Annotated in this window: 44 protein-coding genes (2 of these 44 cut by a window edge); 18 read left to right on the top strand and 26 right to left on the bottom strand. The window is 71.1% G+C overall.

Translation table 11 applies throughout. From position 1 onward, the window contains the following. The 10 genes in view from ACFWV3_RS03845 to ACFWV3_RS03890 are tightly spaced (at most 28 nt apart) and all read right to left on the bottom strand, a layout consistent with a single transcriptional unit that may run on beyond the window. Positions 1-415 carry the beginning of a beta-ketoacyl synthase N-terminal-like domain-containing protein gene (locus tag ACFWV3_RS03845; protein ID WP_382407898.1) on the bottom strand. 1622 nt of this gene lie to the left of the window's left edge, so the window shows 415 of its 2037 coding nt (coding positions 1-415); it begins with the start codon at positions 413-415; the stop codon falls past the left edge of the window. Beyond that, positions 415-1881, bottom strand: coding sequence for a condensation domain-containing protein (locus ACFWV3_RS03850; RefSeq protein WP_382407900.1), 1467 nt, complete (start codon positions 1879-1881; stop codon positions 415-417). Before ACFWV3_RS03850 ends, ACFWV3_RS03845 begins: the two co-directional genes overlap by 1 nt. Next, positions 1868-5077 (bottom strand): amino acid adenylation domain-containing protein, encoded by a 3210-nt coding sequence (locus ACFWV3_RS03855; RefSeq protein ID WP_382407902.1) that lies wholly within the window; start codon positions 5075-5077, stop codon positions 1868-1870. Before ACFWV3_RS03855 ends, ACFWV3_RS03850 begins: the two co-directional genes overlap by 14 nt. 11 nt (positions 5078-5088) lie before the next feature. Beyond that, positions 5089-10842 (bottom strand): amino acid adenylation domain-containing protein, encoded by a 5754-nt coding sequence (locus ACFWV3_RS03860; RefSeq protein ID WP_382407905.1) that lies wholly within the window; start codon positions 10840-10842, stop codon positions 5089-5091. Next, positions 10839-13388 (bottom strand): D-ornithine 4,5-aminomutase subunit OraE, encoded by a 2550-nt coding sequence (gene oraE / locus ACFWV3_RS03865; protein ID WP_382407907.1) that lies wholly within the window; start codon positions 13386-13388, stop codon positions 10839-10841. Before oraE ends, ACFWV3_RS03860 begins: the two co-directional genes overlap by 4 nt. Next, complete coding sequence (gene dapF, locus ACFWV3_RS03870; RefSeq protein WP_382407909.1) at positions 13385-14278, bottom strand: diaminopimelate epimerase; 894 nt, start codon at positions 14276-14278, stop codon at positions 13385-13387. Before dapF ends, oraE begins: the two co-directional genes overlap by 4 nt. Continuing rightward, positions 14272-15579 (bottom strand): glutamate mutase L, encoded by a 1308-nt coding sequence (locus ACFWV3_RS03875; protein WP_382407911.1) that lies wholly within the window; start codon positions 15577-15579, stop codon positions 14272-14274. The genes dapF and ACFWV3_RS03875 overlap by 7 nt, the downstream gene beginning before the upstream one ends. Further along, positions 15576-16349 carry a hypothetical protein gene (locus ACFWV3_RS03880; RefSeq protein ID WP_382407913.1) on the bottom strand — a complete coding sequence of 258 codons (774 nt, stop codon included), beginning with the start codon at positions 16347-16349 and terminating at the stop codon, positions 15576-15578. Before ACFWV3_RS03880 ends, ACFWV3_RS03875 begins: the two co-directional genes overlap by 4 nt. A gap of 16 nt (positions 16350-16365) precedes the next feature. Next, on the bottom strand, positions 16366-18156 hold the full coding sequence (locus ACFWV3_RS03885) for a condensation domain-containing protein (RefSeq protein WP_382407915.1): 1791 nt from the start codon (positions 18154-18156) through the stop codon (positions 16366-16368). Positions 18157-18184: 28 nt separating this feature from the next. After that, positions 18185-20089, bottom strand: coding sequence for a condensation domain-containing protein (locus ACFWV3_RS03890; RefSeq protein WP_382407917.1), 1905 nt, complete (start codon positions 20087-20089; stop codon positions 18185-18187). A gap of 318 nt (positions 20090-20407) precedes the next feature. Between ACFWV3_RS03890 and ACFWV3_RS03895 the strand changes: the two genes are divergently transcribed. Both ACFWV3_RS03895 and ACFWV3_RS03900 read left to right on the top strand, forming a co-directional pair. Beyond that, positions 20408-21586: an NAD(P)/FAD-dependent oxidoreductase gene (locus tag ACFWV3_RS03895; RefSeq protein WP_382407919.1), complete on the top strand. Its 1179-nt coding sequence runs from the start codon at positions 20408-20410 to the stop codon at positions 21584-21586. Between the two features lie 40 nt (positions 21587-21626). Beyond that, positions 21627-22832, top strand: coding sequence for a cytochrome P450 (locus tag ACFWV3_RS03900; protein ID WP_382407922.1), 1206 nt, complete (start codon positions 21627-21629; stop codon positions 22830-22832). A 4-nt stretch (positions 22833-22836) separates the two neighbouring features. Here the strand turns inward: ACFWV3_RS03900 and ACFWV3_RS03905 are convergent, their stop codons facing one another. Continuing rightward, positions 22837-24072, bottom strand: a complete 1236-nt coding sequence (locus ACFWV3_RS03905; protein ID WP_382407924.1) for an MFS transporter — start codon at positions 24070-24072, stop codon at positions 22837-22839. A gap of 73 nt (positions 24073-24145) precedes the next feature. Here ACFWV3_RS03905 and ACFWV3_RS03910 point away from each other — a divergent pair, with 73 nt between their 5' ends. The 4 genes from ACFWV3_RS03910 to ACFWV3_RS03925 all read left to right on the top strand — a co-directional run bounded on the left by ACFWV3_RS03910 (position 24146) and on the right by ACFWV3_RS03925 (position 27276). Further along, positions 24146-24595 carry a helix-turn-helix domain-containing protein gene (locus tag ACFWV3_RS03910; RefSeq protein WP_382407926.1) on the top strand — a complete coding sequence of 150 codons (450 nt, stop codon included), beginning with the start codon at positions 24146-24148 and terminating at the stop codon, positions 24593-24595. 136 nt (positions 24596-24731) lie between these two features. After that, positions 24732-26036 (top strand): lysine N(6)-hydroxylase/L-ornithine N(5)-oxygenase family protein, encoded by a 1305-nt coding sequence (locus tag ACFWV3_RS03915; RefSeq protein WP_382408152.1) that lies wholly within the window; start codon positions 24732-24734, stop codon positions 26034-26036. A 21-nt stretch (positions 26037-26057) separates the two neighbouring features. Beyond that, positions 26058-26708 (top strand): FMN-binding negative transcriptional regulator, encoded by a 651-nt coding sequence (locus ACFWV3_RS03920; protein ID WP_382407928.1) that lies wholly within the window; start codon positions 26058-26060, stop codon positions 26706-26708. Between the two features lie 61 nt (positions 26709-26769). After that, on the top strand, positions 26770-27276 hold the full coding sequence (locus ACFWV3_RS03925) for a GNAT family N-acetyltransferase (protein ID WP_382407930.1): 507 nt from the start codon (positions 26770-26772) through the stop codon (positions 27274-27276). A 72-nt stretch (positions 27277-27348) separates the two neighbouring features. Here ACFWV3_RS03925 and ACFWV3_RS03930 read toward each other — a convergent pair whose 3' ends face one another. Next, the gene (locus ACFWV3_RS03930; RefSeq protein WP_382407932.1) at positions 27349-27972 is read right to left on the bottom strand and encodes an LmbU family transcriptional regulator; all 624 of its coding nucleotides are present in this window, start codon (positions 27970-27972) and stop codon (positions 27349-27351) included. A gap of 281 nt (positions 27973-28253) precedes the next feature. Between ACFWV3_RS03930 and ACFWV3_RS03935 the strand changes: the two genes are divergently transcribed. From ACFWV3_RS03935 to ACFWV3_RS03945, 3 genes are all read left to right on the top strand, one after another. After that, a complete protein-coding gene (locus ACFWV3_RS03935; protein ID WP_382407935.1) occupies positions 28254-29300 on the top strand; it encodes an amidohydrolase family protein in 1047 nt (348 codons plus the stop codon). A 112-nt stretch (positions 29301-29412) separates the two neighbouring features. After that, the gene (locus ACFWV3_RS03940; RefSeq protein ID WP_382407937.1) at positions 29413-32667 is read left to right on the top strand and encodes a BTAD domain-containing putative transcriptional regulator; all 3255 of its coding nucleotides are present in this window, start codon (positions 29413-29415) and stop codon (positions 32665-32667) included. Beyond that, a complete protein-coding gene (locus tag ACFWV3_RS03945; protein ID WP_382407939.1) occupies positions 32651-33574 on the top strand; it encodes an FAD-dependent oxidoreductase in 924 nt (307 codons plus the stop codon). Before ACFWV3_RS03940 ends, ACFWV3_RS03945 begins: the two co-directional genes overlap by 17 nt. A gap of 3 nt (positions 33575-33577) precedes the next feature. Here the strand turns inward: ACFWV3_RS03945 and ACFWV3_RS03950 are convergent, their stop codons facing one another. Continuing rightward, positions 33578-34726: a YcaO-like family protein gene (locus ACFWV3_RS03950; protein WP_382407941.1), complete on the bottom strand. Its 1149-nt coding sequence runs from the start codon at positions 34724-34726 to the stop codon at positions 33578-33580. Further along, a complete protein-coding gene (locus ACFWV3_RS03955) occupies positions 34723-36111 on the bottom strand; it encodes a TfuA-like protein (protein WP_382407944.1) in 1389 nt (462 codons plus the stop codon). Before ACFWV3_RS03955 ends, ACFWV3_RS03950 begins: the two co-directional genes overlap by 4 nt. Positions 36112-36544: 433 nt before the next feature. Here ACFWV3_RS03955 and ACFWV3_RS03960 point away from each other — a divergent pair, with 433 nt between their 5' ends. Continuing rightward, positions 36545-37822, top strand: coding sequence for an MFS transporter (locus ACFWV3_RS03960; RefSeq protein ID WP_382407946.1), 1278 nt, complete (start codon positions 36545-36547; stop codon positions 37820-37822). Between the two features lie 534 nt (positions 37823-38356). On the opposite strand, the gene ACFWV3_RS03965 is transcribed toward ACFWV3_RS03960, so the two are convergent. Beyond that, positions 38357-38560: a hypothetical protein gene (locus ACFWV3_RS03965; RefSeq protein ID WP_382407948.1), complete on the bottom strand. Its 204-nt coding sequence runs from the start codon at positions 38558-38560 to the stop codon at positions 38357-38359. A gap of 421 nt (positions 38561-38981) precedes the next feature. Between ACFWV3_RS03965 and ACFWV3_RS03970 the strand changes: the two genes are divergently transcribed. Both ACFWV3_RS03970 and ACFWV3_RS03975 read left to right on the top strand, forming a co-directional pair. After that, positions 38982-39353 (top strand): hypothetical protein, encoded by a 372-nt coding sequence (locus tag ACFWV3_RS03970; RefSeq protein ID WP_382407951.1) that lies wholly within the window; start codon positions 38982-38984, stop codon positions 39351-39353. Positions 39354-39520: 167 nt separating this feature from the next. Then, on the top strand, positions 39521-39880 hold the full coding sequence (locus ACFWV3_RS03975) for a roadblock/LC7 domain-containing protein (RefSeq protein WP_382407953.1): 360 nt from the start codon (positions 39521-39523) through the stop codon (positions 39878-39880). A 186-nt stretch (positions 39881-40066) separates the two neighbouring features. On the opposite strand, the gene ACFWV3_RS03980 is transcribed toward ACFWV3_RS03975, so the two are convergent. Further along, positions 40067-40351 (bottom strand): TetR family transcriptional regulator, encoded by a 285-nt coding sequence (locus ACFWV3_RS03980; protein ID WP_382407955.1) that lies wholly within the window; start codon positions 40349-40351, stop codon positions 40067-40069. 124 nt (positions 40352-40475) lie between these two features. Between ACFWV3_RS03980 and ACFWV3_RS03985 the strand changes: the two genes are divergently transcribed. After that, positions 40476-41024: a hypothetical protein gene (locus ACFWV3_RS03985; protein ID WP_382407957.1), complete on the top strand. Its 549-nt coding sequence runs from the start codon at positions 40476-40478 to the stop codon at positions 41022-41024. Here ACFWV3_RS03985 and ACFWV3_RS03990 read toward each other — a convergent pair. From ACFWV3_RS03990 to ACFWV3_RS04000, 3 genes are all read right to left on the bottom strand, one after another. Next, on the bottom strand, positions 41021-43270 hold the full coding sequence (locus tag ACFWV3_RS03990; protein WP_382407959.1) for an RNA polymerase sigma factor: 2250 nt from the start codon (positions 43268-43270) through the stop codon (positions 41021-41023). The two genes, ACFWV3_RS03985 and ACFWV3_RS03990, sit on opposite strands and share 4 nt — an antisense overlap. Beyond that, positions 43267-43518, bottom strand: a complete 252-nt coding sequence (locus ACFWV3_RS03995) for a hypothetical protein (protein WP_382407961.1) — start codon at positions 43516-43518, stop codon at positions 43267-43269. The genes ACFWV3_RS03990 and ACFWV3_RS03995 overlap by 4 nt, the downstream gene beginning before the upstream one ends. A gap of 311 nt (positions 43519-43829) precedes the next feature. Next, a complete protein-coding gene (locus ACFWV3_RS04000) occupies positions 43830-44528 on the bottom strand; it encodes an SDR family NAD(P)-dependent oxidoreductase (RefSeq protein WP_382407963.1) in 699 nt (232 codons plus the stop codon). A 105-nt stretch (positions 44529-44633) separates the two neighbouring features. Between ACFWV3_RS04000 and ACFWV3_RS04005 the strand changes: the two genes are divergently transcribed. Beyond that, complete coding sequence (locus ACFWV3_RS04005; protein ID WP_382407965.1) at positions 44634-45506, top strand: helix-turn-helix transcriptional regulator; 873 nt, start codon at positions 44634-44636, stop codon at positions 45504-45506. Between the two features lie 190 nt (positions 45507-45696). On the opposite strand, the gene ACFWV3_RS04010 is transcribed toward ACFWV3_RS04005, so the two are convergent. Continuing rightward, positions 45697-47277: an amidohydrolase family protein gene (locus tag ACFWV3_RS04010; protein WP_382407968.1), complete on the bottom strand. Its 1581-nt coding sequence runs from the start codon at positions 47275-47277 to the stop codon at positions 45697-45699. Positions 47278-47315: 38 nt separating this feature from the next. Continuing rightward, complete coding sequence (locus ACFWV3_RS04015) at positions 47316-48287, bottom strand: amidohydrolase family protein (protein WP_382407970.1); 972 nt, start codon at positions 48285-48287, stop codon at positions 47316-47318. Positions 48288-48487: 200 nt separating this feature from the next. Here ACFWV3_RS04015 and ACFWV3_RS04020 point away from each other — a divergent pair, with 200 nt between their 5' ends. Then, a complete protein-coding gene (locus ACFWV3_RS04020) occupies positions 48488-49129 on the top strand; it encodes a TetR/AcrR family transcriptional regulator (RefSeq protein ID WP_382407972.1) in 642 nt (213 codons plus the stop codon). 334 nt (positions 49130-49463) lie between these two features. Here the strand turns inward: ACFWV3_RS04020 and ACFWV3_RS04025 are convergent, their stop codons facing one another. Both ACFWV3_RS04025 and ACFWV3_RS04030 read right to left on the bottom strand, forming a co-directional pair. Next, complete coding sequence (locus ACFWV3_RS04025) at positions 49464-50165, bottom strand: hypothetical protein (protein WP_382407974.1); 702 nt, start codon at positions 50163-50165, stop codon at positions 49464-49466. Between the two features lie 29 nt (positions 50166-50194). Next, complete coding sequence (locus ACFWV3_RS04030) at positions 50195-50788, bottom strand: hypothetical protein (RefSeq protein WP_382407976.1); 594 nt, start codon at positions 50786-50788, stop codon at positions 50195-50197. Positions 50789-50928: 140 nt separating this feature from the next. Here ACFWV3_RS04030 and ACFWV3_RS04035 point away from each other — a divergent pair, with 140 nt between their 5' ends. Next, entirely contained in the window at positions 50929-53952 is a 3024-nt protein-coding gene (locus ACFWV3_RS04035) for a BTAD domain-containing putative transcriptional regulator (protein ID WP_382407978.1), read from the top strand. A gap of 366 nt (positions 53953-54318) precedes the next feature. Continuing rightward, the gene (locus tag ACFWV3_RS04040; protein WP_382407980.1) at positions 54319-54771 is read left to right on the top strand and encodes a hypothetical protein; all 453 of its coding nucleotides are present in this window, start codon (positions 54319-54321) and stop codon (positions 54769-54771) included. Here the strand turns inward: ACFWV3_RS04040 and ACFWV3_RS04045 are convergent. Then, positions 54752-54967, bottom strand: coding sequence for a hypothetical protein (locus ACFWV3_RS04045; protein ID WP_382408164.1), 216 nt, complete (start codon positions 54965-54967; stop codon positions 54752-54754). The two genes, ACFWV3_RS04040 and ACFWV3_RS04045, sit on opposite strands and share 20 nt — an antisense overlap. On the opposite strand from ACFWV3_RS04045, the gene ACFWV3_RS04050 reads away from it, so the two are divergent. Then, complete coding sequence (locus ACFWV3_RS04050; RefSeq protein WP_382408154.1) at positions 54939-56330, top strand: esterase/lipase family protein; 1392 nt, start codon at positions 54939-54941, stop codon at positions 56328-56330. The genes ACFWV3_RS04045 and ACFWV3_RS04050 overlap by 29 nt on opposite strands. A gap of 534 nt (positions 56331-56864) precedes the next feature. On the opposite strand, the gene ACFWV3_RS04055 is transcribed toward ACFWV3_RS04050, so the two are convergent. Together ACFWV3_RS04055 and ACFWV3_RS04060 are read right to left on the bottom strand one after the other, a co-directional pair. Next, positions 56865-57269 (bottom strand): hypothetical protein, encoded by a 405-nt coding sequence (locus ACFWV3_RS04055; protein ID WP_382407982.1) that lies wholly within the window; start codon positions 57267-57269, stop codon positions 56865-56867. A 389-nt stretch (positions 57270-57658) separates the two neighbouring features. After that, positions 57659-57671: the 3' end of a hypothetical protein gene (locus tag ACFWV3_RS04060; protein WP_382407984.1), read on the bottom strand. The gene runs 374 nt beyond the window's last position; only the last 13 of its 387 coding nucleotides appear in the window; its start codon lies off the right edge, out of view — the gene reads right to left on this strand; the stop codon is at positions 57659-57661.

A 57671-nucleotide genomic window follows, 5' to 3' on the forward strand; every position in this document is an offset into this window, starting at 1 on the left:
GCAGCAGCGGCAGGTACGTGTTCGCGCTCGCGCCGCCGAACACGCCGATGTCACCGGCGAACCGGGCGGGATCGTGCCCCGCGTGCTCCAGGGCCTGCCAGCACGACTCCAGGAACACCCGGTGCTGCGGGTCGATGCTCCGCGCGTCCTCCGAGGAGATCCCGAAGAACTCGGCGTCGAACAGGTCCGCGCCCCGCAGGGTGCCGCCTGCCGGCACCCACCGCGGGTCCGCCAGCCAGGCCTCGTCCGCTCCCGCGCGCCTCGCCTCCTCCTCGCAGAAGAACGAGACGAGCTCCCTGCCCGCCCTGAGCGCGTCCCAGAACGCCTCGACGCCGTCCACGTCCGCGAAGCGGCACGACGCGCCGACGATCGCGACCGCCGGCGGGCCCTCGTCGGAGCCGAAGTCGTGGTCCATCACCTGTTCCCCTCCGTCGCGAGCACGGTCCAGCTCGTCAGCTCCTCGTGCAGGAACCCGGCCGGCCAGTCGCTCTCCTGCTCCTCGTCCTCGCAGGGCAGCGGCCAGTCCCCGACCCGGTCGCCGTCGTGCGCCACGACGTGCCGCAACGCGACGACGAGGTGCTCGGCGAAGATCTCGGCGAACTCGCGGTCGAACCGCTGGTCGCTCCACTCGAGCACGCACCGCAGGCGGCCGCCGGTGAGCACGCAGTCCAGCGAGAGGTCGAACTTCGCGGTGCCGGCACGCAGGTCGAGCCGCGACACCGCGAGTCCGCGCAGCCGCAGGCCGTTCACCGCGACCGCGCCGCCGTCCTCGGCTCCGTAGGCGAACATCACCTGCATCACCGGGTCCCTGCCCGGTGCGCGGAGTCCGGGGAGTGCCGCGACCAGGTGGTCGAACGGAACCCTTTTGCGCGCCAGCGCGTTGCCCGTCGTCTCCCGCACCCTGTCCAGCGCGGTCGCGCCGGTCGGGTTGTCCTGCCAGCGCAGCCGCAGCGGCAACGAGTTGATCAGCACCCCGACGACGTGCTCCAGGCCGGGCCGGTCCCGCAACGTCACCGGCGTGCCGACGACCACGTCCGGCTGGCCGCTCCACCGGTGCAACACCCCGCCGAACACCATCAGCAGCACCATGAACGGCGTGGCCTGGTGGTCGCGGGCGAAGGCCAGCACGGACGCCGTCTCGGCCTCCGTCAGCTCCACCGCGTGCGTTCCGCCCTGCCACGAGGGCCGATCGCCCGCCGCCGGGGCCGGCAGGTCGATCGCGGCCGGAGCACCGGCGAGCTCCTCGCGCCAGAACCCCAGCTGCCCGGCGTAGTCGGTTCCCGCGATCCACTCGTGCTCCCACGCCGCGTAGTCCGCGTACTGCAACGGGAGTTCCGGCAACAGAGCGGGCGCGCCGACGCACGCGGCGCGGTAGAGGACCTCGAGCTCGGTCCACAACAGCTCGACCGACACGCCCTCCACGACGATGTGGTGCAGTGCGACGCTGAGCATGTGCCGCCCGGCGCCGAGCCGGAGCACGAGCACCCGCAGCAGGGCCGGGCGCGTGAGGTCGAACGGCGTACCGCTCTCCCGGTCGATCGCGGCCAGGGCGGTCTCCTCGTCCGCGGCGTTCTCGACCCGCAGCACCGGCGGGACCACGTCGTGGATGACCTGGTGGATCTCCTCCCCGTGGCCGAGGAACCCGGTCCTCAGCGCCTCGTGCCGCGCGACCAGGCCGTCGAGCGCCTCGGCCAGCGCGGCCACGTCCAGCTCGCCCCGCAGCTCGAACGCGTGCGTGATGAGGTAGGCGGGGCTCGCCGGATCGAGCGCCTGGGTGAGCCACAGCCCGCGTTGCGCGCTGCCCGCGGGAACGAGGACGCAGTCGTCCGGCAGGTCGTCGAACGGGCTCGCCCCGCCCGTCGCGGTGTCATCGGTCGTCACGTCGGCTCCTCGCTCGCCGGAGGCGTTCCCGCCGTGCCACCGCGCGTTCTCCGGCGGCGTCCGTCCCGGCTCCGGTGTCCGTGACGGTTCCGGGGTCCGCCGCGGCGGACCCGTCGGCCAGGTGGACGGCGAGGGCGTCGATGGTGGGAAAGCGGAACAGGTCGGTCACCGACAACCCGGTGACGCCGCGCACGGTCAGCGCGGCGTTCAGCTTGATCAGCAGCAACGACGTCCCCCCTGCCTCGAAGAAGCTCACGTCCGGCGAGACCTCGGCCACGGCCAGCGTCTGCGCCCAAGCCGCGTGCACCAGGTCGTGCCAGTAGCCGGGAGGCCTGTCCCGCGGGGGCGGCGCGACGGGCACCGGCACCTCCGGCAGGCGCAGAGCGGACCTGTCGGTCTTGCCGTTGCCGTCGACCGGCATCTCGTCGACCGGTACCAGCTCGTCGGGCACCATGTGCGCCGGGAGCTCGTACCGCAGGTGTGCCTCGACCCCGGCCAGGAACGCGTCGTCCACGGCCCCGGCCGCGTGCAGGAACCCGACGAGCCGCGGGTCCTGCCCTCGCCGGTCGACGACGACGGCGGCTTGGCGCACGCCCGGCGCGTTCGCGAGGACGCCCTCGACCTCGCCCGGCTCCACCCGGTAGCCGAGCAGCTTGAGCTGGTCGTCCAGCCTGCCCACCAGCTCCAGGACCCCGTCGGCCCGCCAGAACGCCAGGTCTCCCGTGCGGTACCAGCGCTCTCCGTGCCCGGACGGGTCCGGCACGAACCGGTCCGCGGTGAGCCCGGGAGCACCGAGGTAGCCGCGGGCGACGCCGGCCCCGCCGATCACCAGCTCTCCCCGCACGCCCACCGGCAACGGGCGGAGGTCGGAGTCGACGACGTGTGCGGTGGTGTTCGCGATCGGTACGCCGATCGGGACCACGTCCCCGATCCCCGGTGCGTCGGCGATGAACGCGGTGGAGCCGACCACGGTCTCGGTGGGCCCGTACTCGTTGACGACCCGTGGTCGCGGTGAGCGCGAGACCAGCCCGCGCACCTGTCCGGCGGGCAGGTTCTCACCGCCGAGCACCACGACGCCGGGAAGTTCGGCGTCGCCCGCGTGGTCCAGCAGTGCCCGCAGGTGACTCGGCGTGGTCTTCACCATCCGGTAGCCGTCGCCGAGGTGCGGGGCGGCGGCGAGGGGCCCGGCCGACTCGGGCAGCACGTGCACCCGCGCTCCCGCGTGCAGCGGGCCGAGCAGGCTGGTGATCGCCAGGTCGAACGCGACGGAGGTGTGCAGCGGGACCGTCGTGCCCGGCTCGAGGCCGTACTCGGACACGGCCCAGTCCAGGTAGTTCGCCAGGCCGCCGTGGGTGATCATCACGCCCTTCGGCCGCCCGGTCGATCCGGAGGTGTGGATGACGTAGGCCAGCGCGTCCGCCGAGGGCACGACGTCGGCGACCGTGGCGAGGCCGGTGTCCTGCACGGCGTCGCCGACCACGACCGTCGTGCCGTCCCAGCCTCCGGCGTCCGCCGCGTCTTCGACGACCAGCGCCCGGCACCGCCGCAGGACGCCCTGCCGCCGGCCCTCGGGGTCCCGCGGGTCGATCGGCGCGAACGCGGCTCCCGCGCGGAGGACTCCCAGTACCGCCACCAGGAGATGTGCCGATCGCGGCATGCTGATCGCAACCAGGTCCTCCTGCCCGATGCCGCGCGCTCGCAGGTCGGCGGCCAGCGCACCGGCGGCGGCCCACAGGTCGCGGTAGGAGAGCTCGCGCGTGCCGTCGTCGACGGCGACGGCGTCCGGTCGCGCGGCCACGTGCTCGGCCACCCGCGCCGGCAGACCGGTGCCCCCGCGGGGTCGCGGGCCGGTGGTCCAGCGGGCCAGCCGCTCGCGGTCGCCCTCCGGGATCGCGGGCAGGTCCGCGAGCAGCCCCCGCGTGCCCGCCGCGGTGATCAGCTCGTCGAAGTGGGCGGCGAAGCGGGACGCGACCTCCGAAGGGATCGCCTCGGTGTCGTACTCGACGAAGACGCGCGCGCCCTCGTCTCCGACCTCGACCCGCACCGAGAGCCCGAACGTCGTGACGCCGGGGTGGATGAACCGGTCGGTCGCCTCCAGCCGTCCCAGCGCGAACGTGGCCGGTGCCCACGTCTCCACGGCGAGGGTCACCGCGTGCATGGGGTCGAAGTCGGAGCTGCTCACGCCACCCGACATCGCGGCCCGCACCTCCCCCGGCGGCACCTGCGCGTGCATGATCGCGTTCAGCACGGCGGGCCGGACCCTGCCGAGCAGCTCGTCGAAGTCCCGGCACCCGCCGACGTCCACGACGATCGGCAGGCTGTTCACGAAGAACCCGACCGAGCGCTCGACGTCGGGTTCGAGGCGCGTGCCGACGGGCGTCGAGAAGAACACCCGGTCCCGGCCCGTCCACCTGCTCAGCAGCAGCACGAACAGAGCGACCACCGCCATGTTCGGGGTGGCGCCGGCCGCCGCCGCCTTCGCCAGCAGTCCCCGCAGTGCGTCCGACCGGACCTCCTGGTGCAGCGCGCCGACCGGTCCCATCAGGTCGCGGCGTCCGGCTCCGGGCAGCGGGGTGTGCAGCGAGGGGATCTCCTCCAGCGACCGCAGCCACCGGCGGCTCATGCGCTGTCCGCCCGCGTCCCACCACGCCCGTTCACGCCGGGAGAAGTCCGCGTACGGCGTGCCGGGCTCCGGCAGGTCCGGTTCGCGGCCGTCGCTGTAGGCCGCGTACGCGAGTGCCAGCTCCTCCCTGATGATCAGGAACGACCAGGAGTCGCACGCCGAGTGGTGGACGTTCATCACGAACACGTGGTGGCCGGGCCCCACCCGGCCGAGCAGCGCGCGGAACGCCAGGTCCTCCGCGAGGTCGAACGGCCGCTTCAGCAGCGCGCGCACCTGGTCGAGGTCCGGTTCCGCGACCCGCGCCAGCTCGAACCGCTCGATCGGCACGGGACGCGGCCGCTCGACCCGTTGCCGCAGACCGGACCCGTCCAGGTGCAACGTCGTGCGCAACGGCTCGTGCCTGCGCACCAGCAGGTCCACCGCCGACTGCAGCGCCCCGACGTCCAGCTCACCGCGCAGCTCCCACATGCGCACGGTGTGGAACCCCGCCGTACCGGGAGACACCTGCTCGGCCAGCCACAGCTGCTCCTGCCCGAACGACGCGCGCTCCGACCGGATCACCCGACCGGACATGTCCACCACCATCACTCCTCCACCAGGAACTGCGAACGGTCGAAGCGCCGGGGCGCCGGACGTGGTGGCACGGCGACGGGTTCGAGTGCCGCGAGCTCCTCCGCGAGCGCCGCGACGGTCGGTGCCTCGAAGAGCGTCCGCACCCCGACCCGGACGCCGAGCAGGTCCTCCAGCCGTGCGACGACGCGCGTCGCGACCAGCGAATGGCCACCCAGCGAGAAGAAGTCGTCGAACACACCCACCTCGGCGACGCCGAGCACGTCCCGCCACACCCCGGCGACGCGGCGCTCCAGCTCGGAGCGCGGCCCGGCGAAGCCCTCCTCGGTGCGCACCGGTCCCGCGTCCGGGTCCGGCAGCGCGGCCCGGTCGACCTTCCCGTTGCGCGACAGGGGCAGTTCGTCCATGGTCACGAAGACCGCGGGAACCATGTAGGCGGGCAGTGTGGTGCCGAGTGCCCGTTTGACCTCCACCACGTCCAGCTCGCCGGCCACCACGTAGGCCACCAGCCTCTGGTCACCACGCTGGTCCGTGCCCGCGACCACGGTGGCGCCGGAGATCGCGGGATGCGCGCGGAGCGCGTGCTCGACCTCGCCGAGCTCGACGCGCTGACCGCGGATCTTCGTCTGGTGGTCCGTGCGCCCCAGGTAGTCGAGACCGCCACCGGCTCCCCACCGGACGACGTCACCGGTGCGGTACATGCGGGATCCCGGCGCGCCGAACGGGTCCGGCACGAACCGGTCCGCGGTGAGCCCGCCGCGGCCGAGGTAACCGCGCGCCAGCTGCACGCCCACGAGGTGCAGCTCTCCCGGCACCCCCACGGGCACCCGCCGCAGGTTCCGGTCCAGCACCCGCACGCTCGTGTTCCACACCGGCGACCCGATGGGCACCCGGCCCGCCGGGTCCACCCGGCACCTCCAGTGCGTCACGTCGACGGCGGCCTCGGTGGGGCCGTAGAGGTTGTGCAGCTCGACGCCGAACCGGGCGCCGAACGTGGCCACGAGGTCCGGCGGCAGCGCCTCTCCGCTGCAGATCACCCTGCGCAGCATCGGAACGCACGCCGACGAACCGGGAGAGTTCACGAAAACGTCCAACATGGACGGTACGAAGTGGACGGTCGTCACCCGTTCGGCGGCGATGAGACCGGCCAGGTACACGGGGTCTCGGTGCCCGCCGGGCTCACTGATCACCAGCGGCACGCCCTCGCGCAACGGCCAGAAGACCTCCCACACCGAGACGTCGAACCCGGCGGGGGTCTTCAGCAGCACGCGGTCCGTAGCGTCCAGGCCGTACTCGGCCTGCATCCACCGCAGCCTGTTGTCGATCGCGGCGTGGGTGACCACGACGGCCTTCGGCCTGCCGGTGGAGCCGGAGGTGTACAGCACGTACGCGGCGCCGGCGGAGTCCGCCGCGGGCACGGCCACCGCCGGCAGCCGATCGCGGACGTCCACCGCCGGTATGTCGTACCCGGCGGCCGGTGTGCCGGTGAGCACCACCCGCGCCGCGGAGTCCCGCAGCATGAACGCGACCCGGCCGGCCGGCAGCTCGGGTTCGACCGGCAGGTACGCGCCTCCTGCCCGCAGCACGGCGAGCATCGCGATCACCAGGTCCGCCGAGCGCGGCAGGTGGACCGCCACGACGTCCTCCGGTCCGACGCCCTCGGCCACCAGCCGGGCGGCCAGCCCGTCCGCCGCCTCGATCAGCTCCCGGAAGGACGTCGTGACACCGTTCTCGACGAGTGCGACCGCGTCCGGCGCCTGCCGCCAGATCGCCTCGTGCAGCAGCTCCGGCCGGTGGTCCCGGTGAGCTCCGGTCTCGGCGGCGACGAGCACCGCCAGATCGGCGGGGCCGACGACGTCCAGGTCGGCCACGCGGCTGTCGGGGTGCTCGAGCGCGGCGGCGAGCACGGTCTCGAACCCGCGGGCCATCCGCTCCGCGGTGGCGCGGTCGAACAGGTCGGTGGCGTAGGTCAGGGCACCGCTCAGGCCGCCGCCCCGCGCGGCCAGCTCCAGCAGGAGGTCGAACCGGCTGCCGGCGAGCCCGACGGGTTCCTCGCTCACGGCGAGGTCGCCGAACCGCGTGCGGGTGTTCTCCTCGTTCTCCAGGGACAGGCAGGCCTGGAAGATCGGCGGGACACCGGGGTTGCGCGGCGGGGAGAGCTCCGCGACGACCCGGTCGAACGGCACGTCCTGGTGCGCGAAGGCGTCCAGCACCGTGCTCCGGACACCAGCGACGTGCCGCCGGAACGTCGGCGAGCCGCTCAGGTCCGCCCGCACGGGCACCGTGTTGACGAAGAACCCGACGACGTCCGCGAACTCGGCGCGCGACCGTCCCGCCGTCACGGTGCCGACCGCGAACAGGTCCTGCTGGGAGTAGCGGTGCAGCAACACCTCGTAGGCCGCCAAGAGCACCGTGAACAGCGTCGTCCCCTGCTCCCGCGCGAACGCCGAAGCCCTGGCCACCAGGCCTTCCGGCAGGTCGAGCCGGACCGCGGCACCCGTACCGGTGGCCTCCGCCGGCCTCGGCCGGTCGGTGGGCAGCACGAGGTCCCGCACACCGTCCAGGTGCCGGCGCCAGAAGCCGGCCTGCTCGGCGACGACCTCCTCGGTGAGCGCCTCGCCCTGCCACCGCGCGTGGTGCCGGTACTGCCATTCCAGCGGCGCGGGCGGGTCCGCGCGGCCGGAGCACGCGGCGGTGTAGTGCTCCTCCAGTTCGGCGAGCAGGATCCCGATGGACCAGCCGTCGGCGACGAGGTGGTGCACGGCCATCGCGAGCACGTGCTCGTTGTCGCCCGTCCTGACCAGGCGGGCGCGCAGGAGCGGCCCCTGCTCCAGGTCGAACGGCTCGTCGAGCACGGCCCGCACCGCCGCGAGCTCACCGGCGGGCACACCGGCCCTGCCGGTCTCGTCCACCACGTCGACCGCCACCTCGAACGGGTCGAGGATCAGCTGAAGCGGGACGCCGTCTGCGGAACGGAAGACCGTGCGCAGCGACTCGTGCCGCACGACCAGCGCGTCGACCGCGAACCTCACCGCCGCGACGTCGAGAGCACCGCGCAGCCGCAGCACCAGCGGCATGGTGTTGACGGCGGTGCCGGGTCGCCACTGCTCGCCGAACCACAACCGGGTCTGGGTCGCCGACGCCGGGACGAGCCCTCCCTCCGGCATCGGGTCGGCACGGGGAGCCGGCACGCCGAGGGAGGGTGAGAGCGCCGACATCGCTTCGGCGAGGGCGGCGACCGTCGGCGAGTCGAACAGCGTCCGCACCGGCACCCGCACACCGCACAGCTCCTCCAGCGCGGCCACCACGCGGGTCGCGATCAGCGAGTGGCCGCCGAGGAGGAAGAAGTCGTCGAACACGCCGACCTCGTCCAGGCCCAGCAGGTCGGCCCACACCCCGGCGACCGTCCGTTCGAGACCGGTGCGCGGTGCGACGAGCGGGGCACCGGTCTCCGGCCGCGCCGCGCCGGGGGCCGGCAGTGCCGCGCGGTCGACCTTCCCGTTGCGCGACAACGGCAGCTCCGCCAGGCCGACGAACGCCGACGGCACCATGTACCCCGGCAGGAACCCGCCGCAGAACGCGTGGAGTCCGGCGACGTCGGGCAGGTCCCCGTCGGTGACGAGGTACGCGACCAGCCGGTGCGACCCCGCCCCGTCGTCGAGCGCCACCGCCACGACGTCGCGCACCGCGGGGTGCGCCCGCAGCACGCTCTCCACCTCGCCGAGCTCGACGCGGAACCCGCGGATCTTGACCTGCTGGTCGATCCTCCCGAGGAACTCGAGGTCCCCGCTGGGCAGGAACCTCACCAGGTCACCGGTGCGGTACATCCTGCCGGTGCGGGTGAACGGGTCGGCGACGAACTTCCGCGCGGTCAGGTCGTCACGGCCGAGGTAGCCCTCGCCCACCCCGTGCCCACCCACGCACAGCTCGCCCGGCGCTCCCGGTGGCAGCAGACGCAGCCGTTCGTCCACGACGTAGGCGGTCGAGTGCGCCATCGGCCTGCCGATCGGCACGTAGTTCGGCCGGTCGCGCTCGTCGAACGCCTCCGGTGCGAAACAGGTCTGGTCGATCGAGGCCTCGGTGCAGCCGTAGACGTTGAGCACCCGCACGTGGTCGCCGATCAGCTTGCGGACCACGTCGTAGTCGCGGACGACCCAGGCGTCCGCGCTCGACACGACGACCTCCAGGTGCTCCAGCGCCTCCGGCCGCCGCGACAGCGCTTCGGCGAGCGGGTTCACCAGCACGGGGGTGCTCTCCAGGACGGTGACGCGGTGCCGGGTGATCAGGTCGGCGATGCCGTCGATCTCGGCGCGGACCTCGTCCGGGCACACCACGAGCGTGCCGCCCGCGTAGAGCGACCGGCCCAGGTCGCCGTTGAACACGTCGAAGGCGAACGACCCCAGCTGCAGGCACACGGGCACCCCGGTGAGCCGGTAGCAGCCGGCGTAGGCCTCCATCGTGGACGCGAACGCACCGTGGCTGATCAGCACCGCCTTGGGTGTGCCGGACGTGCCGGAGGTGTAGATGGCGTACGCGGGCGCGTCCCGGCCGGGACCGAGCCGTTCCGGCGCCTCACCGGTCAGCTCGTCCACCGAGTCGACCACGAGCACCCGGCCGGTGTGACCCACGCCGGTCTTGTGCCGCAACGAGGTCTCGGTGACCAGGAGCCGCGCGCCGCAGTCGCCGAGCATGGAGCGGATCCGTTCCACCGGGTGCCGGGTGTCGATCGGCACGTACACCGCGCCCAGCGCGAAGCAACCGAGGACGGCGACCACGGGCAGGTCGCCGCGGTGCAGCAGCAGTCCCACGCGGTCGCCGGCGACGACCCCGGCACCGGCGATCCGGTCGGCGAACACCAGGGCGGCGCGGTGCAGCTCGGCGTAGGTGAGCGCGCGGTCGCCGTGGACCAGCGCCAGGTCGTCCGGCCGGGACAGGGCGATCTCGCGGACCCGGTGGTGCAGCGGCTGGGCCCGCAGCTCCGGCAGCCCGGCGTTGCACAGTCCGAAGAGGACGGTCTCGCGCTCGTCCGCGCTCATCAGCTCGACGTCCCGCACCACCGTGCCGGGCACCACCAGCTGTCCGAGGACGGTCGCGAGCCAGCCGGCCACCCGCCGGATGAGCTCGTCGCCGACGCGCGCCGTGTCGAACCGCAGCGTCAGGCCGATCCCGGTGCCACCGGGCTCCGCGACGCAGACGAGCTCGACGTCGTCCGGCATCTCCTGCCACGGGCGGACGCACACGGCCACAACGGGTTCGTGACCGCCGAACACCCGCTCCGCGGTCTCCGCTGGCAGCGCTCTCGCGACGCCCAGCGCCTTCGACGCCGTCGCGGTCATCCGGTCGACCAGGCTCGTCACGAGCTCCCCGTCGGCACCGGGTACGGACAGCGGTGCGAGCGGGGCGCCCGTGCCGCCGACCGACGGCGTGTGGACGAGCAGGTCGTCCCGATTGGCGCAGCGCGCCACGACGAGACCGGCCGCGCTCGCCAGCACCGCCAGCAGCCTCACCGGCGCGCCAGCGGCGAGCTCGGTGAGCGCGGCGCTCGTGTGGTCGTCGAGCCGCACGGGGACGATCTCCGTCCCGGTGCGGGGCCCCGGACGTCCGCCGAAGAGCCGGGACAGCGCGGGCACCGGTTCCACGGCGCCGCCGTCCGCCTGCCAGGAGGCGATCGCCTCACGTGCCGCGGTGGTGGTGGCGCGCACCCTGGCCGCGACGACACGCGCGGCGCCGGCACTGGCAGCGCGGCGCTGATCAGGATCCGCGGTCATGCTCGCCCTCCAGCAGGTCGTGACTCACGTCGGCCGAGCGCGTCGAGCAGGAACCTCGCGACGTCGACCCCTTTGGTGCCCCGGCCGAACCCGCCGTCGAGACCGCACTCCGCCGCCAGCTCGGCCGTCACCAGCGGACCACCCGCGACCAGCAGGAACCGGTCGCGGACACCACGTTCGACGGCGGTGTCGTGGAGCTTGCGCATCATCACCTGGTGGATGTCGCGGTGGGACACGACGAGGCTCGCGAGCACCGCGCACGCGCCCTGCTCGACCGCCTCGTCGAGCAGCCGTTCCACGAGCACGGAGGCGCCGATGTTGACGCACTCCACGCCGAACCACTCCAGGCCGCGGTGCTTGATGTTGGTGACCTCCTGCAGGCCGACGGAGTGCTCGTCGTTGCCGAGCGTCGCGCCGACCACCCGGAGGTCCCTGCCGCTCAGCGCCGCCCTGACCGCCTCGGGATCGACCTCTCGCGAGCCCGGCGGCACCACGGGCAGCTCGGCCCTGCGCACGCCGGCCATGACGGTGCCCGCGATCTCGTACTGCACGCCTTCCGCCGGGTGCAGCACGACCTTGTCGACGATCCGCGCGTCGCGCAGGTTCATCCGCTCGGCGAACATCAGCGCGGCGGCGTCGCCCTGCCACTCGGGCAGCGGCAGGAACATGCTCAGCGTCACGACGCCGTCGCCGCGGTGCTCGGCCTCCGGCCGCACGACCTCGATCCCCGCCGCGACGGCCTCGGCGCGGCGCAGGTCCACGCGGTCGGTCGGGTCGAGCTCGTCGACGAACCGCACCAGCGCGTCGTCGCACAGGGTGCAGCCGCGGCAGCCCTCGTCGGCGCGCTCGCCGAAGTGGCTGCACACCGGCGCCGAGTACCCGGCCGCCCGCGGGACCACCGTGCCGGCACCGACGCCACCGGACCGCTCCCGCCGGATGCCGTCGCCGGCGCGCTCCGGGTACAGGCCCGTGTCGACGAAGAACCCGGCCCCGAGCGCCTCGTAGTACCCACCGGCCGCGAGCACGTCCTCGAGCATCAGCACCGCGCGGGCGACCAGGTCGCACAGCTCCGGCCGCACGCCCTCCTCGTCGACGTGGACGAGGTCGGTCAGCCCGTCCAGTCCGACGAGCACCTGCTTGGTCGCGCTGACGGCCTGCACCGACGAGTGGTGCCACGGCACGCAACGCGCCTCGTCGGGCGCGATCGTGCTCTGGATGTCGGCGCTGGTGAGTCGGGAGATCAGGGTGTCGAGGGCGTGCAGCACCACGGCCTCGTGCACGTTCGTCGTGCTGTAGCGGGTGTTCTGCTGCGCCCGGAACCGGTAGCCCTCGAACAGGAAGCGCACCGCCAGCGCGTACGGGAGGTCGATGGCGATCTTCGGTGCGGGCGGTGCCGTCGGCGGCACCGTCGACAGCGCGACCAGGTCGCGGTCCATGCCGGCGAGCAGGGACATCACGCAGTTGAGGGCGTGCTGCACCAGCAGCTCCGGCCGGACGTTCCACGCCTTGAGCGACGTCGAGTTCGCGTTGTGGGCACCGTCGAGCTGGAGGATCCGCGCGTCCGCGAGCACCCGCTTGGCCTCGAAGGCGTCCACGACGGACCGCACCGGGTTCACGTTGCGGTACAGGATGTTGTACTGGCAGTCCTGGTGAGCGCCGCCGACGCCCTCCTCCGCGAACACGACGGCCATCTCGCTGCCCGCGAGGCCGCTGACGTAGGAGTGCAGGTTGATCCGGCGGCCCGTCTCGTCCTCGATCAGGTCGAGCGCCCGCCTGGTCGCCCGCAGCTGCTTGCGGGTGATCGGCACCCCGCCGATGCCCTCCGGCGTGCCCTCGAGGAGACCGTCGAAGTGGCTCTGGCCCAACGTCCGGATGACCATGATGTGGTCGGCCCCGTGCCACGCCGCCATCCGCATCCGGCGCAGGTCGTCCTCGAACCGCCCCGACGCGATCTCCGCGGTGATCACGCAGTCGGGCTGCGGGTCGGCGCCGCCGAAGTACTCGGCGGCCTGCAGGGTCGCGCCCGCGGCGAGCGGCGCGGTGGTCTGCCGGTACGAGAAGTCCGCGGAGGCGCCCTTGCCCGTGCGCCAGGTCCAGCCGCGCCGGCGGGGGCGGTAGGACTGCAGCCCGTCCAGGATCGCGTCCACGGGCAGGGGTTCGTCCCTGGTCAACGGTGCGAGCGGCCGGTGTCGTTCCGGTCGTGCTCTCGTTGCCTCATGCGGCGCCGTCCTCCCGAGCAGGGCGGCGTGGGCCTGGTCGAGGGTCATCGTGTGCACGTCGGCGTGCCTGCGCAGCACGCCTCCCACCCCGTCGCCCAGCCATCCCTCCCGCACGGCGAGGTCGACGAGCTCCTTCGCCTGCACCGAGTCCAGCCCCATGCGCAGCAGCACCGACCGTTCGATCGACGGTGTCGTGTGCGCACGGGCGAACTCGGCGAGCGGTTCCACGGCGAGTCCGGCCAGCTCCCAGAACCGGTCCCTGAGCTTCTCGAGTCCCAGTGCGCGCAGGTCCGCGAGCCGTCCGGCCCTGGTCGTCGACGCCGTCACGACGTACCCCCGATCCCGCCTGCGCCGGCGCGCACGACCGGTGCGACGAGGTAACCGACCTCGCCCGCGATGCTGAGCTGCCCGTCCCGCAGACCGACCCGGACGTCCCCGCCCCTGGTGCGCGCGATCGTGGGCATGCCGACCCTGCCGCTGCGCCAGGCGAGGTACCCGGCCGCCGCCACACCCGTTCCGCAGCACGCGGTCTCGTCCTCGACGCCGACCTCGTAGGTCCGCACGGCGATACCGGCGCCGTCGACCGCCACGAAGTCCACGTGCACGCCGTCCGGATGTCCCAGCGCGGTGTTGAGGTCGAGGTCGTGGCGCAGCCGCGCGCCTTCCACCGCCACGTCGACGGAGTCCAGCTCGTCGCGGTCCACGAACACGACGAGGTGCGGCACCCCGGTGTAGGCGAACCACCAGTCCTCCCGCACCTGGCGCACCTCGCGGGCGGGCCCCAGCACGACGTCGGCCCCGGTGCCGTCCACCCGCACCGGCTTGGGGCCGTCGTCGGTGACGATCACACCGCTGCCGTCGATCAGCCCCCGGTCCGCCGCGTACCTCGTCACGCACCTCAGACCGTTGCCGCACATGGCTTCCCACGTTCCGTCGCAGTCGAAGAAGATCATCCGCAGACCGCGTTCGTGGTCGGGGTAGAAGAACAGGACGCCGTCCACCCTCACCGACTCGACCACTTTGGACACCGCGGTCGTGGCCGCGCGCAGCACGTCCGGCGGATCGTCCGCGCGGCCGGCCAGATCGATGATCGCGATCACGTTGCCGTTGCCGTGCGCGACCGCGAAGCCCACGACCCCGGTGAGGCCGAACGACGTCACCTCCTGCACAGCGCGCTCGATCTCCGCGCGCAGCGGTTCCTGCGTCACCTTCAGCACCAGTCCCCCATGTCCATGCCCCTCTCCACGAAGCGGCCCACCGCCGTCGGGTGCCGCGGCAGCAGCGCGCCGAGTGCGGAGACGACGTACTTCCGGTCGACGAGCCAGGTCCGCACGTTCTCCGGCACCAGGCGCGTGGCGCGCAGCCCGGTGATCGCGACCTCCAGCGGACCGGGATCGCCGAGGCCGTGGCTGAGCGCGCCGCCGGTGGCGAGCACCGCGTCCACCTGTCTCAGGTCGGCCCCGTGCACGACGTGCCGCACACCGGCGGCCCCGTGCACCCGCACGGCGTGGCCGCAGTGCCTGGCCAGGCCGCGTCGCACCGCCCGCAGCGCGTACCCCCGCACCCGGTCCGCGTCGAGGATCGGATCGCCGCCGTGCGGCTCCTCCCCCGGTTCCAACAGGTTCGGCAGGTTGTGGAAGACGCCGAGGTCTCCTTCGACCGTGCGCTTGAGCCTCGGCTCGAACGTCGCCCGCACGACCCCCTCGTCCTGCCGGTCCGCGTGCCAGGAGTGGACGTCCGTGGTGGCACCGCCGACGTCCAGCGCGAGCAGACCGCCGAACCGCTCGGCGAGCGCCTCGACCGCGCGGGACACGGCGAGCGGCGTAGGCACGCAGCCGCTGCCCAGCCGCTCGCGCACCGCGTCGATCCCCGGCGCCTTCACGACGTCGCGCTCGTAGATCCCCCTGATCAGGTCCCGGACCTCGGTGAACCGGAAGCAGTCGCTCTCCGGGTAGACGTTGTCGGCGAGCACGCAGTGCTTGCCGACACCGGCGAACAGCGCCTCGACCTCGTCGCGGACCCGCGCGTTGCCCGCGAAGACGAACACCGAGTCCACATCGGACTCCGCGAGCGCGGCGGCGTTGGCCAGCACCGTCTCCACCTCTCCGTGGTCGGTGCCACCGCACACGAGCACCAGCCCGGGACGCGAGCGGGCGATCGTCGCGAGGTCTCCGGCGTCGATCCGGCCGGAGGTCGAGGCGACCACGACGCCACCGGCGCCCAGCGCGATCTCCGTCCCCACCTTGGTACTCAGCGTCGGGGTGAGCCCGCACACCGCGATGCGCAGGCCACCGGCCGCGCTGCTGGTCAGGACGGCGTCGTCCCAGCCGGTGATGCCGAAGTCCCGCGCCGACGCCAGCACCTCGCCGACGCCGATGCCGACGTCCCCCGCGTCCACCGTGGTGCGTGCCGCGGCCCGGCCGGCGATCCGCAGGCCGTCCGGCCCGTCGGTGAAGGCGACGAGCTTGGTGTAGGTGCTGCCGACCTCCAGCGCGAGCAGGGTCGGCTCCCGGCTCACGACCACAGGACGAGGCGTCCGTCCCGATGCCTGCCGACGAACGAGCTGACGCTGATGCGGTCGCTTCCGCTGCTGCGTTCGATGGCGTGGAAGTTGCGGCTGTTGAAGAAGGTCAGGTCACCGGCGGCCGGCTCGATCCGCACCCTCGCGCGGTCGGCCACGAGGCCGTCGTCGTAGCCGTAGCTGTCCGGGATCGCGTGCTCCTCGGCGCTCTCGTCCCACGGCCGGTCGTAGACGTACGTCGCACCGCCGTCCTGCGGCAGCTGGAGGTAGACGTTCCAGGTGATCTGGGCGTCGATCTCGCCGATCGACCAGCCGGGCGCGTCGTGGGGGGCCCAGTCGCAGTGGACGAGGCCTTCGCGGATCATGCGCACGAGGCCCGCGAAGTAGCCGCCCACCGCCGGTTCCTCCGCGACCGACACCGGTCGCGGCCAGACGGCGGCCAGCGCGGAGGAGACCAGCTCCACCGGGTCGCCGCTGCGGGCGAACACCTCCTGCCTGCGCAGGTTCGACTTCGCGGCCTGCTCGAAGTAGGCGGCCTTGGCCGCGGTGCCGTGCCGGTGCTCGAACTGCGTGATCCCGATCTTGCCGATCGGCGGGTCGACGTCGCGGTAGTGGTCGAGGCCGTTCTCCTCGATGCCGGCGACGGCCGCGGCGAGACCCTCCCGCGAGAGGAACCCCGGTATCCGGATCGCCGCGACCTCGTTGTCGAAGAGTGCGCCGACCAGTCCGCGGTCGAGCTCCCGCACGGTGACGATGTCCCAGTTCATGCTGCGCTCCCCAGGTTCAGCGAGTGAGTCCGACTTGCCTGGCAATGGCCGACAGCTGGCGCGTGCTCACCCTCATCAGGTCGAAGTCGCGCGCACCGTCCTCCTCCACCCGAGCCGTCGTGTGGTGGGTGATGACGTCCTCCAGCGCGCTCAGGTAGCTCGCGGCCAGCGCCTCCACGTCCTCGCGGCGGTGGAAGTCGCGCGCCGAGGTGATCTCGATCAGCAGGCGGTCCTCGACCCCGGTCACCACCACCTCGAGGAGGTGCCTGCGCGGGGCGGCGGCGCTCTGCAGCGGGCTGGGCACCTGCAGCGGTGAGCCGAACACCGAGTCGTCCCCGCCGGGCCGGGTGAACCTGCCCAGGTAGTTGAAGCTGATCTCGGACTGCGGCAGCGCCGCCAGTGCCCGCGCCGCCTCGCCGCCGAGGTAGCGGAGGATCCCGTAGCCGATCCCGTTGTCCGGCACCGTCTCCAGGTACCGGTGCACCCGCTCCGCGACAGTGGCGGCACCGTCGCGTTCGGACAGTTCGAGGACCGCGGGGAAGATCGACGTGAACCAGCCGACCGTGCGCGACACGTCGAGGGATCCGTCGAGGTGTTCCCTGCCGTGCCCTTCGAGGTCGATCTGGACGGCGGAGCGCCCGGTGACGGAGCGCCAGGCGAGCAGGAAGCCGCCGAGCAGCACGTCCCTGGGCTGCACATCACGCCCGCGCACGGCGTCCCGCGTCAACGCGGCGACCTGCTCCGCGGGAAGCTCGACCGTCACGGTCTGGCTGCGCCCCACCGTGTTCATCCCACCGGCTTCCGCCGGCGCCGGTCCCCACGTCGCGGCGACGGCGTCCGCGCGCGGCACGGCGAGCCAGTGCGCCAGCCGGCCACCCCGCTCGAGCTCCTCCGCGTACCGGCCCACCGCGGCCCCCCACCGCCGGAACGAGTCCGTCTTGGCGGGCAGGCGGATCTCGGCACCGGCGCGCAGCGCGCGGTAGGCGTTCTCCAGGTCCTCCATGAGCACGCGGAACGAGACGCCGTCGACGACCAGGTGGTGGATCGCGATCATCAGCCGGTCGGCGCGGTCCGGTCCGAGGCGGAACAGCACGGCGGACAGCATCGGCCCCGCGACGAGGTCGATCGCCTGCTGCGCCGCGGTGACGGCGGCCCGGATCTCGTCGTCCTGGGTGGACCGATCGGCCCCGCGCAGGTCGAGCACGCGGAAGGCGGGATCGGCGCCGCTCCCGGGCACGAGGTGACGCGACCGCGCGCCGTCGACCACGAAGGTGCTGCGCAACGCGTCGTGGTGCGCGACGAGCGCGCGCAGGGCGTCGTGGACCAGGTCCTCCGCGACCTCGTCGCGCACCTCGACGAAGACCGCCTGGTCCCAGTGGTGGGACTCGGGCAGGTTCTGCTCGAAGAACCAGCGCTGGATCGGGGTGAGCGCGACCTCGCCGACGGGGTCGTCGCCCTGCGCCGCATCCGCCTCGCGCACGACGGCGACCTTCGCGAGCGCCGTGACGGTCTCCTCCTCCAGCACCTGCCGGGAGGTGATCCGCAGCCCCGCGGCCGCGGCGCGCGCGGAGATCTGCAGGCTGGTGATCGAGTCACCGCCGAGGGTGAAGAAGCTGTCCCGCGGGCCGACGTGGCCGACCCGCAGGACGTCGCGCCAGATGTCCGCGAGCCGCTGTTCCACCGGTGTCATCGACGGCGGCTCCGCCGGAGCGGACGCCGTGGACTTGCGGTCGAGCATCGAGGTCAGCAGCGCACGCTGTGCGGGTGAGAGTCCGGCCAGCCTGGCCGAGATGTCGTCCGGGGACATGGCAGTGGTCTCCTGGTGGTGGTGCGGATCAGGCGGCGAGAAGTTCGGCGGCCTGCCGGTCGACCGCCTCCGCGCCGAGTTCGGCGTCCAGCAGCCCGATGAGCGCGCCCAGGGTCCGGACCTCGAAGACGTCGTTCACGGAGAGGTCGGTCTCGAAGGTCATCTTCATCCGCCCCACGAGCCGCACCGCCGCGAGGGAATCCCCGCCGGAGCGGAAGAAGTCGGTCTCCGGATCGACGACCGCGCGCCCCAGCACCTCTGTCCACAGTGCACACAGCGCGCGGGCGACCGCACGGGACTCCGCTCCTGGAGCCCACTTCCCCGCGGCCGCCTCGGCATCCCCGGCGTCCTCGGTGACCGAGTGCGCGATCAGCTCGACGGACCCGTCCGCCAGGTGCCGGCCGGACCAGCCCGCCACCGCGTCCGCCGAGACCGAGCCGTCCACGACGAGGTGAACGGCGCCGGGCACGCCCGCGGGAACGGGCTCGCCCCTGCGGTCGAGCAGGTGCAGCCGCACCGGACCCGGTGCCACCTCCCCGGGGACCTCCACCTCGGCCGCCTGCCACGACTCGACCAGTTCCGCGGCGTGCTCACGGCGCACGGCGCTCACGCCGCGCACCGTGCCGTCGAGGTGGGAGACGAGCGACTCCAGCACCGCCTCGAACCGCCCCTGCAGCGTGGTCGCGGTGTCGTCGTCGAAGAGCTCGGTGTCGTAGAGCAGCTGGAGCCGGATGCTCGGGTGACGTGGCAGCACGGTCAGCGTCAGCGGGTAGCCCGTGTCCTCGACGATCTCCCGCACGACGAGGCCGGAGCCGCCGCCGAGGTCGAAGTCCGGGTTCTCGCTGGGGTAGTTCTCGAACACGACGATGCTGTCGAAGAGCGGCGTTCCCGCGGGAACCCCGGCGCAGGACTGGATCTCGGTGAGCCCGATGTGCTGGTAAGGCGAGGAGTCGAGCTGCGTGCGCTGCACCTCGCGCAGGAGCCCGGCGACCGGCTGGTCCTCGTCCAGCACCACCCGCTGCGGGATGGTGTTGATGAACACGCCGACGATGTTCTCGACACCGGCGAGGTCGGCGGGCCTGCCGGAGACGGTCGCGCCGAACGTGACGTCGTCCCTGCCGGTGATGCGGGACAGCAGGAGCGCCCACGCGGTCTGGAAGAGCGTGTTGAGCGTGACCTTCCCGCGCTGGGCGGCGTCGACGAGTGAGGCGCTCAGCCCGGAGCTCAGGTCGTGGTAGCCGCGACCGGCCACCGCGGTGCCACGGCGCTCGCACGCTCTGCCCGCTGGAAGGGCGCCGAGCGCAAACCCGGACACGCCGTCGAGCCGATCGCTCCAGAACCGGGTCGCCGCCTCCTTCGGCTGTTTGGCGAGCCAGGAGAGGAAGTCGCGGAACGGTCCGGCGGGAGGCAGGTGAGCCACCTCGCCCGCGGCCGAAGCGCGGTACACCGCGGCGACCTCGTTGATCGTGATGGGCATCGACCAGCCGTCCATCACGAGGTGGTGCAGCGTCCAGACGACGACCGTGCCCTCGTCGTCGCGCACCAGTGTGAGCCGCATCAGCGGAACTCGGCTCAGCACGAAACCTTCCGCCCTGTCCTCCGCGAGGAACGCGGCGAAGGCGCCGTCCCGGCGGCCCGTGAGGTCGACCTCGCGCAGCGGAACGGCACAGGCCGGCACGACGACCTGCACCGGTTCGTCCACGCCCTCCCAGACGAACGCCGCCCGCAACGTCGGGTGGCGGTTCACCACGACGGTCCACGCGTCGGCGAGCCGGGCGGCGTCGACCGATCCCTCCACGTCGAAGACGAACTGCTCGAGGTAGGGCCCCGACCGGCGCGACCGCAGGGTGTGGAAGAGGATCCCGTTCTGCATCGGAGTGAGCGGGTAGATGTCCTCGAATTCTACCCGTGCCGAGGCGTCCGTCGTTTGCACGCCGTACCTTCCTTTCAGCACGAATCGACCCGTGCTCGGAATGTCGAAATCACCAGCTGGTGTCGAATGCGTGAGAAGACTTCCTGGCCGGCCCGCGAAACGGTCAGCGGAACCCGGCGAGCTGCCCGGCGGCCGACACTAGCGAGACCGCCACGGGGCAACAAGGAAACGACGGCGGGGTTGTCCCGCCGGCGGGACGACCGTGCGGATGGCCATTCACGCGACAGTTGAGCACCTCCACCGCCCTGTACACACTGGGCGTTCGCGCATTGGTCGCCACGTCCGGCATTTGCGCTTCACCCATCGGGGGTCTGTGGAATGTTCGACGCGATTGTCGTCGGCGCGCGCTGTGCCGGTGCGTCCGCCGCGCTGCTGCTCGCCAGAGCCGGCCGGAAGGTCTTGCTGATTGACAGGTCGGAGTTCCCCTCCGACACGATGTCGACGCTCTACCTCCACCAGCCGGGCGTCGCGAGGCTCGCCCGCTGGGGCCTGTTGCCCGCCGTCGCGGCGTCGGGCTGCCCGAAACTCGACCGGGTCACCTACCAGGTGCGGGATGTGCGGCTGCAGGGCGCGGCCGCGGTGCTGGGCGACGTCGACGGGACGTACGCCCCGCGCAGGGCGGTGCTCGACAAGATCGTCGCCGACGCCGCGGTGGCGGCGGGTGCCGAGTTCCGCGACGCCACGAGGCTGGTGCGGCTCACCGGGGACGACCGGGTCGACGGCGTGGTGCTGCGCGACCGCGCCGGCGGGGAGGTCGTGGAGAAGGCTCACGTCGTGATCGGCGCAGATGGGATGCGGTCGACGGTCGCACGGTTGGCCTGCGCTCCGCCCGTCCGGTCGGATCCGCTCGCGACCTGCGTGTACTACAGCTTCTGGCAGGGCCTTCCCGCGCACTTCGAGTTCCACGAGCGGACCGGCGGCTGGGTCGCCGTGATCCCCACCAACGACGGCCTCACCATCATCGCCACCTACCTCCCGCAGGACAGGTTCGCCACGATCAGGGCGGATCCGCTGGCAGGCCACCTGGACGCCGTCCGCACGACCGCGCCCGGCGTGTTCGACCGGGCGATGGCGGCGGAACGGGTCGACCGCCTGCACGGCACCGGGGACCAGCGGAACTTCTTCCGGCAGGCGTGGGGACCAGGCTGGGCGCTGATCGGTGACGCGGGCCACCACAAGGACAGCATCACCGCACGCGGGATCACCGACGCCATGCTCCAGGCCGAGCTGCTGGCGGACTCGATCGCACCCTGCCTGGACGACCCCGTCCGCCTGGACGCGGCCGCGCAGGAGTTCGGCGTGGCGCGCGACAAGACGCTCGTGGAGGTCTACCGCAGCACGCTCGCGACCGCGCGGCTGGAGGTCGGACCCGCCCGGCTCGCCATGCTGCGGGCCATCAGCACGTCACCCGATCTCACCAGCCGCTACTTCGGCGTGATCGCCGGGATGAACTCGATGGACGACTTGATCACCCCGGACCTGCTGGCCCGGCTGTGACACCGCGGACGACGCCCATCACCCCCGATCTGGAGGACGAATGAAGTTCACCGAGCTCGCCCACGTCATCGGCCGTGGCGACGGCGGCGACTCCGTCGACCCCTATCCCACCCTCGCCTGGCTGCGCTCCACGGCACCGATCACGAAGGTGCCGGGACCGGACGGTGGACCACAGGTCTGGTTCGTCACCTCCTACGAACTCGCCAGGGAGTGCCTGTCCCACCCGCTGCTCAGCTTCGACCCGCGCAACGCGGGCAAGGCCGACGGCACCGCCCCGCACAACGGGTACCTCTTCGCGCGGGACGCGCCCGAGCACACCAGGCTGCGCGGGCTCGTGAACGCGGAGTTCAGCCCGGGAGCAGTGGAGCGCCAACGCCCGTCGGTCCTCGCCGCCTGCCACCGCAAGATCGACGAGTTCGCGCACCGGGGTGAGGCCGACCTGCTGGAGGACTACACCTGGCAGATCCCCGAGACCGTCATCTCGGACATGCTCGGCATCCCGGAGGACCGGCGGCTCCCCCACGGGCGCGGCACCGAGCTGACCGTGCTCGTCGGCATGCTGGAGCAGGGCACCGGCGGCCCCCGCACCACCGAGCTGCGGACGTTCATCAGCGACGTCATCGAGGCGAAGAGGCACGACCGGGGCGAGGACCTGATCAGCTCGCTGCTCGACGCCCTCGACGGCGGCGGGTTCGCCGACGAGGCCGAACTGGACGACATGGTCTACCTGCTCTACACGACGGGGCAGATCGCGACCGCGCCGATGATCGCGTCGACGTTCATCCACGTGCTGCGCGAACCGGAACGGATCCCGTGGCTGCTCGAAGAACCCCGGCGGTGGCGCGCAGTCGTCGACGAGGCGCTGCGCCACGACAGTTCCGTCCAGACCACGATGCCGCGCTACGCGCTGGCAGACCTGGAGATCGGCGGCGAGCGCATCCGCACGGGCGAGGGCGTCGTCGTGTCGCTCGCGGCGGCGAACAGGGATCCCGGCAAGTTCGCGGGAACCGGCGAGTTCAGCTTCGACCGAGGGGGCAGGAACCAGCACCTCGGCTACGGGCACGGGCCGCACTTCTGCGCGGGCGCGCCGCTCGCCAGGCTGGAGGCGGAGGTGGCGGTGGACGCGCTGCTGCGCAGGCTGCCGTCGACGCGGCTGGCCGCCGGCCGGGAGGAGATCCTCTGGGCCGCCGGCCCCCTGCTGCGCAGCGCTCACTCCGTGCCGGTCACGTTCGACCCGGAGGGGTGAACGCTCAGGCCACGCCAGGCGCCGGCTCCGCGGAGTCCGGCACCACCTCGTCGAGCAGCGGCACCAGGGCCAGCCCGGCCAGTGCTCCACCCGCCGTGACCACGACGGCGACCACGACGGCGGTGGTCAGCGAGAACACGTCCGCGAGCAACGGACCCGTCAGCGCGCCGACCAGGGTGGCCAAGGCCTCCGCCGAGAGGAAGACGGCGGTGATCCGGCCGAGCGCCTCGTTCGGCACGTTGCGCTGGAGCGCCGTCTGCGGGGTCACCAGCGTCATCGAACCGAACACGCCGATGGCGACACCGGCGGGCAGCGCGACGAACAACGAGGTCGAGCCGAAGAGCACGAAGAACGCCACGGCTGTCGCCAGCTGGCTCGCCGCGAGCAGGTAGCGCGGCTGCACCCGGTCGACCAGCCTGCGGATGGCCATGGCGCCGAGCAGGAAGCCGACGCCGAGCGCCGACACCACGAACCCGATCTGCTCGCTGCCGCCGAGCCGCTCGATGCCGAACGGCACGAGCAGGGCGCTGAGCGAGGCGTTGGCCGCCAGGAACACCGCGGTCAGCGGCAGCAGGACCACCGCGATGGGCAGCCCGCGCAGCACCTTCCACCCGGCGGCGAGGTCCGTGAACACCTGCCGCACCGTCGACAGGCGCTCGGCGGCGGGGCCGCCGAGCCGGCTCGTCAGCGCGATGAAGAGCGCCGACACGAGGTAGCTCGCGACGTCGATCCAGATGAGCGTCTGGAAGCTGGTGAGGGTCAGGATCGCGGCGCCGAGCGGCGGCGCGACGAGGCGGACCGTGCCGTCGGTGAACGCGTTCAGCGAGTTCGCGCTGCTCAGCCCTCCGCCCTTGCCCACGACGATCGGGATGTGCGCCTGCGCGGCCGGCCGGAACAGCACCGCGCCGGTGCTCTCCGCGATGAGCGCGACGTAGATCAGCCAGAGCGACTGCTCGGCGGTGGCGAAGAGCATCAGCGTGACCGCGACGGCGCGGAACAGATCCGCGGTGATCATCACCTTCCTGCGGTCCCACCGGTCGGTCAGCACGCCCGCGATCGGACCGAGCAGCAGGCCGGGGAGGTACTCGGCGACCAGGGTGAGACCGGTGGCGAGCAGCGAGCCCGTGATGGTGTACACGTGTGCCGGAATCGCGATCACCAGCAGCCACGAGCCCATCAGGCTCACCGTCCGCCCGCTCCACAACAACCGGTAGTCGCGGATCTTCAGTGCCTCGAGCACCGCTGCCTCCCCCGAAGTAGTCTTGCTAGAATAAGAGCGCCGAGCAGAATGTCCTGTCAAGATAGGAGCGTCCGTGCCGAAGGAGCCCATCGGGCCGAGACTCCGCGCACTGCGACAGGCCTCCGGCCGGACCGTGGCCTCGGTCGCCGCCGACGCCGGGTTGTCCGTGCCCTACATCGCGAACCTGGAGAACAGCAGGGGAAACCCGACCACCAGCGCGCTGAGCAGGCTCGCCGCCGCGCTCGGCACCGAGCTCTCGATCGAGTTCACGGCCGCGGGCGAGACGACGAGTACGACGACCACCCCGGCACCCCAGAGCGTGGTCAGGCTCAGCAGGACGCGCCGGTTCCGGGAGACCGTCCGCGCCCTCGCCGAGGCCTCCGGCCAGGACCCCGCCGACGTCTCTGGCCGGCTCATCACCGCGTTCAGCGTGATCGCCGAGGCGATGGGCCGGGAACCGGGCGAAGCCGACTGGTGGAGGGTGCTCGACGCTCTCCTCCTCGTCGCCGAACACCCGGCCTGAAAGGGTGTCCCGCCGGCGGGACACCGTCCTCGACAATCGCAACGAAAACACCGCGACAAAACACGAGTTTGATTGCGCGGCACATCCCCGGTGCTGGATGGTGGAGGACGCAAAAGGCACCTCTTGATCGGGGATGATGAGTGTGACCCAGCCGGTGGAGCGGGTTCACGACCTGGTCGGCGTGGGATTCGGACCGTCCAATCTCGCGCTGGCGATCGCCGTGACCGAGCACAACAGAACGGCACCAGCCGGCCGCCGGCTGAGCGCGGCGTTCATCGAACGCCAGGAATCTTTCGGCTGGCACCGCGGAATGCTCATCGACGGCGCCACGATGCAGATCTCCTTCTTGAAGGACCTGGCCACTCCGCGAAACCCCACCAGCGGGTTCAGCTTCGTCTCCTACCTCCACGACAAAGGCCGGCTGGTCGACTTCACGAACCACCAATGCCTTTTCCCGTCCCGCGTGGAGTTCCACGACTACCTGGAGTGGTGCGCGGCGCGTTTCGCGGACGACGTCGCCTACGGCCACGAGGTGACCGAGATCCGCGCGGCCCACGACGGCGCCGGTTCCGACGTCACCGAGCTCGAGGTCAGGACGACTCCGCGCCGCGGCAGCGCACCGGCCGGGACGTGGCGCGCCAGGAACCTCGTGCTGGCCACCGGCCTGCGCCCGCACCTCCCGGCGGGAGCCGTCGCGTCGGACCGCGTGTGGCACAACGAGCAGCTGGTGCGGCGGGCGGCGGGCATCTCCCCCGACAGCTCACCGAGGTTCATGGTGGTCGGCGCCGGCCAGAGCGCGGCGGAGACGCTGGAGTACCTCCACCGCCGTTTCCCGCGGTCCCCGATCTACTCCGTGTTCGCGAAGTACGGGTTCACCCCCGCGGACGACAGCCCGTTCGTCAACGGGATCTTCGACCCCGGTGCGGTGCCGACCTTCTTCAACGCTTCGCGCGCGGTGAAGGAGGCGGTCGTCGCGCATCACCGGAACACCAACTACTCGGTGGCCGACACGGAGCTCATCGAGGAGTTGTACCGCCGCAGCTACCAGGAGAGGGTGCTCGGCGAGGAGCGGCTGCGGTTCCTGAACCTCTCCCGCGTCCTGCGGGTCGAGGAGACCGGGGAGCACCTGGTCGTCTCGACCGAGTTCCTGCCGACCGGCGAGGTGCGGGAGGACGAGGTCGACGTGCTCGTCTACGCCACAGGCTATCGACCGGCCGACCCGCTGCCACTGCTCGGTTCCCTCGCCGCCCAGTGCAAGAGGGACGCCGAGGACCGCGTGCAGGTGGACCTGGACTACCGCGTGTCCACCACCGGCAGCGTGACGTGCGGCATCTACCTGCAAGGACCCACCGAACACACGCACGGCCTGTCCTCGACGCTGCTGTCGAACACCGCCGTCCGCGCGGGAGCGATCGTCGAGTCGATCGCGGCGCACCGCTGACCAGGACCCAGGAGACGTCCCATGTACACACCGGAGGAATACCGCGCTCCCGACCCGTCGTGGACCGCGGAGCTCGTCGCGGGCAACCCTCTCGCGCTGCTGTGCTCCAACGCGGGCGCGACACCGCACGCGACCCACCTGCCGGCGATCGTCCTCGGCGACGCGGACGCGGTCGAACCCGGTGTGGTCCTGGCGGGGCACCTCAACCGCGCCAACCCCCACTGGAGCGCACTGAGGACGGGCGACGAGGCGCTGCTCGTGTTCACCGGCCCGCACGGCTACGTGTCCCCCACCGTCTACGACAACGACCCGGCCGCACCGACCTGGGACTTCACCGCCGTGCACGTCCGCGGCGTCCTGCGGGTCGTCGAGGACAGCAGGGGGACGATCGACGTCATCCGCGCCACGGTCCGCGCGCTGGAGTCGCGCTTCGGGTGCGACTGGGACATGTCCGGTTCACACGGGTACTTCAACGAGCTCCTCCCCGGCGTCGGCGCGTTCGAGGTGGAGGTGACCGGCGTGCAGAGCATGTTCAAGCTGAGCCAGGAACAGCCGGACGAGCTGCGCAGGCGGGTGCGCCGGTGTTTCGCGGCGAGCACCGCCGGCCAGCACCGGCAGCTCGCGGAGCTGATCGGACGCGTGCCCGCGGCGGAGCGGGCAGCGACGCCGTGACGGCGGCCGCCGACGCGCTCGACCGGTGGTGATCCTGCCGGATTGGCCAGGATCTCGCGAGATGATCGATTCTGTGCGGGTGAACGTGGAACTCAGGACGTGGGACGCCTCGGACGCCGCCTGGTACGCCGAAGCGACCAAGGACCCAGAGGTGCAGCGCTACACGACGGAGTCGCCCGACCTGACGGAGGAGCAGGTCGCCGCGGCGATCGCCGCGCTGCCCGGCAACCAGGGCACCGACTCGTTCATCGTGGTGGACGGCGACACCGGCGAGCGGTACGGCAACGTCGCGGTCGACTTCATCGACGGCGTCGGCCACATGTCCTACCTGATGGCGCCCCGGGCACGGGGCCGCGGGGTGGCCGGCACCGCGCTCACCCAGTTCGTGGCGTGGATCTTCGCGAACAGGGCGGTGCGCGAGCTGAGGTTGTGGACGCACAGCGACAACGTGCCGTCGCGCAAGGTCGCCGAGCGGGCCGGATTCGTCCGGGACGCGGCGCAGGACAAGGACCGTGAGATCAAGGGCGCGGTGTGGCGGACCGTCGCTTATCGCCTCGTCCGCGACTGACGAACCGGGCGAACGCGCGGATGCCCTCCGCCCCGGTGCGGGGTGGAGGGCATCCGGGTGTCGTGCTCCGGGTCACGGTCGGTCGAGCGCGTCGGCCGCGGCCTGGTTCAGGGTCGTCACGATCCACTGCCGCAGCTCGGTGTCGGCCGAGTCGGCCGCCCTGGTCCACAGCGCGGCGCTCGCCTGGTCGACCCGCAGGGCGGGGATCGTGGAGACCCCGCCGGCCGCACCCTCGGTCTCGCGGACGTCGCGCAGTTGTCTGCGCAGCTGGTTGCGCGACCAGCCGTGCTCCTCCGCGCGGTCCAGCCACCCGTCCTGCTCCCGCGGTTCCAGCGAGGCGAGCTCCGCGTGGTGCTGGAAGCTCAACGCGTCGCGGCGACGCGACAGCTCGAACTTCCGCGCCACCCACGCGTAGTTGCGCAACGTCTGGTAGTCGAGCCCGGCCTTGTCGATCGCGCGCCGGTACCTGTCGTCGTACTTGTTCTGGCCGAACACCAACCAGTCGCCGAGGCACCACGCCGACGAGTCGACGATCCGGAACAGCTTCGGCCCGGCGTCCTCCCAGGCCTCGAACGACAGACCGTCCGGCAGGCGCAACCCCACCCTCGTGGTCAGGATCTGGTCACGCCGACCCGGCAGGACGCGCGGTCCCGCTTTGAGCACATGCTTTTCCGAGGTGGTCACATCGTCCCCCATGGACATCTCACCGTCAGCTCATCTCAGGCGCACCGACACGACGGCGCGCCGATCCACTCCGTCTTCGACAACCCGCACACCCCCTTGTGATCGTTCGAGTCGAATACTGGGCGCGCGCGATGACAGCCCGATGACGGACCGCTGACGCCGTTTGGCACCGGCCGGTCTATACAGTGGCTCGATCGCCAGGACCTGATCACCAGGGCTGATCACGAAGCCGGGAGTTCGACCACGCTCCCGGCCGGTACCGGGCGTGTCCGCATCGCGAGGGGAGATCGTGCGTGGCACTCAGGATCCGGGGCATCGCACTGCCGGGACGCGAGGAAGTCGTGCTGCAGATCGAAGGCGATCGGCTGCGGACGGCGGCCGGCGACGACGGCGAGCACGTGATCGACGGCGGCTGGCTGGTTCCCGGCCTGGTCGACGTGCACTCGCACCCCGGCACGGACAAACCGGGTGACGAGTTCGACCTGGCGCTGTTCCGCGAGCACATGCTCCAGCACCGCGCCGCCGGCGTCCTCGCCGTGCGCTCCCCCGGATCCGCCGATCCGCTGTCCCACCGCCGGCACGACGAGCCCGACCTCCCGCGCCTGGTCACCGGTGGCCGCTGGCTCGCGACGCCCGGCAGGTTCTTCGAGGGCTTCGGCCGTGACGTCGAGGAGGACGACCTCGCCGCGGCCGCCGTCGAGGAGGCACGGGCGTCCTCCGGCTGGTGCAAGATCATCGGCGACTGGCTGCCCGGCACACCCCCCGTGCCGCTCGACGCCCTCACCGCCGCGGTGCGGGCCGTGCACGCGATCGGCGGACGCGTCGCCGTGCACTGCCAGACCGCGGAGGGAGCCGAGCACGCGGTCCTGTCCGGCGCGGACAGCCTCGAACACGGAATGCACCTCGACCACGCTCTCCTCCCGCTGATGGCCGAGCGGGGAACGGCACTGGTCCCGACCTTCACCACATTCGCCAAGACCGTCGAGCAGCTCGGCCGGGGCGAACCCGAACACATCCGGGACTGGTTGCGGTCCGGGTGGGACGGCATGGCCGCGACGGCGCTCGCGGCCCACGAGGCCGGCGTCACGGTGCTCGCCGGAACGGACAGCAAACCGTGCGGCGACATCGTGGGCGAGGTGGAGTGGCTGATCCGCGCCGGACTGCCCCCGGAAGTCGCGCTGGGGGCGGCCTCGTGGACCGCGCGCTCCTGGCTGGGACTGCCGGGCCTGACCGACGGCGGATGGGCGGACGTCGTCGCCTACGACGAGGATCCGACCGTGCGACCGGCGGTGCTGCACAGCCCGAGCCGTATCGTCCTGCGTGGACGCGTCGTCCTCTGAGAACGTCTTCTCCTTGTCCCGTCAGGCAAACACGGATCGGCACCATGCGGTAGCGTGGTCGTCCTGGGGCCGGCGTCTGGGGGAGGCGTGGTAGTTGGCAGGTGTTGACGGCGTGCCCGTCTCGTTCGGCGTTCTCGGCACGCTGACCGCGAGCATCGCCGGGACACCCGTGCCGATCGGCGCGCCCAAGATGCGGATCGCGCTGGCGAGCCTGCTGCTGCGGGGTGACCGGCCGCTGTCGGTCGAGGAGCTCGCCGACCGCCTGTGGAACGACGGTTCCCAGCGCAGCCGGAACGCGGCGCAGAGCTACGTCATGAGGCTGCGCAACACGCTCGGCGAGGCGGGGCGCCTCATCCGCACGCACCCGGCCGGCTACGTGATCGAGCTGCCGGAGGAGGCGGTCGACCTCCGCAGGTTCCGCGGCCACGTGGAACGGGCCAAGCAGGCGGGTGCCGGCGGGGATCCGCACACCGAGAGCCAGGAGCTGCGTGCCGCGCTCGCGTTGTGGCGAGGCGCGCCGCTGGCCGACGTCCCGTCGGACTTCCTCCAGCTCTACGAGGTGCCGCGGCTGGAGGAAGAACGGCTGGAGGCGCTCGAGCGCCGGATCGAGGTCGACCTCTCACTGGGTCTGCACGCGGGACTGGTGGCGGAGCTGCAGGGGCTGACCACCGCGCATCCCCTGCGCGAACGCCTGTGGAGCCAGCTGATGCTCGCGCTGGTCCGCACCGAACGCCAGGCCGACGCGCTGGCGGCGTACCGCGAGGTGAGCGATCTGCTGCGCCACGATCTCGGCGTCGACCCCGGTGAACCGCTGCGCACCCTGCAGCGGCAGATCCTCAACGGCGACCTGTCCGCCGCGTCCGTTCCCAAGCCACCGGCCGGTGAGCAGCCGCCCGCTCACCGGGACGTGCCCCGCCAGGTGCCGCCGGACGTGGCCGGGTTCGTGGGACGGCGGGAGCTCCTCCGGCAGATCGACGAGCTCACGGACCCGGCCAGGCCGGACGCGCACGCGGTGCCGATCCTCGTGCTCGCCGGACCACCGGGTGCCGGGAAGACGGCACTGGTCGTCCACGCAGCGCACCGGCTCGCCGCGCGGTTCCCGGACGGGCAGCTGTACCTCGACCTGCGCGGCCACTCCACGAGCCCGCCGGTGACGCCGGCCGACGGGCTGACCAGGCTGCTGCGCGCCACCGGTGTCCCGCCGGAACGGATTCCCGCCGAGATGGACGACCAGAGCGCCCTCCTCCGGTCCGTTCTCGGCGACCGGCGGGTGCTCGTCGTGCTCGACAACGCGGCGAGCCCCGACCAGGTGCGGCCGCTGCTCCCCGGTACGCCGAACTGCGTCGTCCTCGTGACCAGCAGGGACAACCTCAACGGCCTCGTCGCGATCAACGGCGCCCGGCGGCTGCCCGTCGGCATGCTGAGCGAGCAGGAGGCAAGAGACCTCCTGACGACGATGCTGGGCCTCGGCCGCGTCGAAGCCGACCTCACCGCCGCCGACGACCTCGCCGCGGCGTGCGGACACCTGCCGCTCGCGCTCCGCATCGCCGCGGCCAACGTCGACCTCCTCGGTCTGGACGTCGCGGAGCACGTGCGCGAGCTGCGCGACAGCGACCGGCTGGCCGCGATGGCCATCGAAGGCGACGAGCAGGCGGCTGTGTACCTGACGTTCGACCTCTCCTACGGCGTCCTCGAGCCGGAGGTGGCCCGGTGCTTCCGCTTGCTGAGCCTCGTACCGGGACCGGACTTCGACACCTACGCCGCCGCGAACCTCGCCGGTGTCCCGCGTGCCTCCGCCGCGCGCGTGCTCACCCGGCTGGCGACCGCCAACCTGATCCAGGTCAGGTCGAGGGGGCGGTACCACTTCCACGACCTCATCAACGAGTTCGCGCGCACGAAGTGCGAGGCCGAGGACAGCGCGGAAGACCGGCGGCGCGCGCTGACGCGGCTGTTCGGCATGTACCTCGGGACGACGCGGTCCGCGGAGACCCTCGCGCACCGGACGAGCGGGGTGCCGGGCACGGCGGCGGACCCAGGGTGGCCGGCACTGTCCACTCCCGCGCAGGCGCGGCAGTGGCTCCAGGACGAGGCCGCGAACATCACCGCGCTCGTGTGCGACACCTCCGGTGTGAGCGCGACCCTGCCGACCTGGGAACTGGCCAAGGAGCTCAACGCCTACTTCCAGCGGCAGCGGCTCGACGTCATGTGGCGCGCTTCGCTGACCGCGGCGGCCACGGCGGCGGGAGAGCGCGGCGACGTGCCGGCCAGGGCCGAGGTGGAGACCGGTCTGGCGAGGCTCGAGTTCCACCAGTCGCAGCACGCGCTGGCGCGCGCCCACTTCTCCCGCGCCTCCGTCCTCTTCAACGAGGTCGGGGACAGGTCGGGCGAAGCTCGCGCGCTCTCCGGCGTCGGCTCGGTCACCTTCGACGAGGGCGACCACGACTCCGCCACCGGCTACTTCCGCCGGGCCGCCGCCCTGTTCGAGCAGGCGGGCGACTCCGCGGGCCTGGTCACCGCGCTGCACAACCTCGGCGTCGCACTGATGACGACGGGCAGGAACGCGGAGGCGGTCGACCGGTACGAGGCGGCCAGGAAGCTGACCGGTTCACCCGACCTGAAGCCGATGGACGCGCGGCTGCTCTCCAGCATCGGCATCACCGACCTGTGGCGAGGCCGGCTGTCCGACGCTCTCCCGAAGTTGCAGGACGCGCTCGCGACGATGCAGGAGCTCGGCTACCCGCAGTACGCGAGCGAGGTCCTGCGGGGCATCGCCGAGGTGCACCTGGAGGCGGATCGGTTCGAGCAGGCGGACGAGATCGGCAGGCAGGCGCTCGAGATCGCGGAGGGCGTGAAGTCGCCGTGGCTCGTCATCGGGCTGAACGGCCTGCTCGGCCACATCGCGCTGCGCCTGGACGACCTGGACCGGGCCTTCTCACTCCTCTCGGCCGCTCAGGCGCACACCGACGACCGGGTGCGCCACTGGCGCTCCCTGGTGGCCCGTGGGCTGGCCGCCCACCACCGTCGTCGTGGCGACCTGGCGGCCGCGGTGGACCTGGTGTCGCCGGGGCTGGCCGACAAGCGTCCCCGCGAACGGGAGCGCGCCCACCTCGAACTGGCCGAGGTCCTCGCGGCCCGCGGAGATCTCGTCACCGCCTCGCACGAAGCAGTCCGGTCGGCGGAGCTGGCCCAGGCCCACGGCTACCTCCTGGACGCGGCCAGGGCGCTGACCACGGCGGCCGCCCTCCGGGCGTCGCTGGGTGACGACGAGGCCGCACTGACTCTGAGGGCCAGGGCGGAACACCACCTGGCCGAAACGCGTGCCGACGATCCAGACAGGACGGAACCCACTCATGTCCATCGACCGTGACGAGCAGGCCACCCACTTCGACGTGCTCGTCGTCGGGGCGGGGGCGGCCGGTCTGGCCGCGGCCGCACTGCTGGGACGCTGCAAGCGGAAGGTGGCGGTGATCGGACCGGCCGACCGGGCCAACTCCGCCGCGGAGGCGGTGCACAACCTGCCGTTCGCTGAAGGCGTCACGCCGGAGAACCTCTACGCCACGATGGAGGCGGAGCTGGCCGGCCTCGGCGTCGTCGTCCTGCGGCAGGAGGTGGAGGAGGTCCGGATCGACGAGGACCTGCGACAGGTCCACGTGGTCACCGCCGCCGGGCGGCTCACCGGAGCGCGACTGCTCCTCGCCACCGGACTTGACCACGAACTGCCGTCGTGGGTGCCGGCCGAGGCGTGGGGACGGTCGATCTTCACGTGCCCGTTCTGCCACGCGAGCGAGCACCACGGTGAAGCCTTCGTGTTCGTCGGAGCGGACGCGCAGGCCGTCCACACCGCTCTGCTGTGCGTGGCGCACGCCCGCACTCTCACGGTCGTCGTCGCGGATCCCGCCGCGGCCGAGTCGCCGGAAGCCGACCACATCCGGTCGACCGGCGGCGACGTCGTCGTCGACACCGTTTCCGCCGCACAGGTGCTTCCCACCGGTGAGGTCGAACTGACGACCGCGGGTGGCAACCGGGTCGTGGCGGGAGCCGTCGTGCTCCTCGGCGTCGTCCGGGCCCGCAAGACGCTCACCGAGATGCTGGGTCTGCCGCCGTCGTGGACGGGCCTTCCCGAGGTCGACCGCGAGGGACGCAGCGAGCACCCGCTGGTCTGGATCGCCGGCACCGCCGCAATGCCGTACTACCTGCTGGTCGAGTCCATGGGCAGCGGCATTCGCGCCGGCATCTCCATCCACAGGGACCTGACCACCGAGCTCGTCGGATGACGCTCAGGCACCGGGGTGGACCCTGGCCAGGTCGAGGGACACTCCGGGCACGACCACCTTCACCACCGCGATCTCGTCGATCGTCGAGAGGTCCACGAGCAGCGGTTCCGCCCCGGTCACGCTCGCGACGACGGACGAGATCCGGTCCAGTTCCGCCCGCACGCCCGTGAACGTCCTCCTGGGCGCGTCGGGTAGGTCCTGCCAGGCCACCAGGGCGGCCGGCCGCGGCGGTTCCTCGTTCCCGGCCCGAACGGCGTCGTAGATCGCCGGCAGGTCGTCGCGAGTGCCGGCGATGCCGCTCAGCCTGCTCTGCGCCGCCTCGGTGATCGCCCTGGACAACGCGACCTCCGGTGCGGGATGAGCACCCCACCCCAGGCTCATCACGGGGAAGTCCGCGCTCCAGACGCGGGCGCCGAAGCACGGGACCCCGAACCTGCTCGGCAGGTGGCTGAGGTCGATGCGCGCATCGGCGGCCCGCACCTTCGCGATCAACCGCGAGCACAGCTCGTCCTCGACGGTGCCGGGATCGACGAAGGCCAGCTCGCCGGGTTCGCCGTTCCTGCTGATCGCGTCCCGTTCGACGACCTCGAGGAGCGCGTGGAGCGCGGCCTCCCGCACCGAGTTGCCGGAGGCGAGACCGTTGGTGCTCCACTCCAGGCCGCGGGGGCGCCACCCGCGATCGGTGGACCAGCGCACGAGCTCGTCCGGCACGGGAACGGTCAGCCCGCTGATCATGCCCGTGGCGCTCACCCAGTCGAGTGGCGTCAGGTCGCCCACCAGCCCTCCGGTGGCGGTCACCAGGTCCTCGACCCGGTACGGCAGACCGAGGGCGCGGGCCGGCGTCCTGACGTGGCAGCTGCCGAACGGGACGTGCTCCGCGTGCCAGAGCTCGATCGACTCCATGGCGGCCGAGACGCGGGCGAGCAGCAACGTCTGCCCCTTGCCCTGCGACACGCTGAGGCTCTTCGCGCGCGGCCGCACCGCCATCGTGACCGGGATGCCGAGCGTGTCGAGCCCGGTCACGTCCGCCACGCGGGTGATGCCGAAGTCCCGCAGCAGCGGTTCGACGATCCGCCACGTGTCCTCCGGCAACCGGACCCGGTGGGTGCCGTCGAGGAACACCTTCTCGTCTCCGGCTTCTCGCGCGCTCACACCACCTGCTCTCCCGTGGTGGCCCCGACCACCGCGCCGAAGTGCGCACGCAGGTAGAACGGCCGCACCGCGCGGACGGCGTCGTCCAGCGAGATCAGCCCCCGGTCGCGGGCCGCGGCGAGCAACTCCTCGCGATCGGGCGACACCCCCCAGACGCCGGCGAGGTGCCCGCGCAGGACCTGGGGTTTCAGGTGGTCGATGCCGTGGGCGACGCCCCAGGTCGCGACCTGCCGGTTGATCAGGACCGCCTCGGCGACCGCCTGTCGCGCGCCGGCGTCGTCCACCAGGCCGGGACAGGCCGTCATCAGGTCGTGGACGGGACTCGGTGACCGGTAGGACCTGCGGAGCACCTTGAGCAGCTGGTCGTGTTCGCCGGCCGCCGACCGCTCCCCCGTCGTCATCCACTCCGCCCGCTGCTCCGCGGTGAGCGCCTCGCCGGTCAGTCCGCTCGCCGCCGCGACCGCGATCGCCCGGTCCCGCAGGGGCGCCGCCGGGTCGCCGGTCGTCGCTGACTCCGCGATCCGCTCCAGAGCGTGCTCCTCCCACCGTCGAGGGAAGTCCGCCAGGTAGATCTGCTGGTACCGCACGACATCGCGGTCGCTGACCAGGACTCCGTGGACCTCGGCGCCCGACCAGGCCGCACGCCACTCGCGGAGGTAGGCGTTCTCCGGCTCACCGCCGCTGTCCCGGCTCGCTCGGGCACCGGCCACCAGCTCGTCCAGGCGGCGCAGGGTGTCCCGCGCGTCCGCGGCCTTGACGTCCAGCTCGGTTCCGCGGGTCGCCCTGAACGTCTCCAACCGAGCGAACACGGAACCCGACTCGGGTGCGTCACGAGCCATCACCGCACCCAGCGCACGCCAACTCCTTGCGGTGTAAGGCAACCGCCGTGCGAACGCGACGACAGCCTCTCCGTCCGACGACGAGACATGACCGTCGCGGACGGCGCACGCCACCACGTGCCGGATGGTGACCAGCGGCTCGCTCAGCTTGCGGTACTCGGGTGCCGGCGTGTGCGCGACTGCGACTTCGTCGTCCGCGTCCACCACGCCGTCGCGGAACATCTCGTACACCCGGCCGTTGCCGACCATGCCGTACATGTCGAGCTCCGCCGCGCGCAGTGCGCCCATGCTGGAGCAGCCCACCACGCTCACCCCGGAGTCGAGCAGGGCCAGGATCTCCTTGTGACGAACGGCTGCCGCCTGGTGGTAGTAGCCGTCGACGATCACCACGACGTCACCGGGGAGGAACGGGATGCGCAGCAGGTCGCCGTGCGCCACCGGAGGATGCACCACGGCACGGCGCACCAACTCCCGCGCCGCCGCGCCCGTGAGTGTGGGTCCGGTGAACACGTGCACTGTCACCGCCAGGCCGACCGCCCCGGACAAGAGAAGCGGCGTACCGCCCCGCGGCACACCGCTTCCTCCATCCCGACGAGGCCGGGAGTCACGACCAGCAGCTCAGAGTCCGGGCACGCTCGTGGAGCAGCACGCCAGCTCGCCGGTCGGCTTCGAATCGAAGACCTCGGTCAGGTTCGCCTGTTCACGAAGAGCGTCGATCTTCTCGAGCAGTTCGTCCACGATTTACCATCCCCCGTAGGCAGTTGTCCCCGCTGTACCTGCGCAAACCCGAGTCTAGCATTGTTTCTCACTCCCGCGGCCGCGCCGACGCATTCTCATGTTCATTAACATGGAAATGGAAGTCCTGACCCCCGGAACCATGCCGGAGCCATTCCGTGGCAGAGTTGTCACCGGACCATCGGGGCGCACTGATCGAGACCCTGGAACGTCACCGTCGTGCACATTGGGGGCGAACACGACCGTGGAAGCAGGGCGCGGCACCACCTCGCGGCAGGACAGCCTCCTGCACCACCACGACTTCCGGCTGTTCTGGCTGGGGCAGACCGTCGGCCGGTTCGGCAGCAGCGTGTCGACGGTGGCCGTTCCACTGGTCGCCGTGTCCACTTTGGACGCTGCGCCGCTGCTGCTGGGCCTCCTCCACGCCGCGGCGTGGCTGCCGTGGTTGGTCATCGGCCTGCCCGCGGGGGCCTGGGTGGACAGGTGGCCGCGCCGGCCGGTGATGCTGACGGCCAACGCGATCGCGATGCTGTGCCTGCTCAGCATCCCGCTGGCCGCGGTCCTCTCCCGGCTCACGACCGCGCACCTGCTCACCGCGATCCTGCTCGTCGGCACCACGACCGTCTTCTTCGAGACGGCGGGCGGCGCCTACCTGCCGTCGCTGGTCGACAAGGACCGGCGGCAGGAGGCCAACGCCAAGCTCCAGGGCACGACGGCGGCGGCGCAGGTCGTGGGTCCCGGCGCCGGTGGCCTCATCGCGCAGCTCTTCAGCCCGGTCACCGGCATTCTCGCCGACGTCGTCGGCTATGCGACTTCTTTCCTCTGTCTCGCGCGAATAGACCATCGCGAGAACGTCACGCCAAAGGCCGCCACAGAAGATCGCTCGCTGTATCGCGAAATAATGAGCGGAAAGCGATTTGTGGTGTCGGATCCTTATCTGCGCGTGTTCACGGCGTACAGCGCGGTCTGCAACCTGGCGACCGCCGGACTGGCCTCGATGTTCGTCGCCTTCCTCGTTCGCGAAGCAGGCGTCCCCATCGGCATCACCGGCGTGGTCCTCGCCGCCACGAGCATCGGCGGCGTGCTGGGAGCGGTGGTCGCCGGCAGGGTGACGAGGCGGTTCGGAACAGCCCACGGCATGCTCGTGTGCGTCATGACGACGATGCCGTTCGGGCTGCTGATGCCGTTGGCCGCCAACGGCCCGTCGCTGTCGCTGGCCGTCATCGGCGGCCTGATGGTCAACGCGGGCGTCATCAGCGGCAGCGTGATCAGGAGCAGCTTCCGGCAGAACTACACCCCTGCCGAACTGATGGGCCGGGTGACGGTCACCATGCAGTTCCTCAACTACGGCGCGATCCCGCTCGGCGCGTTGACCGCGGGCGCGCTCGCCACGTCGTCGGGCATCCGGACCACGATGTGGGTCATGACCACCCTGCTAGCCCTGTCAGCGCTGATCCTGCTGATCGGTCCCGCGAAGAGTGCACGGGACCTCCCCGACCACCCACGAGCCGTTCAACCGTAGAGCTACTCGCGCAGCATTGAGCCCTTTCATCCTGGTCTGGATGTGTTGGCGGGTAAGGAACTTCCGCTGTGACTAGTTGACGCAGGCGCGGCGTGTCGAACCCTGGGCACGGCGAAGCCCCTGGTAACAGAGCCATCGACCAAGACCGCTCCGCACCACCAGGGGCTTCACATGTTGTTGTATCGCGCCGCGTTGCCGTGTCACATCGGACCCTGAGATTCGTGTCCGGCCTGATCCGCACGCTGTGCGTGCCGAAAATTACGTCCACACAGGTCAAGCGGCATGCCGATACTCGTGGAGGACTCCACCGAGACGGTCCCGCCGGAGTACCGCAAGGCGTTCGATCCGGTCAGGTCCAAGGGGCTGGTGCCGGGATCGCAAGGATGCTGCCGCGGCCAGGGATCGGTGGGCACGGTGCTCGTTGTAGTGCCGCTCGTACTCTTGCAGCGCGCCGAAGATTAGCCTCGTTCCAGATCAGCGCGCGGTCCACGAGTTCGCCGCGCAGCGTCTTGACCCAGCGTTCCATGATCGCGTTCATGCGGGCACCCTGACGCCGGTCAGGATCGTCGCGACCACCGTGCGACCCACCGCCGTCAGTGCCGCCACCGTGCACCTGTCGGCCCAGTTCACCATCGCGTTCGCCGTGAACCCGTGCTGCAGGACCACCGGAACGGGATGTGCCCGGACCACGGGATCCGGCTCCCAGCGGTGATACGCGATCTCCGTCCCGTCGTCCACGACGAGCACGGCCGGTCTGCGGGTCGCCAGCTCGGAAATCGCGCTTCAGCCGCATCACGGACGTGTATGACTCGACGTCGCAGACCGCGTGCGTCACTCGGCCAGGCTTGCGAATCCAGCCTGGACACCTCGTTGAAAAGCCGACGCTCTGAGCACGACGAATTTGCGACTGTTCACACACAAATAGTGACGATTGCAGACGCACTTTCCCTGCCGCCGTAACAGCTCTCTCACGAGTGACTACCGACGGCATTATGCAACTGAGAGTTGTCCCAACGGTGGCGAAGTTAACCCATATGGCCGTTCACCCCGGCATCTCCGCAACCTAGGGTCTCATCGCGTTGCACCGTTTGGCGTATATCGCAGAACGGGCATTCCGCGTCACCAGACGTATTCAGCCGCACACCAGGAGTCAGGCTATATGAGCATCGAATTGGCACTGAAAGAGGCCATGACCATTCCGGGCGCCCTGGGGGTCGCCCTGGTGGACTACGACAGCGGAATGTCCCTCGGCACCATGGGCGGCGGCGACTGGTTCAACCTCGAGATCGCCGCGGCCGGCAACACCGAGGTCGTCCGCGCCAAACTCCGTGTCATGTCTTCGTTGGCCCTGAACGACACCATCGAGGACATTTTGATCACCCTGGCTCGCCAATACCACCTCATCCGGCTGCTGGCCCCCGCGAAAGGCTCTCCCACGCTGTTCCTCTACCTGGTTCTCGACCGCGAACGCGCCAACCTCGCGCTGGCCAGGCACCACCTCAAGCGCATCGAAACCGACCTGACGGTATGACCGGAGCACAAGCCGACCAAGGGTCCATTCACGGACGGCTGCCGACGCGGACCGCAGCGTCCGGCGAGGCGGCCGCAGCGCAGCAGTGGCCATCCGCGAGCAGGTCGCCGTTCGATCCCGACGAGCTGTCACAGGCTCTGGGCGTGATCCGAGGCCAGGTCGACAGGGTGACCGGCCTGCTGGTGGCCACTCTGGACGGGCTGGTCCTGTCCAGCGACACCGTGGGCGTCACCCCTGAAAACGTCGCCGCCATGTCCGCCGCGACGATCGGCCTCGCCGGCCAGTTCACCGCTCAAGCCAACATCGGACAACCCCGCACCGCACTGTTCGAAGGAGACTCCGGCTTCGTTTGCGTCTTCCCGGTCGAATCCTCCTTGCTGCTCGTGGTCTTCGGGGAGAAGGGCATCACGCTGGGGCTGTTCAACGTGGCGGCCAGGCAAGCTCTGGTCCTGGTCCGGCACGCGCTGCTGCGGCAACGGGTCCAGACGGCGAGGGCCACCCGCCGGGCGTACCACGACTACCAGTGACGGCCGAAGTCCACTGTGGACTTCAGGCCGAGCGATAGCCGGAGCCGAGCGCGGCCTGCACCGAGGAAAGCGGGCCGCACTTCCCGCCCTCCCGCTTGGCTGATGGTCACTGCTCTCGCACTACCGACGCCAAGCGGCGAAAATCCATCCGCGAGCACAGTCTGGTCATCGCGAGCACTGCCCACATCAGCCGCCGACGAGCACGCGGTCTACGCCGGCGTCAGCTTCGCCAAGCGCGCGACCATCTCCTCGATCGCGCAGGCGGGCGTGCAGCTCGGGCAGACCGGCGAAGTGCGGGTAGATCGCCGGGCCGGTGATGCCCGCCGCCCGTGCCACGCCGCGCAGCGTCAGCGCCTCGGGCGACCCCAGCTCGTCCAGGAGCTCCATGGCCGCCCGTTCGATCTCGGCGCGCAGCAGACCGCCCTCGCCCTTGCGGTTGGGCCGGCGGCGAGGGGATTCTCCGCGCGTCATGAGGCTCTTCTCGGCGGCGATGACGCCCGGTTCCCAGAGCTGGTCCTCGACGATGCAGTCGAGGTCGGAACAGTCGACGGGGAGAAGAAGGCTCGTTCCTCCACGTACGTGGTGGAGGTGCGATGTGGATCCGGTGTATCGCTCGATCGTGGTGTTCGACGTCGCCGGCTTCGGCCGGCTGGACAACCGTGCTCAGCTGCGCGCGCGGGAGACCGTGCGGCGTGCGGTGCGCAGGGCCTTCCGCGCCGCGGGCGTGTGGTGGTGGCGGCTGGTCGTGGCGGACCGGGGTGATGGGCTGCTCCTGCTCGTGCCCGCCTCGGTGTCCAAGGCGAGTCTGCTGGATCCGCTCGTGCCGCGGCTGGTGGCGGAGCTGGCTGCGCCGTCCGAGAGGCGGGTCCGGCTGCGGATGGCGGTGCACGCGGGCGATCTGGACCGGGACCGGCACGGTTGGACGGGTACCGAGCTCGTCACGGCGTGCCGGCTCGTGGACAGTCCCGCGTTGTACCGCAGCCTGCACGATCACCCCGAGGCCGACCTCGTGGTGATCGTGTCCGACGCCGTGCACCGGGCCGTCGTCCGGCAGGGCTATCGGGGGCTGCGGTCTGCTGACTACCAACCGGTTCAGGTGGTGCTCAAGGAGGTCGACGAACGCGCTTGGGTGCACGTGCCCTAGCGGAACGACAGTGTGCCGGTCCCCCTCCCCTCGAGCAGCGGGTCCAGGCTCGGGTCGTAGCCGACGGTTCCGGCCCGGTCGACGGTGAACGGCCACGCGCGCTGGTCGTGCAGTCGCACCTTGTGCGGTCCTGGGAGCAGCCGGAAGTCGTGCGGTGTCCCGGCTGCCCACCAGCCCGCTCCGTCCACGGCGACGTAGTCGGTGCCGGACCTGGTGGCGTCGACGCGAACCGTGACTCCGCGCACGGCCAGCGTGGTGCCGCCCGCACCGTCGAAGACGTCCTCGAGGGCCGGGTCGTAGTCGAGTGCGCCGGCGGAGGTGACGCGGAACGGGTAGCTGGTGCCGGCCGGGGTGACGACGGTGTGCGCGCCGGGCAGCAGGCGCAGGGTGCGGACGTCCTGGGGCACAGGCCAGCCGGTGCCGCCGACAGCCATGTTGACGTAGTCGACATCGGTGACGTCGAAGGTGATCGGCGTTCCGACGACGGTGAGCGTCGAGGTGCCCGCGCCGTCGAGCACGGGGTCGACGGCCGGCAGGTAGGTCACCGTTCCCGCCCTGGTGACCTCGAAGTCGAGCCGGTCCCCCGCCGGGGTCTGCACGAAGTGCTTGCCGGGGAACAGGTTCATCGTCTTCGACCGGGTCTGCGACACGCCCGTGCCGGAGACCGTGGCCGACTGGTAGGCGAGGCTGGTGGCATCGAGCGTCACCGGCAGGCCGCGCAGTCGCAGCGTCCGTGTCCCCCGGCCGCTGACCAGCCCGTCGTGTGCGGAGGAGTACTCGATCCGGCCGTCGTCCGCGACGTGGAACGGGATCGTGGTGTAGGCGGTCGAGGTCAGCACGTGGTCGCCCGGTTGGATCTTGAGCGCGACGGGCTGGGCGGTGGGGTGCTGGCCGGGGGTGCCCGACACCGAGTAGGCGATGTAGCCCGAGTCCCTGCCGTCGACGGTGACCTCGCCGTTCCACGGCGTCCCCGGCTCCCCTGGATCGTCGGTGCCCTTGCCCGCCGAGGTCGTCGTGGTCGGTGTGCCCGCTGTCCCGTCCGGGGCGGCGGCACCGGGCCGGGTGATGCGGCCCTGCGGTCTGCCGTTCGAGTCGAGGACGGGCTGGCCGTCCTGGTAGGTGCCAGACGGGTCAGTCGACGCGGAGACGCCCGGCGCGGTCGTGGTGGTCGGGCCCGATTCCGGCAGGCCTTCGACCCGATCGGGTTCGCCGTCGGGCCCGAACAGCAGGGACGCCACCAGTGTCGCGCCGCTGACCAGCGCCACGGCGCCCGCGACCACCCGCCGAGCGATCTCCGGGTGCTCCTGGACGAACCGCAGGGGCGTGTCCAACCGGGCCACCTGCTCCATCAGCGCGGTCCTGGCGCGCTCGGCGAGTCCCGGAGCGGGTGCGGCCGACGTGGCGGACGCGCGCAGCGTCACGTCCCGGCCGGACAGAGCCGCGAGCACGCCGCGGTGCTCGTCGTCGTCCTCGGGCAACACGAGCAGGCCGGGACCGATGGCCCAGCGGCCGATGGTGTTGTACTTGCCGAGGTGTGGCCCGCAGCCGGCGCAGTCGGCGGCGTGGGCGAGAACAGCTCGGGACTGGTCGGGGTCGAGGACGACGTAGCGGCCCGCCGGGACGATCGCCGCGAGGCCGGGGCATGCGTCGCGGCGGCTTCGCGCGAGCACCAGTGCGGCGAAGGCCAAGGGCAGCGCCTCACGTGCCCGCGCGAGCTGCCGGTCCACGTTCTTGACGGGGATGCCGGTGAGCGCCGCGAGCCGCTTGCCCACGACGTACTCGCCGTGCCGGCGGGACTCGTCGATGTGGGCGCGCATCAGGGGCTGGAATGATGCGGGGATGCTCGACACGGCCGTGGTGACCGTCTGCCACAGCTGCCGCCTGCCCAGCAGGTGCTCCAGCTCGGAGGGCTGGTCAGGCAGGTCGGGCAGGTCGATCGGCGGTTCGGTGGGCACCTGCTCGACGTCCTCGCCATCCGCCGCGACGGGGAACTTCCGGTTCGCCTCGTAGTACCCCTTGAGCACGTTGCGGGCGATGCCGAACACCCACCTGGGCAGCTCTGCGGGTTGCGCACCACCGTGAAGGCCCTCCAGCGCACGAGTCAGGACCTCGCTCGCCGCGTCGTCGACATCGGAGGGGTTGGGCAGGTTCTTGAGCAGGTAGCTGCGCACCTTCGTCTGGCAGAGCTCGAACAGCGCACGGTGCGCGTCCGGCTCGTCCTCGCTCGGTCTGGTCTCGATGCTCACCGCGCACCTCGCCGGGCCTGGGCCAGCTGGGTGCTGGTGCGCAGCAGCCACTCACGGGGCTGGGCGGGCAGATGGACGAGGAAGCTGGCGAACGTGTCGCACGTGGCGTCCCACGACGCTTCGCGGGTGCGCAGGACCCGCCAGCAGCGTTGGAACACCGGTACCGAGTAGCGGCTGTAGAGGACGTCCAGTGCGGTCCAGTCTCCCGCCCGCAGGCGTTCGACCAGTTCGCGGTCGTCATGTGCCATGTCGTCTCCCGAGGCTGTCGCAGCGTCTCGGGAACTACGTGGCCGGGATAATCGCGTTCTCCCCGCGTCGGGCGAAAAAATCTTCACGCCACCCTCCCCGCGGGCATTGTGCTCGCGGGGAAGGACAGGTGGAAATCACCCGATGCGGTGCTACAACACGGGCATCGTCCCATTCCCGGCCTGGCCGGTCGCGGGGAACGCGTGGCGCGTTCCCTCACCACCTAGGTGGGCGAATCAACTCGGTTCTCCCCGAGTTCGACCGGTGGGCCGGGCCATCCGCGAGGTGGACACCCTGCCTGATGCGCGCGTGGTCACGACCAGGACATCTCCCCTTCGCGGGAGACGAACCTCCCGGTGCCGGCTCCCGGTCCCTCGGTGGCGAGCGCGACGATCGCGTCCGTGCCCTCGGTGACGGTCTGGAACCCGCTGTGCCCATTCAGGTCGGTCGCCGTGTAGCCGGGGTCGGCGGCGTTGATCCGGACGTCCTTCACCCCCTTGGCGTACTGGGTGGTCAGCATGGTCAGCGCCGCCTTCGACGCCGTGTACAACGGGGCGACGACCCCCGATTCGGGACGGGCCGGGTCGTGGGTGAGGGCGAGCGAGCCCATGCCGCTGCTGACGTTGATGATCGCGGGGTCGTCCGAGCGGCGCAGCAACGGCAGGAACGCGGTCGTGACGCGGACGACGCCGATCAGGTTGACCTGGAACACGGCGAGAGCGCCGGCGCCGGTGAGCTCGCCGGGATCGCCGAACGGGCCGTGCACGCCGGCGTTGTTGATCAGGACGTCGATCCTGCCCTCGCGGCCGGCGACGTCCGCCGCCGCGGCGGCCACGGACTCGTCGTCGGTCACGTCGACGGGGACGAAGCGCGCGCCGAGCGCGGCGGCCGCCTCTTCGCCCCGTTCCCGGTCGCGGGCGCCGAGCAGGACGGTGTGGCCGAGCTCGACGAGGCGGCGGGCGGTCTCCCGGCCGAGGCCCTTGTTCGCTCCGGTGATGAAGGTGATCGTCATGGGTTCGAGCGTGGTCCCGGTCGTGGGCGTCCACCAGGAACACCTCGACGGTAGGAAGAGCAGTACCACCTTCGCGACCGGACAGCCGGTGCCCGAGGCAGCAAGATGGACGTCGTGACGACCTCCGGTACCGGGCTCGGTGCGATGATCCGGACCTGGCGGGACCGGCTTCCCCCGTCCGCCGCCGGGCTCGGCACCGCGCGCGGACGACGGGCGGCGGGGCTGCGGCGCGAGGAGCTGGCCGACCTGGCCGGGGTGTCCGTCGACTACGTCGTGCGGCTGGAACAGGGGCGGGCCAGCACTCCTTCGGCATCGGTGGTGGCGTCCCTGGCACGGGCCCTCCAGCTGTCCACCGCGGAGCGGGACCACCTGTACCGGCTCGCCCGGCTCGTGCCGCCCGCCGACGGCAGCGTCTCCGACCACGTGCCGCCGGGCGTGCAGAGGGTCCTCGCCCGCCTCGGGGACGTGGCGGTCGCCGTGTTCGCCGCGGACTGGCAGCTGGTGTGGTGGAACCGCGGCTGGTCGGCCCTGCTGGGCGATCCGTCCGCCTCGCCGCCGGGGCTGCGCAACTTCGCCCGAGACAGGTTCCCCGTCGACGGCGGCCCCGCTCACCTCGCGCGGTGGCCGGTGAGCGAAGCCGACCGCGACGCGACCGATGCCGCCGTCGTCTCCGACCTGCGCCGCGCCACCGGACGCTTCCCCCTGGACCACCGCCTGGCCGCGCTCGTCCGCGAGCTGGGCGCGGCCAACGAGAGGTTCGCGGCGCTGTGGGCCACCGGGCAGGTCGCCGCGCACCGCGAGGACCACAAGACGATCCACCACCCGTCGGTCGGTCCGGTGGTGGTGGACTGCGACGTCCTGACCGACGGCGACACCGAACTCAAGATCGTCATCATGACCGCGGTGCCCGGCAGCGAGGACGAGACGAAACTCCGGCTGGCGACGATCGCCGGCCCGGTCGTCGGCGCGCAGACCTGAACGGGAGCTGCCACGCGGTGTGGACGGAGATTCCGTCGACCACGGTCGTCATGGTCTACGCCATGGGTGCCTCAGCACTGGCCAGCATCGCCACGGTGGGCGCTGCTTTCACGACGATCGCAGGTCGGTTCAAGTCCTGCCCCGCGGAACGCGTGGCCTTGCGCTTCAGCACAGGCTCATCACCAGCGTCTCATCTGGCAGCGGCCAGGAGCTCCTCGACGAGCGAGTCGATTTCCTGACGAGGCAGGAAGTGCCCTGCTCGGACGACGGCCGCGACCGACGCGAGGTTTCTCACGTCCTCCAACGGATCGGAGTCGAGGAGGAGGAAGTCCGCGTCCATGCCCGGTGCGATGGCGCCCATCCGGTCTGAGCGTCCGAGGTAAGCGGCCGGTTCCGTGGTCACCGTGCGGAGGACGTCCAGAGGCCGCAGGCCGGCCGCGGCCAGCTCGCGGAACTCGGTGTGCAGGTCCGCCGGATTCTTGCCCGGACCATCCGTTCCCGTCATGACCGGCACTCCGGCGTCGTGGATCCGCTTCACCATGCGCAGCGACATGTCGTAGGCCTGGTGGTAGACGGCACGGGTGTCGGCCGGCAGTGCCATGAACTCGGCCCGCGCGTCCTGGAAGTCGCGCACCGCCTTCGCGGACAGCATCCTCAGCGACGGGTGGTTGTCGTACTCGGGGTCGTCGACGACGTACTGCGTGCGCAGGCGCACGAGGGTCGGCGTCTGCCAGGTCGAGCCGGCGGCGAAGCGTCGCAGCATCTCCTGCGCGGCCGTGTCGTCGAAGGAACCCAGCGCGCGGCGCATCAGGTCGACCGCCTGCGGCGAGTTGGACAACGCGGGATTGATCAGCGTCTTGCCCGCCATACCGGCGACCAGGTCGGTGGAGAACAGCCAGCCGGCGAACGGCAGGTTCGCGAACCAGCCGGGAACGGGCCCGCTGAGATCCTGCTGCCCGCGCAGCGTCTTCTCGTCGGACGAGGTCTCGATCCATATGCAGCTTCCTGCCCCGAAGTGCTCGATGGAGTCGTACCCCGCCTCCACGGCCTCGGTCGGGCTCACCGAAGGCGGCAGATGACCGGCGATCTTCATCCCCTGACCGTGGGCCCAGCTGACCGCCTCGAAGAAGACCTCGCGGTCCACGGAGATCAACTTGATGAAGTCAGCGCCGAGGTCCTTCTGCCGGGTGATCTCCTCTCGAACCTCCTGCACCGAACCGGCGTTCCACGGCATCAGAAGCTCGCCGGGCATTGCGAGCAGGCCCGGAGTGTGCACGCCCAGAGGGAGGCGGTTCTCGGCGCGGAAACGCAGCAGATCGTCGGTGCCGGCCATCTGCCGCATGCCGGTGGTTCCTTCGGCCAGCATCGTCGCCATGAACAGGCTCGCGCGCTCTTCCTGCAGCACGTGCGTGTGCATGTTGTTGTAACCGGGGACCGCGAACCGTCCCGCACCGTCGATGGCCCAGGTGTCCGGACCGGCCGGGGTGTCCTTCGTGGCTGCGACAGTGGTGATCCGTCCGTCACGGACGATGACCGACATGCCCGGGCTCTTGCTGCCGTCGCGAGGATCTATCACGGTCACCTGGTCGATCCGCAGCGGTGCGGCGCGCGGTACGACCGAGATCGCCGGGTCCTTCGCCGTCAGGTTCCGCGCGACCGGCACGCCGACAGCGGCGATGGCGCCCGCTCCGAGAACACCGAGTCCGACGCGCTTGAGCACGGTCCGGCGGGTCGGCCCGAGCTTCTCCTCGTCCACGCCTTCATCGTCCACGCCTTCATCGTTGTCGGGCCTCGAGCGCCGTTTCCGGCTCATCTCCGCTCCCCCGCTTTCGTGGCCAGCCGTGGAAACAACGTGGCTGCCGGCGAGCTCGGTTCCAGGCCGAGAGACACCGCTTGCAACGCCGGTGCGTGCCGTAGTCCTTCAGCGAGTCCGGCGACCACCGGTGCCGGGGTGAAGGGAAAATCGCTGCCGTAGAGCAGCCGGTTCGGACCGACCAGGGTGAGCAGGCCGTCGAGGGCCACCGGCAGCGGCACACCGGCCAGGTCGTAGTACAGCCTGCCGAGTGCGTTGGGAACGTCGACAGGTGCGCCGACGAGAGTGGACATCCCCGCCACGCGGTGGGCCACGACAGGCAGCACCGCGCCGGCGTGCGGAACGATCCACCGGATGTTCGCGTACCGGTCCAGGGTGCCGCTCAGCACGAGATCGACGACGCACCTGGTGGTGTCGAACAAGAACTCGATCATCGGCCGCGGCCTGCCCAGCGCGGTGTGCTCCCAGCACGGCGGCGAGGTCGGGTGCAGCGTCACCACAGCGGCACGAGCGTCCAGTTCCGCCAGCACCGGGTCGTAGGCCGGATCGGTGAGGTACCTGCCGTGGTGGTTGGTGTGCAGGGTGATCGCGTCGGCACCCAACTCGTCGAAGGCTCGCGCCAGTTCCGCGAGCGCACCGTCCACATCGGGCAACGGCAGGGTGGCGGCCAGACCGAACCGGTCCGGCATCCGCGCGACCACCTGGGCGCCCTCGTCGTTGACGTGACGCGCCAGGTCTCGCGCGTTCTGGTCTTTGGCCGTCGAGTCGTCACCGAAGTGCACGCCGGGGGACGACACGGACAGCACCGCCGCGGCCACCCCCGAGGTCGCCATGACCTGGATGGCGGCCTCGACGCTCCACTCGGGCAAGGCGGGCATCCCGTCAGGCGTCCCGTGGCCCGCCGCACGGCACCGCTCCGCGTAGTACGGGGTCACGTAATGGGCGTGGACATCGAGCCAGCCGCTCATATGCAGGCACTCCTGATTTCCTCGCGCGGCCGACGGCGCAAATCCGTGATGTCGTTGGTGTCGCGCCACAACGACGGACGGGACACGTCCCGGCCTGCCTGCTCGTCAGCCCGGTACTGATGAAACTATCAGTTCGGGACCACCGCCCGTCAAGGTCAATTGATGATTTCATCAGTACTGTCATGGCGTAGGGTGGCCGCGTGACGCCCAGCCGTCCCGAGACCGGGAACCGCTTCGACCGCCGCAAGGCCCGGACGCGGCGCAAGCTCCTCGACGCGGCACGGGTGATCCTGTCGGCTGGGACGGCTCACGAGTCGAGCATCCAGGACATCACCGACGCCGCCGATGTCGGCTTCGGTTCGTTCTACAACCACTTCCCGACCAAGGCCGACCTGTTCACCGCCGCGGTCGAGGACGTGCTGGAGGAGATGGGCGCTCGACTGGACGAGCTGAGCAGCACCGTTCAAGATCCCGCCGCCACCTTCGCCCAATCCGTCCGGCTGGCCGGCCGGCTCGCACGCCGGCAACCCCAGCTCGCTCAGGTCATGGTGCGGCACGGCATCGCCTACACGGACTCCGACCGGGGACTGGCGCCGCGCGCATTGCGCGACATCGCCGCCGGCATCGACGCGGACCGTTTCCAGGTCTCCAGCGCAAGACTGGCGATGTCCACAGTGGCCGGTGCGCTGCTGGCGGCGTTGCAACTGTCCTTGACAGATCCGGCTTTCGACGACGACACCGTGTACGACCAGCTCGCCGAGCAGCTCCTGCGCATGCTCGGCATACCGGCGGCCGAGGCGCGGGAACTGGCCACCGCGCCACTGCCCGGTCCGGTGAACTGACCCTCACGCCAGCCTCATATGGCCGGCAAGCTCCCCGAGACGGTCCCGTCGGAGTACCGCAAGGCGTTCGATCCTGTCAGGTCCAAGGGCTTGGTGCCGGGCTCGCAAGGGTGCTGCGGCGATGAGTGATCGGTGGGTGCGGTGCTCGTTGTCGTGCCGCTCGTACGCGGCTCTGGTCCGGATCCACCTACCGCCCTGGCAGAAAGGTGATCTTCGACAGACCAGGTCGTTCACCACCTCGACTGTCCAACCACACCAACCGGACGCGACGACCCGCAGCCGTCGCGACGAAGCGGGCGGACCCTGCCCGATGTGGGTGCCGGGGTGACCGGGCTCAGCCGCCGTGCACCAGTCGCTGGTAGGTCGCGTCGTAGGCTTTCTGATATGGCATGACGCAGGTGGCGTGCGCGGAGTTCACGTCCTTCTCGTACTGGTCGGCGGCCGCGGCGGCGAGCCGGTCGCGTGCCTCGCCGATCAACCGGTGTACGTCGTCCGGCCCGGCGAGCCGGTGGCCCCGTTCGGCCATGCAGAGGAGGTACGCCCTTTCGGCGGCCTGCACCGATGGGTCGGCGCGGACCTTCACCACCAGCGCGTCGGCCTCCTCGGCTCGCTGGTCCAGGTTCTCGCCCCACGCCTGCTCGTAAGTGGCGTAGTAGCACCCTTTCCAGGAGTCGTCGCCGTACAGGGCGTCGCCCCACGCTCGCTGCTGGTCCGCGGGCAGCGCGCCGACGCGTGCCTGGTTGGGGTCCGGTGGTGCGGACGCCTGCGCCCGCGCCACCGCGACCTGCGGATTCTGGTGCCGCGCCACGGCCACGCGACGAGCCTCCTCGACGGCCACGTCGCGCGGCAGGGCGACCTCGTAGTCGAAGCCGCGGGCCCGCATGCAGTCCGCGATCAACGACTCGTGGTGCAGAGCGGTCCCGGCGAGTGCCGAGGGGCCACTGCCGTGGTCCGGCGAGGTGGCCACGACCGCGGTCACCGCTACGGCCGCTGCCGCCACCACACCGGCGGCGAGCAGCGTTCTGGTCAGAGGCATGTCGGCGCTCCCGGGACTTCGCTCGTGGGTCAGGACTGGACGGTCAGGAACCCGTTGTTCTGGCTGTACGAGGCGGCGAACATGGTGTGCAGGTGCGACCGGTCGGTCTGGTTGATCTTGATGCACCCGGCGGACGCGTAGTTGGAGTCGGACCAACCGCCCGTACCCTGCGAATGGATGAACAGCTCGGTGCGCGACTTGCTGCCGTTGTAGCAGACCTTGTTGCCGAGCTCCCAGACCCACCCGGTGACGACCGAGTTGCCCCAGGTCTTGTTGTAATGCTTGAAGAAGCTCGCGCCGTCGCTGTCGTTGTTGCTGTAGTTGCCGTCCGGCAGCCAGCCCTGGTTCGACGTGCAGTCGTTCATGTTGCCGTTGCCGCTGCCGGCCCGCATGGCGATGCGGTGGCGAACACCGTTGACGCTCACCCACGCGGTCAGCGTGCTGTTGAGCGGCGACGACCAGTTCTTCTGGTACACGAACCACGGGCTGTCGTCGTAGTTGCCCACCACGTCGTCGGTGTAGGCCATCGCCTGTCCGCCCGTGGCGGCGAGCGCCGAGCCGGCCGCGACCAGTCCGGCCGCGGCCAGCGCCATCCGACGCAGCACGTTTTTGGTGCCGTTCATCCTTTTCCTCCCTTTGCCCCGGTGAAAGATCCGCGGAACTCGTCAACCGTTCGCGGCTCCCCTGCGTTGAAACCCTGCGGCGGCCGCCTTGCCGGGTACCTTGCCGTTCGCCTTGCCACCGTCAGGAAGAAGCGACAGCGATGGAGTTGGACCTCCGCGTGCTCGGACCGCTGACCGTGCTGGCCGACGGCGCCCCGGTCGAGCTGGGACGCCGCCGGGAACGCTGCCTGCTCGGCGTCCTGCTGATCCACCCGGGACGGGCGGTGCCGGTCGAACGGTTGCTGGACCTATTGTGGGACGGCGAACCCCCGGACACCGGGCGGGCCGGTCTGCACACCCACGTGGCCCGGTTGCGCGGCCGGCTGCGCGCGGCGGGCATCGGGCCGGACCTGCTGCGACTGAGCAGCGGCCTGGACGGCTACCTCGCCGAGACCGACCCGGAACTTGTTGACGCACAACGGTTCCGGGAGCTGGTCGGGTCAGCACAGCGGCACTCCGACCAAGCCGGCACGGTCACGCTGCTGCGCCAGGCACTGGCGTTGTGGCGCGGACCGGTGCTCGGCGGCGACGCGCCCGACCGGCTCCGCGACCGCATCGGCGGCGACCTCGTCGAGGCCCGGCTGTCCGCGACCGAACTGCTCGTCGACACCGAGCTGGCGCTGGGCCGGCACCGCGAGCTCGTCGGTGAGCTCACCGCGCTGACCGCCGAGCACCCGTACCACGAGCGATTCGTCGGCCAGCTCGTGCTGGCCGTGTACCGGGCCGGCCGGCACGCCGAGGCTCTGGAGGTCTACGAACGGTTCAGGGCACGGCTCGCCGACACGCTCGGGGTCGACCCCGGCCCGGAGTTGACACGCCTGCACCTGGGCGTTCTGCGGCACGACCAGGACGTCGTCGGCCTGCGGAACCAGACGACGACGGCGGTGCCGCGGCCTGCCCTGCTCCCCGCCGACGTCACCGACTTCATCGGTCGGGAACGCCAACTGGCCGAGGTGGCCACCGCGCTGACCGGCGGCGGCCGGATCGCCGTGATCACCGGACAGGGCGGCATCGGCAAGACCGCGCTCGCGGTGCGGGCGGCGCACGAGCTGCGAGCACTGTTTCCCGACGGCCAGCTCTACGCGAACCTGCGCGGCGCCCAGTCGACGCTCACCAGCCCGGCAGAGGTCCTCGGCCGGTTCCTGCGCCGTCTCGGCGTCGAGGGCGGTGAGGTGCCGGACACCCTCGACGAACGGGTCGACCTCTACCGCAGCCTGCTCGACGAGCGGCGAGTGCTGGTGCTGCTCGACGACGCCGGTGAGGCAGCCCAGGTGCGACCCCTGCTCCCGCCCTCCGCCCGGTGCGCCGCGCTGGTCACCAGCCGAAGACGACTGTCCGAAGTAGAGGGCGCAACAGTCTTGGCGCTCAACAGTTTCACTCCGGTGGAGGCCACACGGCTGCTGCGCGGGCTGTGCGGTGCCGACCGCGTGGACACCCAGCCGGACGACACGGCCGCGATCATCCGGCTGTGCGGGTACCTCCCGCTGGCCATCCGCATCACCGGCGTCCGCCTGGCCGCCCGCCCGCACTGGCCGCTGGCCGTGCTGACTGCCCGGTTGTCCGACGCCCGCCGCCGGCTGGACGAACTCGCCACCGGCGACCTGGCCGTCGCCGCGTCGTTCGCGATCAGCTACCGGCTGCTCGACACCGAGGCCCGCCGCGCGCTGCGATTGCTGGCACTGCTGGAGACCGACGACTTCGCCGCCTGGACGGCCGCCGCGCTGCTCGACGTCGACCTGCGGCACGCGGAAGACCTGGTGGAGTCCCTCGTGGACGCGCACCTGGTGGAACCCACCGGCGGGCTGCGCTACCGGTTGCACGACCTGGTCCGCCTCTTCGCCCTGGTCCGCTGCGAGGACGAGGACACCGAACCCGTACGACGAGCGGCATTGCTGCGAGCCCTGGGTGCCTGGCTCCACCTGACCGAACAGGCCGCCGCGACGTTGCCGTACCGGCTGCTCGCGCCGATCCGGGGCACCGCTCCCCGGCACCGTCTGACCGGCGCGGGGCTGCCCGGCGACGCGTTCGACTGGCTCGCCGCCGAGCACGGCGCGCTCCTGTCCGCGATCCGGCAGGCGTGCGGGCTCGATCTCGACGAACTGGCCTGGGAGCTCACCGCCGCCGTCCGGGACCTGTTCGAACAACGCGACCAGAGCGACGACCTGACCGAGACGCACACCCTCGCCCTCGCCTCCTGCGAACGCGCCGGCAACCGGCGAGGCGAAGCCGTGATGCTCTACGGCCGCGCCTGCTGGGCCACCCGCACCCCGGATCTCGGTCTGGACAACGCACTGGCGCTCATCGAGGGCGCTCGCTCGCGCTTCCACGATCTGGGCGAGGTGCACGGCGAAGTGGACTCCCTGGTACTGGCCGGCGCCGTGCACCGCATGCACGGCGACCACACCCGGTCCGCCGAGGTGCTGACCCGAGCCACCCGCCTGGCCCGTGCCGCGGGCAACGAACCCGCGGAGGCGGCGGCCTGGCGGTCCCTGGGCGTCCTGCACTGGCAACGCAGGCACATCGCCGAAGCCCGCCGCTGCTTCACCCGCGCACTGGTCCTCGCCCGCCGCAGCGACATGCCCGACGTGGAGGCGTTCGCGCTGCGAGGCCTGGGCGTGGTGCACCGCGAGCGCGGCGAGCTGGAACGGGCGCGAGACTTCTTCGGCCGCGCCCTGGCGTGTCAAGAGCGGCTGGGCGGCCTGCGCGGCATCGCGGACGCTCTGCTGGACCTGGGCCAATTCCACACCACGTGCCGCGACCCGCGGGCCAGGCCAACCCTGGAGCGCGCCTTGCAACTGCACCAACGGATCGGCGACGTGCACGGTCGCGCCGTGGCACTGCGCGCGTTGGGCGAGCTCAGCCACGCCGATGGCGACCTCGCCGGCGCCGCGGACCACCTGGCCAACTCGTTGGCGTTGTGGCGAGAGCTGAACCAGCCGTACGGCACCGCGCTCGTTCTGCGGGCGCTAGGCGAATTGCACCGCACTACCGGTGACCTCGCCGGTGCCCGCAACTGCTGGCGCGAGGCGGTCGGCCTCTTCACCTCGTTGGGCAGCGGCTCGGAGACAGCCGACGTCCACCGGCGCCTGGCCGAGCTGGACGCGCCCGCAACGGCCATCCGTTGAGGAACGAGCCATCAATGCGGACAGGGCCGTGGCCGCGGACCTGCCACGGCGGTGTGATGCTGATCGGGAGGGGCGGACCGTCCACGCGGGATTGGTGATCGTCCGAGTCCGGTTCGGCGAGAAGAGTCCGACCGCACCCGCGGCTACAGCCAGCCAGGCTGCGTGACTACCACTGTCACCTGCTCGTGCAGCAGCTCCCAAACCTTCGCAGCCCTTTATGGCATCAGGGAAACCAGCCGGGCCACAGACTGGAAAGGCGCTTACGTCTGGGCCCACCGCTCACCCTGCTACATTCGGGTGACTTCTGTAACCCGGACGCCCCAGTAGGACGACGTGTCGGTAGACGTTGGACGACCGGGAGGAACGGTGGGAGCAGATCTCAAAGAGCCCGGCCCTGCGCGAGCGCGTTCGTTCGTCGCCCTGTTCGCCGTGACACTCGCGGCGTTCGCCTTCCTCAACAACCCGTTCGGTGCGTTCAGCCAGCTTCCGCCGCACGCTCCGACCACCCAGGCTCCTCCTGCCTTCACCCAGGCTGAGGCAGACACCCTCGTGCAGGAGGCCAGTTCCGGCGACGAGACCAGACTGCGCGATGCGGTCGCCCTGCCTCCCGACCAGCCGCTCAATCCCGACGCATCGGCACGCCTGCGGGCCCTGGCGGGGTTGACGATCGACGCCACCACCTTCCATCAGGAGGCGGACGATGTGGCCATCGTCGCGGCGACCTGGCAGCAACCAGGCAGCACGCAGAGCCGTTGGTCGGTCCGACTGGTCCGCACCGACCAACGGTGGAAGATCGCGTTCACGGAGCAGCAGCCATGAGGGCGCTGGTGTTGGTGCTGTTGTTCGTCATGCTGGTTCCACCGCCCGCGGCGACGGCGCGCGATACGTGCGAACTGCCTGCAGGCGTCGAGCTCAGCGCGACCAGAAGACCTGTCGTGTTCATCCACGGCTGGACCGGAAAGCCGTTGGCCGACACCGAGAAGCTCGTGAAAGCCGCCCTGCCGGAAAGGATCACGACCTTCCAGTTCGACTACAGCGTCTGGTCTTCGCATTGGGCTTCGAGCAGCCACATCGCCGCGTGCCTCGCCACCTACGTCAGGAGCGTCTCGGACGCTCACGGCAGGGTGGACGGCGACGGCAAGGTCGTTCTCGTCGCGCACTCGATGGGCGGACTCGCCGCGAGGTACGCCCTCACCCCCGGCAACGGCGCGTTGACCAGTGCGACGGTGAGCGACCTCATCACCATCGACACACCGCACTTGGGCTCTCCCTGGGGTGGCACGGTCTACGCGGAGGTCAAAGCCGCGTTCCACGAGAACCTGCCCGGTCTGCTGGGCGAGGACGCAGCGAACTGCCTGCAGCCGCACGACAACGGTTCGGCACTACCAGCCCAGTGCGGCGGCCTCCCACCGTGGCTGCCCGCAGACGTGTCACTCGCCGAGATCGCCGGAAACGTGACCGTGGACCGCTCGCTTTTCGGGATCCCCCTCTACAGCAACACTCTCGGCCACGACGGCGTGGTAAGCGTGCGCTCCTCGCACGGCTATGCGACCTCGGGTCCCGGCGGCCAGGCCAACGCGCCGCGCCACAACATCCGTACCTCTGAGGACGGTTGCCACCTGAAGCTGGAGGCCCTGATCGCGATGGCCGGCGACCTCCTCGGGGCCGAGATCGCGCACACGCTGGCGCCCGTGGTCGCCCTTCGCACGGCGGCGAACGCGCTCACTGGACACTTCGTCGACCCCGAGATGCAGATGTACTTCGGCGCGGTGGCACTGCTGGCCCAGTGCGGCCACGCCGACATCGTGAAGGACCAGTCCGCGATCAACCAGGTCATCGAGAGCATCAAGGCATCACTGGCCAAACACACGCCCCGCAGCACGAAGCTCACCAGCGAGGCGATCTACCGGGCACCTGTGCCGAGCATGTGCCGTCACCCCGCTGGCACTCTCGTCGACGGCCGCCTCCCCGGAATCCCTGCCATCGACGGATTCGTGGAGCTGCTCGCCCTGGGGTCACCCGCAGAAGCAGACAACCCGATCGTCTTCGGCGACCTGTCCGGCGACGGAAAAGCGGACGCAGCGGTTCTTTACATGTGTTCACGCGGCGGAGTCGGCTGGCCCCACAACATCGTGCTGTACGGGCCAGGACCAGTGGTTCTCGGCTCGGTCGACCTCGGAGAGATCACCCCCAACGAGCACGCGAACGTGCGGCACATGCAGATCGAAGGTGGGGACGTCGCCTTGAGGTGGAATTCCTACGAGGGCGCGTCGTCCTGCATGCGAGAGTGGTCCGCCCGACTTCACTGGGATGGCACACGCGCGACGATCACGAATCTCAAACAACTGTCCGGCAAGCAGTCGAACTACGGCTGCTGACCGCGCACCCGCGCCAGCAACGCCGCCGCGTCCTTCGGGGCGGACAGGTTGTCCAGCACCAGAAGCCGGCCTGTATGCGTCGCGCCACCGCAACCCCAGTTCTATGCGCTGCTCCGACGGCAATTCCACCGCCTGCGGCACCAGCTCCGCCGCCAGCTCGGCCAAGCCCGCCTCGATCGCGGCCGGCGAGTCCGCGACCATCCACCACACCAGCGAGAAACGAGTCTCGTGTATTTCGGCGAACCGTGCGACGAGCGTGCTCTTGCCGATCCTGCCCAGGCCGTGCGCCGCGACCACTGCCACCAGCCGGTGCGCGACACCGCGCCGCGTACGGCCGCCGCAACTCCTCCGACCGCCCGACGAACACACGCTGCCCGGCCGGTACCCGGCCCAGTCCCGGCGCGACACACCCACATCATCGCCGCGCCCCACCAAACGCAACCACGAACGCGCCGCACACCAACGACCAAAGAAATTCCAGGTGAGACGCCCACGACGCAACGCCCGCTCACTCCGCTGATCGCGCCAGAACTTCTACTTGATCACATAGAAGTCAGGGTGGCCATACCACGCTGCCATCGCGAGCGCGTCGAAGTAGACGCAGTCGTCGACGCGGACGCAACGACCCACGTTTTCCAGATACCTCGGCAAGTCCGCAGAAGGCGGAGCCTGAAACTCAACGAGAACCAATCCATCGACCTGCTCCGCGACGCGCTGCGCCAGCCGAGCCAGCACAGGCTGGCCCGCGAGGGTGCTGACGAAGATGTGGAATCCAACATCGCAACGCATCAGATTGCCGACCACCCGCTCGAGGACCTCGAGTTCCGCCGGATCGGTCTCGCTGTCCGGTCGGTCGAGGATGTAGCTGTACGGCAGGCCATCAGCGGAATTCCACCAGCCCGGGTCGTCAGCACTCCGGTCCAGGTCCTCTGTCGTCATCGCCGACACCACGACGGGCTCGATGTGCTCGGCCGTGTGCGGTGTTAAGACGCTCAACGTTGTCCCACGCACGGAGACGATCGAACAACGTCGAACCAGGTCGCTGCTCGACAAATGACGAGACAGCGAGCGTCCGCTGGGTCTGCACGGATAGGTGATCTTTCACCTATCCGTGCGGCAGACCCTTCCGCCGAACTCCATCGTGGAGTCACCAGCCTGATGTTCTCCGCCGCTGGCTCACCGGACTTGGCGGTTGACTGCGGTGGACGCGCCCGGGGAGTACCGGGGACGCGACCCTTGGTTCAGCGCGTGTCACCGCACCGATGGACCGCTGCCCACTGTCGTGGGTGTCTTCGACTCCGGTCGTCCCCGACCGGTCGGCCTGCTGTTCAGGACAGGTAG

Origin of the sequence: Lentzea sp. NPDC059081 (assembly GCF_042738015.1) — a bacterium.
Lineage (GTDB): Bacteria > Actinomycetota > Actinomycetes > Mycobacteriales > Pseudonocardiaceae > Lentzea.

What these genes read in the sequence shown, in the direction of transcription:
- ACFWV3_RS03855 (WP_382407902.1), bottom strand. Translation starts at nt 5,077, where the DNA reads ATGTCCGGTCGGGTGATCCGGTCGGAGCGCGCGTCGTTCGGGCAGGAG.
- ACFWV3_RS03860 (WP_382407905.1), bottom strand. Translation starts at nt 10,842, where the DNA reads ATGACCGCGGATCCTGATCAGCGCCGCGCTGCCAGTGCCGGCGCCGCG.
- ACFWV3_RS03880 (WP_382407913.1), bottom strand. Translation starts at nt 16,349, where the DNA reads ATGAACTGGGACATCGTCACCGTGCGGGAGCTCGACCGCGGACTGGTC.
- ACFWV3_RS03885 (WP_382407915.1), bottom strand. Translation starts at nt 18,156, where the DNA reads ATGTCCCCGGACGACATCTCGGCCAGGCTGGCCGGACTCTCACCCGCA.
- ACFWV3_RS03895 (WP_382407919.1), top strand. Translation starts at nt 20,408, where the DNA reads ATGTTCGACGCGATTGTCGTCGGCGCGCGCTGTGCCGGTGCGTCCGCC.
- ACFWV3_RS03900 (WP_382407922.1), top strand. Translation starts at nt 21,627, where the DNA reads ATGAAGTTCACCGAGCTCGCCCACGTCATCGGCCGTGGCGACGGCGGC.
- ACFWV3_RS03915 (WP_382408152.1), top strand. Translation starts at nt 24,732, where the DNA reads ATGAGTGTGACCCAGCCGGTGGAGCGGGTTCACGACCTGGTCGGCGTG.
- ACFWV3_RS03920 (WP_382407928.1), top strand. Translation starts at nt 26,058, where the DNA reads ATGTACACACCGGAGGAATACCGCGCTCCCGACCCGTCGTGGACCGCG.
- ACFWV3_RS03925 (WP_382407930.1), top strand. Translation starts at nt 26,770, where the DNA reads ATGATCGATTCTGTGCGGGTGAACGTGGAACTCAGGACGTGGGACGCC.
- ACFWV3_RS03930 (WP_382407932.1), bottom strand. Translation starts at nt 27,972, where the DNA reads ATGGGGGACGATGTGACCACCTCGGAAAAGCATGTGCTCAAAGCGGGA.
- ACFWV3_RS03945 (WP_382407939.1), top strand. Translation starts at nt 32,651, where the DNA reads ATGTCCATCGACCGTGACGAGCAGGCCACCCACTTCGACGTGCTCGTC.
- ACFWV3_RS03970 (WP_382407951.1), top strand. Translation starts at nt 38,982, where the DNA reads ATGAGCATCGAATTGGCACTGAAAGAGGCCATGACCATTCCGGGCGCC.
- ACFWV3_RS03980 (WP_382407955.1), bottom strand. Translation starts at nt 40,351, where the DNA reads ATGACGCGCGGAGAATCCCCTCGCCGCCGGCCCAACCGCAAGGGCGAG.
- ACFWV3_RS03995 (WP_382407961.1), bottom strand. Translation starts at nt 43,518, where the DNA reads ATGGCACATGACGACCGCGAACTGGTCGAACGCCTGCGGGCGGGAGAC.
- ACFWV3_RS04000 (WP_382407963.1), bottom strand. Translation starts at nt 44,528, where the DNA reads ATGACGATCACCTTCATCACCGGAGCGAACAAGGGCCTCGGCCGGGAG.
- ACFWV3_RS04005 (WP_382407965.1), top strand. Translation starts at nt 44,634, where the DNA reads ATGGACGTCGTGACGACCTCCGGTACCGGGCTCGGTGCGATGATCCGG.
- ACFWV3_RS04015 (WP_382407970.1), bottom strand. Translation starts at nt 48,287, where the DNA reads ATGAGCGGCTGGCTCGATGTCCACGCCCATTACGTGACCCCGTACTAC.
- ACFWV3_RS04025 (WP_382407974.1), bottom strand. Translation starts at nt 50,165, where the DNA reads ATGCCTCTGACCAGAACGCTGCTCGCCGCCGGTGTGGTGGCGGCAGCG.
- ACFWV3_RS04030 (WP_382407976.1), bottom strand. Translation starts at nt 50,788, where the DNA reads ATGAACGGCACCAAAAACGTGCTGCGTCGGATGGCGCTGGCCGCGGCC.
- ACFWV3_RS04035 (WP_382407978.1), top strand. Translation starts at nt 50,929, where the DNA reads ATGGAGTTGGACCTCCGCGTGCTCGGACCGCTGACCGTGCTGGCCGAC.
- ACFWV3_RS04055 (WP_382407982.1), bottom strand. Translation starts at nt 57,269, where the DNA reads ATGACGACAGAGGACCTGGACCGGAGTGCTGACGACCCGGGCTGGTGG.